Annotated in this window: 50 protein-coding genes (2 of these 50 cut by a window edge); 22 read left to right on the forward strand and 28 right to left on the reverse strand. The window is 64.2% G+C overall.

Annotation, left to right across the window (positions count from 1 at the left end; all coding sequences use genetic code 11):
- The 3 genes in view from ugpC to ACX3OW_RS16920 are tightly spaced (at most 28 nt apart) and all read left to right on the forward strand, a layout consistent with a single transcriptional unit that may run on beyond the window.
- On the forward strand, nt 1-1,021 hold the 3' portion of the coding sequence (gene ugpC / locus ACX3OW_RS16910) for a sn-glycerol-3-phosphate ABC transporter ATP-binding protein UgpC (protein WP_459096963.1). It extends 20 nt beyond the left edge of the window; only the last 1,021 of its 1,041 coding nucleotides appear in the window; its start codon lies beyond the left edge, outside the window; its stop codon occupies nt 1,019-1,021.
- A 28-nt stretch (nt 1,022-1,049) separates the two neighbouring features.
- Entirely contained in the window at nt 1,050-1,790 is a 741-nt protein-coding gene (locus tag ACX3OW_RS16915; protein ID WP_459096964.1) for a glycerophosphoryl diester phosphodiesterase, read from the forward strand.
- Nucleotide 1,791: 1 nt separating this feature from the next.
- A complete protein-coding gene (locus ACX3OW_RS16920) occupies nt 1,792-2,562 on the forward strand; it encodes a DeoR/GlpR family DNA-binding transcription regulator (protein WP_459096965.1) in 771 nt (256 codons plus the stop codon).
- A 49-nt stretch (nt 2,563-2,611) separates the two neighbouring features.
- Here the strand turns inward: ACX3OW_RS16920 and ACX3OW_RS16925 are convergent, their stop codons facing one another.
- The 4 genes from ACX3OW_RS16925 to putA all read right to left on the reverse strand — a co-directional run bounded on the left by ACX3OW_RS16925 (nt 2,612) and on the right by putA (nt 8,310).
- Nucleotides 2,612-3,115 carry a YidB family protein gene (locus ACX3OW_RS16925; protein WP_459096966.1) on the reverse strand — a complete coding sequence of 168 codons (504 nt, stop codon included), beginning with the start codon at nt 3,113-3,115 and terminating at the stop codon, nt 2,612-2,614.
- A gap of 93 nt (nt 3,116-3,208) precedes the next feature.
- On the reverse strand, nt 3,209-3,736 hold the full coding sequence (locus tag ACX3OW_RS16930; protein ID WP_459096967.1) for a GNAT family N-acetyltransferase: 528 nt from the start codon (nt 3,734-3,736) through the stop codon (nt 3,209-3,211).
- On the reverse strand, nt 3,736-4,839 hold the full coding sequence (locus ACX3OW_RS16935) for a M24 family metallopeptidase (RefSeq protein ID WP_459096968.1): 1,104 nt from the start codon (nt 4,837-4,839) through the stop codon (nt 3,736-3,738). Before ACX3OW_RS16935 ends, ACX3OW_RS16930 begins: the two co-directional genes overlap by 1 nt.
- 63 nt (nt 4,840-4,902) lie before the next feature.
- Nucleotides 4,903-8,310: a bifunctional proline dehydrogenase/L-glutamate gamma-semialdehyde dehydrogenase PutA gene (gene putA / locus ACX3OW_RS16940; RefSeq protein ID WP_459096969.1), complete on the reverse strand. Its 3,408-nt coding sequence runs from the start codon at nt 8,308-8,310 to the stop codon at nt 4,903-4,905.
- A 116-nt stretch (nt 8,311-8,426) separates the two neighbouring features.
- On the opposite strand from putA, the gene ACX3OW_RS16945 reads away from it, so the two are divergent.
- Nucleotides 8,427-8,894 carry an Lrp/AsnC family transcriptional regulator gene (locus ACX3OW_RS16945; RefSeq protein WP_459096970.1) on the forward strand — a complete coding sequence of 156 codons (468 nt, stop codon included), beginning with the start codon at nt 8,427-8,429 and terminating at the stop codon, nt 8,892-8,894.
- Nucleotides 8,895-8,961: 67 nt separating this feature from the next.
- On the opposite strand, the gene ACX3OW_RS16950 is transcribed toward ACX3OW_RS16945, so the two are convergent.
- The 5 genes from ACX3OW_RS16950 to ACX3OW_RS16970 form a co-directional block, all read right to left on the reverse strand.
- Nucleotides 8,962-9,999, reverse strand: a complete 1,038-nt coding sequence (locus tag ACX3OW_RS16950) for a sulfate/molybdate ABC transporter ATP-binding protein (protein WP_459096971.1) — start codon at nt 9,997-9,999, stop codon at nt 8,962-8,964.
- A 16-nt stretch (nt 10,000-10,015) separates the two neighbouring features.
- Nucleotides 10,016-10,894 carry a sulfate ABC transporter permease subunit CysW gene (gene cysW / locus ACX3OW_RS16955; protein ID WP_459096972.1) on the reverse strand — a complete coding sequence of 293 codons (879 nt, stop codon included), beginning with the start codon at nt 10,892-10,894 and terminating at the stop codon, nt 10,016-10,018.
- Nucleotides 10,878-11,741: a sulfate ABC transporter permease subunit CysT gene (cysT, locus tag ACX3OW_RS16960; protein ID WP_459096973.1), complete on the reverse strand. Its 864-nt coding sequence runs from the start codon at nt 11,739-11,741 to the stop codon at nt 10,878-10,880. The genes cysW and cysT overlap by 17 nt, the downstream gene beginning before the upstream one ends.
- A gap of 426 nt (nt 11,742-12,167) precedes the next feature.
- Nucleotides 12,168-12,662, reverse strand: coding sequence for a group III truncated hemoglobin (locus ACX3OW_RS16965; protein WP_459096974.1), 495 nt, complete (start codon nt 12,660-12,662; stop codon nt 12,168-12,170).
- Complete coding sequence (locus ACX3OW_RS16970; protein WP_459096975.1) at nt 12,659-13,339, reverse strand: helix-turn-helix transcriptional regulator; 681 nt, start codon at nt 13,337-13,339, stop codon at nt 12,659-12,661. Before ACX3OW_RS16970 ends, ACX3OW_RS16965 begins: the two co-directional genes overlap by 4 nt.
- An 88-nt stretch (nt 13,340-13,427) precedes the next feature.
- Between ACX3OW_RS16970 and ACX3OW_RS16975 the strand changes: the two genes are divergently transcribed.
- The 4 genes from ACX3OW_RS16975 to ACX3OW_RS16990 all read left to right on the forward strand — a co-directional run bounded on the left by ACX3OW_RS16975 (nt 13,428) and on the right by ACX3OW_RS16990 (nt 15,313).
- Nucleotides 13,428-14,030 carry a superoxide dismutase gene (locus ACX3OW_RS16975; protein WP_459096976.1) on the forward strand — a complete coding sequence of 201 codons (603 nt, stop codon included), beginning with the start codon at nt 13,428-13,430 and terminating at the stop codon, nt 14,028-14,030.
- A 91-nt stretch (nt 14,031-14,121) separates the two neighbouring features.
- Complete coding sequence (gene fdxA / locus ACX3OW_RS16980) at nt 14,122-14,460, forward strand: ferredoxin FdxA (RefSeq protein ID WP_459096977.1); 339 nt, start codon at nt 14,122-14,124, stop codon at nt 14,458-14,460.
- Nucleotides 14,457-15,008: a flavin reductase family protein gene (locus tag ACX3OW_RS16985; protein ID WP_459096978.1), complete on the forward strand. Its 552-nt coding sequence runs from the start codon at nt 14,457-14,459 to the stop codon at nt 15,006-15,008. Before fdxA ends, ACX3OW_RS16985 begins: the two co-directional genes overlap by 4 nt.
- Before the next feature lie 23 nt (nt 15,009-15,031).
- A complete protein-coding gene (locus tag ACX3OW_RS16990) occupies nt 15,032-15,313 on the forward strand; it encodes a DUF6894 family protein (RefSeq protein ID WP_459096979.1) in 282 nt (93 codons plus the stop codon).
- Nucleotides 15,314-15,441: 128 nt separating this feature from the next.
- On the opposite strand, the gene ACX3OW_RS16995 is transcribed toward ACX3OW_RS16990, so the two are convergent.
- Nucleotides 15,442-16,473: a sulfate ABC transporter substrate-binding protein gene (locus tag ACX3OW_RS16995; protein WP_459096980.1), complete on the reverse strand. Its 1,032-nt coding sequence runs from the start codon at nt 16,471-16,473 to the stop codon at nt 15,442-15,444.
- Between the two features lie 329 nt (nt 16,474-16,802).
- Here ACX3OW_RS16995 and ACX3OW_RS17000 point away from each other — a divergent pair, with 329 nt between their 5' ends.
- The 10 genes from ACX3OW_RS17000 (at nt 16,803) to ACX3OW_RS17045 (ending at nt 32,295) form a co-directional block, all read left to right on the forward strand.
- Nucleotides 16,803-21,491, forward strand: a complete 4,689-nt coding sequence (locus ACX3OW_RS17000; RefSeq protein WP_459096981.1) for an NAD-glutamate dehydrogenase — start codon at nt 16,803-16,805, stop codon at nt 21,489-21,491.
- Nucleotides 21,492-21,572: 81 nt separating this feature from the next.
- The gene (locus tag ACX3OW_RS17005; RefSeq protein WP_459096982.1) at nt 21,573-22,520 is read left to right on the forward strand and encodes a class 1 fructose-bisphosphatase; all 948 of its coding nucleotides are present in this window, start codon (nt 21,573-21,575) and stop codon (nt 22,518-22,520) included.
- A 136-nt stretch (nt 22,521-22,656) separates the two neighbouring features.
- Nucleotides 22,657-23,922: an AGE family epimerase/isomerase gene (locus ACX3OW_RS17010; protein WP_459096983.1), complete on the forward strand. Its 1,266-nt coding sequence runs from the start codon at nt 22,657-22,659 to the stop codon at nt 23,920-23,922.
- A 323-nt stretch (nt 23,923-24,245) separates the two neighbouring features.
- Nucleotides 24,246-25,118, forward strand: coding sequence for a carboxylating nicotinate-nucleotide diphosphorylase (nadC, locus tag ACX3OW_RS17015; protein ID WP_459096984.1), 873 nt, complete (start codon nt 24,246-24,248; stop codon nt 25,116-25,118).
- Between the two features lies 1 nt (nt 25,119).
- Nucleotides 25,120-25,950 (forward strand): 3'(2'),5'-bisphosphate nucleotidase CysQ, encoded by an 831-nt coding sequence (gene cysQ, locus ACX3OW_RS17020; RefSeq protein ID WP_459096985.1) that lies wholly within the window; start codon nt 25,120-25,122, stop codon nt 25,948-25,950.
- 421 nt (nt 25,951-26,371) lie between these two features.
- The gene (locus tag ACX3OW_RS17025; RefSeq protein ID WP_459096986.1) at nt 26,372-26,920 is read left to right on the forward strand and encodes a PadR family transcriptional regulator; all 549 of its coding nucleotides are present in this window, start codon (nt 26,372-26,374) and stop codon (nt 26,918-26,920) included.
- 15 nt (nt 26,921-26,935) lie between these two features.
- Complete coding sequence (locus tag ACX3OW_RS17030; RefSeq protein ID WP_459096987.1) at nt 26,936-28,204, forward strand: efflux RND transporter periplasmic adaptor subunit; 1,269 nt, start codon at nt 26,936-26,938, stop codon at nt 28,202-28,204.
- 2 nt (nt 28,205-28,206) lie between these two features.
- Complete coding sequence (locus ACX3OW_RS17035; RefSeq protein ID WP_459096988.1) at nt 28,207-31,545, forward strand: efflux RND transporter permease subunit; 3,339 nt, start codon at nt 28,207-28,209, stop codon at nt 31,543-31,545.
- Between the two features lie 122 nt (nt 31,546-31,667).
- Entirely contained in the window at nt 31,668-31,907 is a 240-nt protein-coding gene (locus ACX3OW_RS17040; RefSeq protein WP_459096989.1) for a type II toxin-antitoxin system Phd/YefM family antitoxin, read from the forward strand.
- Nucleotides 31,908-31,911: 4 nt separating this feature from the next.
- Nucleotides 31,912-32,295 (forward strand): type II toxin-antitoxin system death-on-curing family toxin, encoded by a 384-nt coding sequence (locus ACX3OW_RS17045; protein WP_459096990.1) that lies wholly within the window; start codon nt 31,912-31,914, stop codon nt 32,293-32,295.
- A 190-nt stretch (nt 32,296-32,485) separates the two neighbouring features.
- Here the strand turns inward: ACX3OW_RS17045 and ACX3OW_RS17050 are convergent, their stop codons facing one another.
- The 10 genes from ACX3OW_RS17050 to ACX3OW_RS17095 all read right to left on the reverse strand — a co-directional run bounded on the left by ACX3OW_RS17050 (nt 32,486) and on the right by ACX3OW_RS17095 (nt 43,090).
- Nucleotides 32,486-34,384: an ABCB family ABC transporter ATP-binding protein/permease gene (locus ACX3OW_RS17050; RefSeq protein ID WP_459096991.1), complete on the reverse strand. Its 1,899-nt coding sequence runs from the start codon at nt 34,382-34,384 to the stop codon at nt 32,486-32,488.
- Nucleotides 34,384-34,704: an ArsR/SmtB family transcription factor gene (locus ACX3OW_RS17055; RefSeq protein WP_459096992.1), complete on the reverse strand. Its 321-nt coding sequence runs from the start codon at nt 34,702-34,704 to the stop codon at nt 34,384-34,386. Before ACX3OW_RS17055 ends, ACX3OW_RS17050 begins: the two co-directional genes overlap by 1 nt.
- A 127-nt stretch (nt 34,705-34,831) precedes the next feature.
- Nucleotides 34,832-36,547 carry a LysM peptidoglycan-binding domain-containing protein gene (locus ACX3OW_RS17060; protein ID WP_459096993.1) on the reverse strand — a complete coding sequence of 572 codons (1,716 nt, stop codon included), beginning with the start codon at nt 36,545-36,547 and terminating at the stop codon, nt 34,832-34,834.
- 145 nt (nt 36,548-36,692) lie between these two features.
- Entirely contained in the window at nt 36,693-38,309 is a 1,617-nt protein-coding gene (gene cimA / locus ACX3OW_RS17065; protein WP_459096994.1) for a citramalate synthase, read from the reverse strand.
- A 4-nt stretch (nt 38,310-38,313) separates the two neighbouring features.
- The gene (locus tag ACX3OW_RS17070; RefSeq protein ID WP_459096995.1) at nt 38,314-38,802 is read right to left on the reverse strand and encodes a GFA family protein; all 489 of its coding nucleotides are present in this window, start codon (nt 38,800-38,802) and stop codon (nt 38,314-38,316) included.
- Nucleotides 38,802-39,275, reverse strand: a complete 474-nt coding sequence (locus tag ACX3OW_RS17075) for a GFA family protein (RefSeq protein WP_459096996.1) — start codon at nt 39,273-39,275, stop codon at nt 38,802-38,804. Before ACX3OW_RS17075 ends, ACX3OW_RS17070 begins: the two co-directional genes overlap by 1 nt.
- Entirely contained in the window at nt 39,262-39,645 is a 384-nt protein-coding gene (locus ACX3OW_RS17080) for a VOC family protein (protein WP_459096997.1), read from the reverse strand. Before ACX3OW_RS17080 ends, ACX3OW_RS17075 begins: the two co-directional genes overlap by 14 nt.
- A gap of 110 nt (nt 39,646-39,755) precedes the next feature.
- Entirely contained in the window at nt 39,756-40,148 is a 393-nt protein-coding gene (locus ACX3OW_RS17085; RefSeq protein WP_459096998.1) for an endonuclease domain-containing protein, read from the reverse strand.
- Nucleotides 40,149-40,306: 158 nt separating this feature from the next.
- Complete coding sequence (cysS, locus tag ACX3OW_RS17090; protein WP_459096999.1) at nt 40,307-41,719, reverse strand: cysteine--tRNA ligase; 1,413 nt, start codon at nt 41,717-41,719, stop codon at nt 40,307-40,309.
- Nucleotides 41,720-42,034: 315 nt separating this feature from the next.
- On the reverse strand, nt 42,035-43,090 hold the full coding sequence (locus ACX3OW_RS17095) for a fumarylacetoacetate hydrolase family protein (RefSeq protein WP_459097000.1): 1,056 nt from the start codon (nt 43,088-43,090) through the stop codon (nt 42,035-42,037).
- A 133-nt stretch (nt 43,091-43,223) separates the two neighbouring features.
- Between ACX3OW_RS17095 and ACX3OW_RS17100 the strand changes: the two genes are divergently transcribed.
- The gene (locus ACX3OW_RS17100; protein ID WP_459097001.1) at nt 43,224-44,375 is read left to right on the forward strand and encodes a DUF2865 domain-containing protein; all 1,152 of its coding nucleotides are present in this window, start codon (nt 43,224-43,226) and stop codon (nt 44,373-44,375) included.
- On the opposite strand, the gene gltX is transcribed toward ACX3OW_RS17100, so the two are convergent.
- From gltX to ACX3OW_RS17115, 3 genes are all read right to left on the reverse strand, one after another.
- Entirely contained in the window at nt 44,320-45,645 is a 1,326-nt protein-coding gene (gene gltX, locus ACX3OW_RS17105) for a glutamate--tRNA ligase (protein WP_459097002.1), read from the reverse strand. The two genes, ACX3OW_RS17100 and gltX, sit on opposite strands and share 56 nt — an antisense overlap.
- Nucleotides 45,642-47,309, reverse strand: a complete 1,668-nt coding sequence (locus tag ACX3OW_RS17110) for an NAD+ synthase (RefSeq protein ID WP_459097003.1) — start codon at nt 47,307-47,309, stop codon at nt 45,642-45,644. Before ACX3OW_RS17110 ends, gltX begins: the two co-directional genes overlap by 4 nt.
- A 120-nt stretch (nt 47,310-47,429) precedes the next feature.
- A complete protein-coding gene (locus tag ACX3OW_RS17115; RefSeq protein WP_459097004.1) occupies nt 47,430-48,413 on the reverse strand; it encodes a hypothetical protein in 984 nt (327 codons plus the stop codon).
- A 225-nt stretch (nt 48,414-48,638) separates the two neighbouring features.
- Between ACX3OW_RS17115 and ACX3OW_RS17120 the strand changes: the two genes are divergently transcribed.
- On the forward strand, nt 48,639-49,064 hold the full coding sequence (locus ACX3OW_RS17120; protein ID WP_459097005.1) for a response regulator: 426 nt from the start codon (nt 48,639-48,641) through the stop codon (nt 49,062-49,064).
- Here the strand turns inward: ACX3OW_RS17120 and ACX3OW_RS17125 are convergent.
- The 5 genes from ACX3OW_RS17125 to rpiA form a co-directional block, all read right to left on the reverse strand.
- On the reverse strand, nt 49,061-50,962 hold the full coding sequence (locus ACX3OW_RS17125) for a PAS domain-containing sensor histidine kinase (protein ID WP_459097006.1): 1,902 nt from the start codon (nt 50,960-50,962) through the stop codon (nt 49,061-49,063). The two genes, ACX3OW_RS17120 and ACX3OW_RS17125, sit on opposite strands and share 4 nt — an antisense overlap.
- A 107-nt stretch (nt 50,963-51,069) precedes the next feature.
- The gene (locus ACX3OW_RS17130) at nt 51,070-52,446 is read right to left on the reverse strand and encodes a class II 3-deoxy-7-phosphoheptulonate synthase (RefSeq protein WP_459097007.1); all 1,377 of its coding nucleotides are present in this window, start codon (nt 52,444-52,446) and stop codon (nt 51,070-51,072) included.
- Between the two features lie 940 nt (nt 52,447-53,386).
- Nucleotides 53,387-54,766 (reverse strand): glutathione-disulfide reductase, encoded by a 1,380-nt coding sequence (gene gor / locus ACX3OW_RS17135; protein ID WP_459097008.1) that lies wholly within the window; start codon nt 54,764-54,766, stop codon nt 53,387-53,389.
- Nucleotides 54,767-54,877: 111 nt separating this feature from the next.
- Entirely contained in the window at nt 54,878-55,405 is a 528-nt protein-coding gene (locus ACX3OW_RS17140) for a DUF2059 domain-containing protein (RefSeq protein ID WP_459097009.1), read from the reverse strand.
- Between the two features lie 14 nt (nt 55,406-55,419).
- A complete protein-coding gene (gene rpiA, locus ACX3OW_RS17145) occupies nt 55,420-56,121 on the reverse strand; it encodes a ribose-5-phosphate isomerase RpiA (RefSeq protein WP_459097027.1) in 702 nt (233 codons plus the stop codon).
- Between the two features lie 314 nt (nt 56,122-56,435).
- On the opposite strand from rpiA, the gene ACX3OW_RS17150 reads away from it, so the two are divergent.
- Entirely contained in the window at nt 56,436-56,969 is a 534-nt protein-coding gene (locus ACX3OW_RS17150) for a L,D-transpeptidase (protein WP_459097010.1), read from the forward strand.
- Between the two features lie 102 nt (nt 56,970-57,071).
- Nucleotides 57,072-57,153 carry the 5' portion of a GTP 3',8-cyclase MoaA gene (gene moaA / locus ACX3OW_RS17155; RefSeq protein ID WP_459097011.1) on the forward strand. Its footprint extends 932 nt past the window's final position, so 82 of the gene's 1,014 nt are visible here — the first part of the coding sequence; it begins with the start codon at nt 57,072-57,074; its stop codon lies off the right edge, out of view.

Below are 57,153 nucleotides of genomic sequence, written 5' to 3' on the forward strand. Positions count from 1 at the left end.
AGGCGTCAAGAAGGTCTATGCCGGCGCCGTCACCGCGATCCACGGCGTCGACCTGACCATCCCCGATGGGGAATTGGTCGTGCTGGTGGGGCCGTCGGGCTGCGGCAAGTCCACCCTGCTGCGGATGATCGCCGGCCTCGAAACCATCACCGAAGGCACGATTTCCATCGATGGTGCGGTGGTCAACAACAAGGAGCCGGCCGAGCGCGACATTGCGATGGTGTTCCAGAATTATGCGCTCTATCCGCATATGACGGTGCGCGGCAATCTGGAATATGGGCTCAAGAACCGCGGCACCCCGCGCGACGAAATCGACCGCCGCGTCAACGAAGCCGCGCGGATTCTGGAAATCGACGCCTTTCTCGACCGCCGTCCGCGGCAATTGTCGGGTGGGCAGCGCCAGCGTGTCGCCATGGGCCGCGCCATCGTCCGCCAGCCCAAGGCCTTCCTGTTCGACGAGCCGCTGAGCAATCTCGATGCCAAGCTGCGCGGGCAGATGCGCATCGAAATCAAGCGCCTACAGCGGAGCCTCGCCACCACCAGCGTTTACGTGACCCACGACCAACTCGAAGCCATGACCCTGGCCGACCGGCTGGTGGTGATGAATGGCGGCAGCATAGAGCAGGTGGGCGTGCCGCTGGCCCTCTATGAGCGGCCGGAGACGCTGTTCGTCGCCGGCTTTATCGGCTCGCCGCCGATGAATTTGATCGATATCGACTATCTGCGCGACAAGGGTGAACTCAATCTGCCCGCTGGCACGGATCTGGTGGGCATCCGCCCCGACACCATCCATATGGCCCCACCCGAAGAGCCGCATATCACACTGCATGCCACGGTGGAGCTCTACGAACCAATCGGCGGCGAGACCCATCTGCATATGCGGCTGGACGGCAGTGGCCAGGTGATCGTCGCCGCCGTGCCGGCGCGTACGGCAACGCGCGAAGGCGCTTTGGCGTCGCTCTATGTCAACTCGACGGACCTGCATCCGTTCAATCGTGAAACCGGGCGCCGCACCGACTGAAACGGGCGCGCCATCAGGGAATAAGACAATGACCGAACGCCGCCCTCGCAGCACCGAGGAAGTTCAAGCTCATCGCGGCGCCTCTGCCGTGGCCCCGGAAAACACCATCGCCGCCTTTCGCGCGGCGCGCGACCAGGGGGCTACCTGGGTCGAACTCGACGTGGCCCTGCTCGCCGATGGCACGCCAGTGGTGATCCATGACGTCACGCTCGACCGCACCACGAGTGGCAAGGGTTCGCTGGGCGACATCGTTGCCGCCGATCTGGCGGGGCTCGATGCCGGCCTCTGGTTTGGCCCGGAATTCCGGGGCGAAAAGCTGTCGCCCCTGCCCGAAGTGCTGGATGCATTGGCCGAGCTGGGCATCAACGTCAATGTGGAGATCAAGCAGCACGAGCATCACAAATCGCTCGAGCAGCTGACGCGCACGGTGCATGACTGCCTGCGCAATCGCCCGCCCAGCGTGCGGGTGATGATCTCGAGCTTTGATGCCGAATGCCTCAAGGCGATGCACCAGCTCGACCCGTCTTACGAGCTGGCCATGCTGTGGAGCGAGTTGCCCGCCGACTGGCTGGATGTCGTCGCGGCCATTCCGGCCACCGCCATCCACCTGCACTACCGGGCGCTCAGCTTCAACGTGCTCGACCGGGCGCGGGAGCGCGGCATCGTCGTCCGCACCTGGACCTGCAACGATCCGGCACAAATGGCTCCCTTCTGGGATGCCGGGCTGGGCGGCGTCATTTCCGACAATCCCCGCCTGTTCCTGGAATAAGATGTCGGCCCCCAAGCTCTCCCACCGGCAGAACGATATCCTGGCGCGCATCGGCGCGCGGGGGGCGCAGCAGATCGACCTGTTGGCGCAGGAATACGGCCTGACCACGCAGAGCATTCGCCGCGATATCAATGTGCTCTGCGCGCTGGGGCTGGCGCGGCGGCTGCATGGCGGGGTCGATTTGCCGGTGATGCCGCAAAATACCCCGATCAATGCCCGCGCCGGCCTGCATAGCGACGCCAAGCGCCGGATTGCCGCCCGCATCGCTGCAGACATCCCCAATGGCTCGACGGTGTTTCTGGGCATCGGCACCACCGTGCGCTTCACCGCTGAGGCGCTGCGCCTGCATGTCGGGCTGACGGTGGTGACCAATAATATCGAGGTGGCGCTGATCCTGGGTGAGATGGCTGGCATCGAGCTGCATCTGGCCGGCGGCGTGTGGCGCGCCAATGACCGCGACGTGGTCGGCCCCGAAACCATCCGCTACTTTGAAAAATTCCACGCCACCCATGCCGTGGTCGGCGCCGGCGGGCTGCACCCCACCAGCGGGGCGCTCGATTTCAGCTATGAAGACGCCCAGATCACCACAGCCATCCTGCAGAATTCGCGCACGCGCTATCTGGCCGCCGATGCCAGCAAATGGATGCGCACCGCCGCCGTCCGCGTGGCCTCGCTATCGGAATTCAGCTATTTCGTGACCGACGCGATGCCGCCCCAGGCGGCCACCGAACAGAGCCTGCTCAAGAGCGGCGTCACCGTCGTGCTGTGCTAGCAAAGCGCTTCCCGCAGACTGAGTCCGCAGGAAGCATTGTCACGGGGCGCTAGATCAGCTTCGAGGCTTCCTCGGTGCTGGGGATACGGCTATCCGGGGTGAATTTGTCGACGGCATCGGGCAGGTTTTGCGACAGGCGCGAGAGCAGCTCGTCGCGGGTTAGGCCAGTCTGCTTTTGCAAATCATCCAGCGTCTCGGGGCCGATAGCCTGCGCCAGCTGATCGGTCTCGAGGCGGCGGGCCGGACCGTCCTTGACCCAGGAATCGGCGACATCGCCCTGCCCGTTGGCGCGGAAGGTTTCGAGCAGGCTGCCGAGGCCGGCATTGATCACATTGCCAAGCGAATTGGGATTGCTGCTATCGCCGCTGAACAGATCGCCCAGCGCGCCGCCCAGATTGTTGGCATTGCCGCCCGGCTGGCCACTGCCCATGGCGGGCTGGGCCGAACCATCACCGACGCCGGTGTGACCGGCCTGCTGGCGCTGGAGGAACTCACCGATCTTGTCGCGGTTCTGATAGCCGGCAACCGCCAGCAGACCGAGAAGCGCAGTCATTGAGGGCATTCCACGAGCCATAGTCGTTCTCCTTAGATGATGGAGAACAGAACTAGGCTGGGGAGTGAAAGTTCCCCGCCGCCGCAGCTGTGATCAGTCGGCGCGCGAAGCGAGGCGCTCGAGCAGGACCGTCGCATCACCCTTATAATTGGTGCGAGCATATTCGACATAGCCGAGCGCCGCAGCGAGACGGAGCGAGGCGGCATTGTCCGGGTCGATCATGCAGACCGAGCGGGGCACCGACGGGTCGGCCCAGGCCAGCAGCGCCGTCAGCGCTTCGCGCGCGAGGCCCCTGCCGTGATAGTGCGGCAGCATGGCCCAGCCGGCCTCCGGCGTGTCGCCAAAGGGCGGATCGATCTCGCGCTGGAAATTGGCGAGGCCGAATTCGCCGACGACCTCCCCTGTCTGCCGGTCGGTGGCCAGGAAATATCCGTAACCCAGCAGTTGCCAATGGCCAGCATAGGCAAGGATGCGCCGCCATACTTCCTCGGGCGTATTGGGCCGCCCGCCGATGAAGCGGGTGACCTCGGGATCGGCCCAAAGCCGGCTGCAGCCGGAAAGATCATCGGCGGTGTGACCCCGCAGGATGAGCCGCTCGGTCTGCAGCGTCGGCGCAACCATCAGACGCCGCCGACCACGGCGTCGCGCGGCATGTCGGAGAGGATTTCGGCAACCCCATTGCGGATGATGACGATCTCTTCGAGGCGCAGGCCGAACTGGCCCTGCAGGTAAATGCCGGGCTCGATGGAGAAGCACATGCCCTCTTCCAGCACCGTCTCGGAAGTGGCGGTGATGTAGGGCGTTTCGTGGATATCGATGCCCAGGCCATGGCCGGTGCGATGGAGGAAATTGGGACCGTAACCGGCGGCGGTGATGACGTCGCGGGCGGCCTTGTCGATATCGCTGGCCTTGGCGCCGGGCTTGGACGCTGTGATGGCGGCGGCGACGGCGCGATCAAGGATGGAATGGATCTGGCCAAAACCCTCTGGGGCCGCGCCGAGATAGCCGACGCGGGTCATGTCGGACGGATAGCCATGGATGCGGGCGCCAGTATCGATCAGCACCGCATCGCCGGCCTTGAGCGGGGTATCGCCGGTGTGGTGATGCGGGAAGGCGCCATTGGGGCCGAAGCAGACCGAACAAAACTCGGTGGTGGCGCCATTAGCCTTGTAGAACTCGCGGATGGCGGTGGCCACTTCGCGCTCGGTGATGCCGGGGCGCAAGGCGGCAAAGCCGGCAGCCATGGCGGCGTCATTGAGCACGGCGCTCTTTTTGAGCGCATCATATTCGGCGTCGTCCTTGCGCGAGCGCAGATAACCCACCGTGTCGTCGGTGAAGCGGCGATGCGCGCCGGGAAGTGCATCGAGCACCAGCAGGGCAAAATCAGCGCGCATGGTTTCGTCGAGCACGATGGAGGGGCTGATGCGCGGCACGCCAGTGGCATCGAGCAACTGGACCAGCGCGGCATGGGGGCCATCGGCATCGGTCCAGGGGAAGAAGGGCAGATCGGTGTTCTGGCGGGCGCTGTCGACATTGAGCGCCGGCATCAGGAAGCCGGCAAAGCTCTGGCTGACCATCAGCAACACCGGGCGCTCGTCGCCATGCGGCGACAGATCGGCCAGATAAAGCATGTGGCTGGAGGGGCCGATGACCACCAGATCGGTTTTGGTGGCGGCCATGCGGGCGCGGAGCGCTGCCATGCGGGTGGTGAGGACGGGATTCATGGGAGACTCCGGGACAATAGGGGTGGCAGTGTTTCAGCCGTTGGCGAGCAGGCCGTCAAGGGACTATCCCGCCTGAGCCAGCAGGCTGGCATTGCCGCCGGCGGCCGTGGTGTCGATGCAGACATGGCGTTCGAGCAGTAGCCGAGGGGCTTCGTCCACCGACGTCAGCAGCGGCAGGATGGCGCCATCGCGGGCGCTGAGGGCGATGCGGATGGCGCGTAGCGTGCTGTCAGCGGCGAAATAGGCCACCGCTTCGAAGCTGGTGGAATGGCTGAGCGTGTCGAGGTCGAGCTCGGCGAGGATGGCTGTATTGCCGAGCGTCGCGGCCATGATCGCCTGGGCCTGCTGATCGGCCGGGGTGGGGCCAAGGCAGAGGACGCGGCCGCGCGGGGCGGTGTGGAGGATGTTGCTCTCGCCGGTGGGACCTGGGAGCGGCAACGCAGCGGTCTCGGCGGGGCGTAGGGCCTGAGTGAAGCGCGGCAGATAATGCGGGCCGCCTGCCTTGGGGCCTGTGCCGGAGAGGCCTTCGCCGCCAAAGGGCTGCGAGCCCACCACCGCACCGATCTGGTTGCGATTGACGTAGATATTGCCGGCGCGGACGCTGCTGGAGAGGGCGCGCACGCGGGAGGAAATGCGGGTATGGAGGCCAAAGGTGAGGCCATAGCCCGCGGCATTGATGGCGGCGATCACCGCATCAAGCTCGCCAGATTTGAAAGTAGCGACGTGGAGAACGGGGCCGAAGATTTCTTCCTTGAGGGCTTCGATGCCACTGACGCGCAGCACGGTCGGGGCGACGAAATGGCCGGTTTCCGGCGTCTTCAAGCGATGAATCAGATTCCCCGAACGCGCGTAACTATCGATATGTGCTTGGATTTTTGTCCGTGCGGCTTCGTCGATGACCGGGCCGATATCGGTGGCCAGCGCCCAGGGGTTGCCCAGCGTCAGTTCGTCCATTGCCCCCTTCAGCATCTCAAGCGTGCGCTCGGCGGCGTCCTCCTGCACATAGAGGATGCGTAGGGCCGAGCAGCGCTGGCCGGCGGACTGGAAGGCGGAGGCGAGGATGTCGCGCACCGCCTGTTCCGGCAGCGCGGTCGAATCCACCACCATGGCGTTGAGGCCGCCGGTTTCGGCGATCAGCGGCGCCATGGGGGCGAGATTGGCGGCCATGGCGCGGTCGATGCGGCGGGCGGTCGGCAGCGAGCCGGTGAAGACGACGCCGGCAATGGCGGGATTGGACGAGAGGGCAGCGCCGACTTCACCGCCACCCGGCAGCAGCTGGATGGCGTCGGCGGGGATACCGGCCTGGTGCATCAGCTGCACGGCGCGGAAGGCGATCAGCGGGGTCTGCGGAGCGGGCTTGGCTAGCACCGGATTGCCGGCCACCAGTGCAGCCGCAATCTGGCCGGTGAAAATAGCCAGCGGGAAATTCCACGGCGAAATGGCGGCAAACGGACCACGCGGCGCGGCGAGCGGCTGGGCCTCGGCTTGCTCGGCGTAATAGCGCAGAAAATCAACGGCTTCGCGCAATTCGGCAACGGCGTCGGCCCAAGACTTACCAGCTTCGCGGGCGAGCAGCGCGAAGAATTCGGCAGCGTTAGCCTCGTAGAGGTCGGCGGTGGCACGGAGGAGATTGGCGCGAGTGGCGGCTGGGGTTTGGGCCCAGGTGGAGGTGGTAGCGGCCGCGATGGCGGAGGTGAGGTCCTGGGTTGAGGCGCTGACCACGGAGCCAAGGATATCAGAGGAGTTGGCGGGGTTGGTCAGTTCTGTGGCAGGCCCCCTCACCCGACCCTGCGGGTCGACCTCTCCCCCGGAGGGAGAGGTAAAGAGGGGCGTGGCGTGCCACTGCGTGGCCTGGAAGGCGTTGCGCGCAGCGTCCATGGAAGGGAAGGCGATGGGGTCGGTGAGGTCGAGGCCGGCGGAGTTTACGCGGGGGGCGAAGATGGCCAGAGGCGCGGGGATGGCGGAGCTGGGGATCGAGGCCAGGGCCTCAATTTTGCTGATCGGGTCTTCGGCGACCACGCTGGCGGGAATATCCGCGTCGGCGATTTGATAGACAAATGAACCGTTTGCGCCGTTTTCGAGCAGGCGCCGGACGAGATAGGCCAGCAGGTCCTTGTGGGCGCCGACCGGGGCGTAGATGCGGGTGCGGGTGCCGTGATTGCTGCGCAGCACCTCATGCAGGCGCTCGCCCATGCCGTGCAGGCGCTGGAACTCGAAGCTGTCGTTGAAGCGCCCGGCTTCTGCGGCGAGATGCAGCACGGCGGCGGCGGTGTGGGCGTTGTGGGTGGCGAATTGGGGGTAGATGGAACTGGCGGCGAACAGCTTTTTTGCGGCGGCGATGTAGCTGATATCGGTCGAGGCCTTGCGGGTGAACACCGGGTAGCCGTCGAGGCCAAGCACCTGCGCGCGCTTGATCTCGGCGTCCCAATAGGCGCCCTTGACCAGCCGGACCATGATGCGGCGACCCAGCGATTTGGCGGTGGCGTCGAGCCAGTCGATCAGCGGCAGCACGCGTTTGCCATAGGCCTGGACGACAACGCCGAAGCCGTCCCAGCCGGCGAGTTCGGGCGTGGCGAGGACTGCGGCGATGATGTCGAGCGAGAGATCGAGGCGGTCGGCTTCTTCGGCGTCGATGTTGAAACCCATATTGGCAGCCTTGGCGGCCAAAGCGAGTTTGCGAGTCAACTCAACCAGTTCGACCATGACGCGGTGGCGTTGCGCGAACTCGTAGCGGGGGTGCAGCGCCGAGAGTTTGACGGAAATGCCGGGATTGTCGCGGACGGAAGCAGCGGTGCAATGCGGGGCCAGGCTGGCGATGGCGGCGGCATAGGCGTCGAAATAGCGGGCGGCGTCGGCGCTGGTGCGGGCGGCTTCGCCGAGCATGTCGTAGGAGTAGGAATAGCCCAGCGCCTCGGGCTTTTTGGCGTTGACGATGGCTTCGTCGATGTTGCGACCGAAGACGAATTGGCTGCCGAGCAGGCGCATGGCCTGGGCGACGGCGGTGCGGATCACAGGCTCGCCCAGCCGGGCGATGGCGCGGTGCAAAGCGTTTTTCGGGCCGACTTCCGGGTCGCCGAGCACGTCGGCGGTGAGGCTCAGGGCCCAGGAGGAGAAGTTGACTAACTGATTGGTGGAGCTACCGAAATGGCTGGCCCAATCGGAGCCGCCGACCTTGTCGTGGATCAGCGCGTCGACGGTTTCGGCATCGGGGACACGGAGCAGCGCTTCGGCCAGCGACATCAGTGCGACGCCTTCGTCGGTGGCCAGGCCATATTCGGCGAGGAAGCTCTCCATCAGGCCGAGGCGATTGCCCTTGCGGACGGTGGTGACCAGCGTTTCCGCCTGCGCCGAAATCGTCGCGCGGTCGGCGGACGAGAGTCCGGTGGCGGCGACAAGTGCTTGAACCAGATGGGTTTCGTCGGCGAGGTTATGGGCGCGGAGGGACTGGCGGGCGGTGATGATGGCGGACACTGGAAGCTCCTGAGACCAGATGAGAGTGCCAGAGACGCGGCAGGCGTTTCGCCTGATTGTGTGGAAGTTCGTGGCGGGAGGCGTTATCTTGCGGGCATTGCGCAGGAGCTTCGCCCATGAAAACCGTCAGCTACGAGACATTGGACCAGATCGACCGCAATATTTTGCGGGAGCTGGCCGCCGACGGACGGATCAGCGTGGCGGAGCTGAGCCGGCGAGTGAATTTGAGCAAAACCCCTTGTCAATCAAGGATTTCGCGGCTGGAGAAGGCTGGGTATATTCTGGGTTATCGGGCGGTTCTGGACCCAAAACGGCTCGGATTGCCGCATGTGGCGTTTGTCGAGGTGAAGCTGAGCGATACGCGCAAGGCGGCGCTGGCGGCGTTCAATCAGGCGGTGCGGGCCATCCCCGAAGTGGAGCAAGCCCATATGATTGCTTCGAGTTTTGACTATCTGCTCAAGGTGCGGACCAAGGATATTGCCGACTATCGCGAGGTGTTGGGCGAGCGGATTTCCGCCCTGCCCCATGTCGCCCATACCAGCACCCATGTGTCGATGGAGGCGGTGAAAGGCGACGAAGAATAGCCAGCATGCCGCCAGAAAGGGGCAGTTTTCTTGCAGCATGCTGACAGTTTTCTTGCGGTTTTCTGCCTCAACCCGCCGGAAACAGGGTCCAGCGGCGGGGGCGGAAGGCGATGCGGGTTTTTTCGCCCGCCGGATGATCGAAAGGCAGGTCGATTTCGACCTTGTAGCCCTCGCCGCCGATTTCCAATTCGACGCGTCTGGTGCCGCCAACGCGACGGGCCGTGCTGACCACGCCGGCCAGCGAGGCGTCGGCCTCGATCAGGTCAATATCATGCGGGCGGAAGAACAGCCGGGCTTCGCCCTCGGGGGTGTCGCCGGCGGGAATACCGATGGCGCGACCGCCGACCCATAGCTCGTTGTTTTCGACCGTAACGGGCAGTTCGCTGGATTCACCGATAAAGCCGAAAACGAAGGGCGAGGTCGGGTGGTCGTAAACCGTATCGGGGGAGCCGACCTGTTCGATGCGGCCCTGGCTCATGACGCAGAGGCGGTCGGAGAGTTCGAGGGCTTCTTCCTGATCATGGGTGACGAAGACGGTGGTGTGGCCGGTGCGGTCATGGATTTCGCGCAGCCATTTGCGCAGCTCGCGACGGACCTGGGCGTCGAGCGCGCCGAAAGGTTCGTCGAGCAACAGCACCGCCGGCTCGATGGCGAGAGCCCGCGCCAGGGCGACGCGCTGGCGCTGACCGCCGGAGAGCTGATTGGGATAGCGCTTTTCAAGGCCGGAGAGCTGGACCAGATCGAGCAGCTCCATGGCGCGGCGACGGATTTCGCCGGATGGGGGGCGGCTGGAGCGCGGCCGGACCTTTAGGCCAAAGGCGATGTTGTCGAGAATGGTCATGTGGCGGAACAGGGCATAGTGCTGGAACACGAAGCCGATATTGCGCTCCTGCACGGTCTTTTCCGAAGCGTCGGTATCGCCGAAGAAAATCTTGCCGGCGGTGGGCATTTCGAGGCCAGCGATGAGACGCAGCAAGGTGGTCTTGCCCGAGCCGGAGGGGCCGAGCAGCGCGATCAGTTCGCCCGAATGAATATCGAGCGACACATCATGCAGCGCCGGGAACCGGTCGAATTCCTTGCGCACATTTTGAACGCGAACTTCCATAGACTCTTGATCCTATTCAGTGATTGGCGCTGGCGGCGATTTCTTCGCCGAAACGCCATTCCAGCGCCGACTTCAACACCAGCGTGACCAGCGCCAACATGGCCAGCAGGGAGGCCAGGGCGAAGGCCGCCGTGGCGTTATATTCATTGTAAAGCATTTCCACCTGCAGCGGCATGGTGGTGGTCTGACCGCGGATCTTTCCTGAAACCACGGCGACGGCGCCGAACTCGCCCATGGCGCGGGCATTGCACAGCAACACCCCATAGAGCAGGCCCCATTTGATATTGGGCAGGGTGACGCGCCAGAAGGTTTGCCAGCCATTGGCGCCCAATGACAGGGCGGCTTCCTCGTCGCCAGTGCCCTGATCCTGCATCAGCGGGATCAACTCGCGGGCGACGAAGGGGAAGGTGACGAAAATGGTGGCGAGGACAATGCCCGGCAGGGCGAAGAGGATTTCAATGCCGTAGGATTTGAGGAAGGGGCCGAGAAAGCTCCCTGCCCCGAACAGCAGCACATAGACCAGGCCGGAAATCACCGGCGAGACCGAGAATGGCAGGTCGATCAGGGTGATGAGGAAGGCCTTGCCCTTGAACTCGAATTTGGCGATGGCCCAGGAGGCGGCGATCCCGAACACGACATTGAGCGGCACGGCGATGGCGGCGACCAGCAGGGTCAGGCGGATGGCGGCCTGGGCGTCCTTTTCACCCAATGCGGCCAAGAACCCGCCAATGCCCTTGAGAAACGCCTCGTGGAACACGGCGTAGAGCGGCAGCAGCAGCATCACCCCCATAAAGGCAAAGGCGATGGCGATCAGCAGCCACTGCACAGCGCGGCTTTCGCTGGTGGGGGAAACGCGGCGCTTGGTCCGGGCGCGCAGTTTAGTTGCCATAACCATACCTCCGCCGGCTCCAGGCCTGAATGAGATTGATGGCGAACAGCATCAGGAAAGAGATGATCAGCATGACCGAGGCGATGGCGGCGGCGCCGGCATAATTGGTTTCTTCGAGGCGGATGACGATCAGCAGCGGCGCGATTTCCGAGACGAAGGGAATGTTGCCGGCGATGAAGATGACCGAACCGTATTCGCCGACGGCGCGGGCGAAAGCCAGGGCGAAGCCGGTGAGAATGGCGGGCATCAGGCTGGGCAGGATGACCCGGGAAATGGTCTGGAAGCGGTTGGCGCCCAGGGTGGCGCTGGCCTCTTCGACCTCGTGACTGACCTCTTCCAGGATGGGCTGGATGGTGCGGACGACAAAGGGCAGGCCAATGAAAATCATGGCGATGACGATGCCAAGGGGGGTGTAGGCGATGCGCCAGCCGAGCGGGGCGAATAGCGAACCGATAGCGCCATTGGGCGCATAGATCGCGGTCAGCGCGATGCCGGCGACGGCAGTGGGCAGGGCAAAGGGCAGATCGACAATGGCATCGAAAATGCGCCGGCCGGGAAAGCGGTAACGCACCAGCACCCAGGCGATCAGTGTGCCAAACACCACATTGATAGCAGCGGCGATGAGCGCATTGACGAAGCTGACGCGGAGCGCACCAAGCACGCGCGCATCGGTGGCGGCTTTCCAGAAGCCTTCGGGGCCGAGGCCGGCCGAGCGGATCGCCAGGGCGACCAGCGGAATGAGGATGATCAGCGAAAAATAGCTCAGCGTGAAACCGAGCGTCAGCCCGAAGCCGGGAATGACGCTGGGCTGGCGGAAAAATCCGCCACGACGTGGGCTCCCAACGCTGCTCAAGCGACGGCCCGGAAGGCGGCAGTCTTGGCGGTATAGTTCATCTCGACCTCCCTACCCGGTTCGCGCTGACCCTAGTGGATTGGTCGCGTTTCTCAAGGCGAGCGGTGGCGTTTGGATGCGGGGTTTAGAGAAAAATATTCTGTTTGGTCGGGGCGTGGGGGGATTTTTGGAGGGGATGGAGGGGGAATGGGTGGATGGGGAGAATAATGGTGCGCGGCGGGGTGTGGGGCTAGCCAACCCCCACCCTTGATCCCTCGCCGCAAGGGGGAGGGTGTCGACTGCACGCCCGGCGCATTCATCCCCGGTGTCACCCCGGCCTTGAGCCGGGGCCCATCCCCCGATCACGTCGGTAACACCCATCTCAGGCTGGGTCCCAGCTCAAGGCCGGGATGACATCGAGTTTGTTGGGACGACCGGACCCGCCAGCTACTTCGGCGGGGTCCAGCTCGGGGCGGGTTCGCGTTCTAGGGGCGACAAATTGATGATGTCTTCGCCGCGGCGCATGGCGATGTTCATGCGGAAGCTGTTGCCGATGCGTTCGGAGCGTTCGATGAACAGAGCGGCGATGTGGGGCGGGCAGAGGGTTTCCACCGTGCGGCGGAACAGGGCGAGCCAGCGCCTGAAATGGGGGTCGGCCAGTTCGGGGATGGCCATGTGCTTGGGCATGGGGCGGCCGGCATAGCGGCCGGTGCCGAGCATCATCGAACTCCAGAAATCGGTGATGATATCGAGATGATGCGGCCAGGCTTCGGGGGCGATGATGCGGTTGAAGACCGGGCCGATCATGGGATCGAGCCGCACGTCGGCGTAGAAGCTGTCGACGACGGCGCGGATCAGCGTTTCGTCCAGATCGGGCGGGGTTTCCCAGCCGACGCGCTGGTGGCGGGTGCCCAGAGGCGGGCGGGGATTGTCGTCGCTCATGCGTGGGTCTCGCGGATGGAATAGGAGCAGCGCCGGGCGCCGGCGACGATGTGTTCGTTGCGCACCACTTGGGTCTGGGGGCCGAGCACGGCGCGGAACACGTCCAGTTCGGCGCGGCAAAAACCCTGGCAGGCAGTGGCGGCGGCGCAGATGGGACAGTGGTTTTCCACCAGCAGCAGCGAGCCATCGGGCTGTTCCTGCCAATCGGCCATATAGCCTTCGGCGGAGCGCAGATCGGCCAGCGCTGCCACCTTGTCGCGCAGGCTGGTGCGGTCGGCCAGTTCGGCTTCGTAGCTGGCGCGGGTTTCGGCTTCGCGGGCGGCGATGAGGGCGTTGAGCGCGCCTTCACCCAGCGTATCGCGGACGATGCCGAGCAGCTGCACGGTCAAGGCGGCATGGGTGTCGGGGAAACGGGATTGCGCGGCAGGGGTGAGGCTCCAGCTCTGGGTGGGGCGGCCGACGCCGCGCGCTTCGCTGGTGGCGGCGACCAGGCCTTCCTCGGCCAGCCGGGCCAATTGCTGGCGAGCAGCCTCGCCGCTGGTGCCGAGCAGGCTGCCCAAGGCGGCGGAGGACAGCGCGCCATGCATCTTGAGCGCCATCAGCACCCGCTCAGCGGGGCTGCGCGGCGACCAGGTCACCGTTTCGGGCGCGGCATTTTCCAAGTTCAGACTTGACATATTGGCTGCGGAGGTTTTCAAAGTCATTGCTTGGAAATTAACTGGCGCGGCATGGAAATGCAAGCGCCGCCCATAAAGGAGCTCCACGATGGCCTTTGAACTTCCCGCCCTGCCCTATGCCCATGCCGCCCTTGCCGAACGCGGCATGAGCCAGGAAACGCTGGAGCTGCACCACGACAAGCACCATCAGGCCTACGTGACGGCGCTGAACGGGTTCGTCGAGAAGAATGCCGATCTGGCCGGCAAGTCGCTGGAAGAGATCATCGCTTTCGCCAACGGCAAGGCCGAGCTGGCGCCGGTGTTCAACAATGCTGGGCAGCACTGGAACCACATGCATTTCTGGAATGCGCTGTCGCCCAAGGGTGGTGCGCTGCCGGGCAAGCTTGAAGCCAAGATCGTCAGCGATCTGGGCTCGGTGGACGCGTTCAAGGAGCAGTTCAAGACGGCGGCGACGAGCCAGTTCGGTTCGGGCTGGGCCTGGCTGGTGCTGGGCACTGACGGCAAGCTCAAGGTGACCAAGACGGCGAACGGGTCCAATCCGCTGGCGACCGGCGAAGGCAAGGTGCTGCTGGGGCTGGATGTGTGGGAGCACAGCTATTACGTCGACTTCCGCAATCGCCGCCCGGATTATGTGAGCAATTTCCTCGACAAGCTGGCGAATTACGAGTTTGCGGAAGCGAATTTGGGGTGAGCCACGCAATCCCAACACACTCGGTGTCATCCCGGCCTTGAGCCGGGGTGACACTGTGGTTGGGGCACCATTATGCCCGCCGAGAACACCAATGACCTATGTCGTTACCGAAGACTGCATTGCCTGCAAGCATATGGATTGCGTGGAGGTTTGCCCGGTGGATTGCTTCTACGAGGGCGAAAACATGCTGGCCATCAATCCAGACGAGTGCATAGATTGCGGGGTGTGCGAGCCGGAATGTCCGATCGATGCCATCAAGCCGGACGGCGAGCCGGAGATGGCGCCGTGGATCGAGCTTAACCGCAAATATGCACGGCTCTGGCCGAACATCACCGAAAAGGGTATCTCGCCAGACAACGCCAAGGCCATGGAAGGCGTGCCCAACAAACTCCGCGACCTGTTTTCCGAACAGCCCGGAGAAGGATCTTGAATAATCTGATGGCTGATTTCGACCTGCCCGATGCGATGCGACTGCACCCTCCCCGCCGGCCGGTGGTGGGCAATAGTGAATTCCGTGCGGCGATGGCGGCGATGGCCTCCACCGTCAGCGTAGTGACCGCGCGGCGTGGCGATGAGCGGATCGGGCGCACGGTGACGGCGATGCTGTCGCTGACGGTGAACCCGCCGACCGTGCTAGTGTCGATCGATATCATGAGCCGGCTGGCCGATCTGATCGCCAAGACCGGCGGGTTTTCGCTGGCCATGCTGGCCGATGACCAGGCGGCGGTGGGCGATGCCTTTGCCGGGCGGGTGGATCCCGATTTGCGCTTCAACACCGGCAAATGGGGGCAATGGCCCTCGGGGCATCCGATGCTCGAAGGGGCGGTGACGGCGCTGGATTGCGACGTGATCGGCTCCATCGAAACCGGCAGCCATGTGCTGTTTGCGGGGGCGGTGGTGGAGGCTGAAACCACAACCGGTCGGTCGCCGTTATTGTGGCAGCGCCATCAGTATCACAGGCTCGACGGCGTGGAATGAAGCTGGCAGACTGGGAGGCGCTCATGCCCCGGTATTTTTTCCATTATCGCACTGACGACGAGCTGATCCCGGATCGGGATGGCAGCGAATTGCCGGATCTGGAAGCCGCCGAGCACAATGCGGCGGCGCTGGCCAAGGCGATCGTCGAGCGCGCGGCGAGCAAGGGCGACGATACGCGGCTGCCGCGATCCATCGAAATCACCGACGCGGCGGGGGAAGAACTGCTGTATCTGGTGTTCTGGGCCGGGCCGAAGCTGGGCGCGGATGGGGATGAAAAGCCGGTGGAGAAGGCGACGGTGCATTGAGGGGGATTAAATCCCCTGCTCCACCCACCGGGTCACCCCGGCCTTGAGCCGGGGCCCATCCTGAAATCTCAAGATGGGTCCCGGCTCAAGGCCGGGATGACACCGAGTTTGTGGGGATCTCTGCGAGCCTACTGTGCCGGAGCGCCGGTGTAGATCTGGTCGAAGATGCCGCCGTCGCCGAAGAATTTGGGCTGGGCTTCGCGCCAGCCGCCGAAATCGGCGATGGTGACGAGATTGACCGGGCCGAAGCGGGCGATGTCTTCGGGGGCCGCCAGTTCGGGCTTGAAGGGGCGGTAGTAATTGGCGGCGGCGATGGCCTGGCCTTCATCGGAATAGAGATATTCGAGATAGGCCTGGGCCAGGTCGGTATTCCCCTTCTTTTCGGCATTGCCGACGACCAGCGCTACCGGCGGTTCGGCCAGGATCGAGATCGACGGCGTGACGATGTCGAAGGCGTCGGGGCCGAGTTCTTCGAGCGCCAGATAGGCCTCGTTTTCCCAGGCCAGCAGCACATCGCCAATGCCGCGCTGGACGAAGGTGGTGGTGGAGCCACGGGCGCCGGTATCGAGCACGGGAACATGCTTATAGAGGTCGGTGACGAAGGCCTGCGCCGTTTCGTCCGTGCCGCCCGGCTGTGCCTTGGCCCAGGCCCAGGCGGCCAGCAGGTTCCAGCGGGCGCCGCCCGAGGTTTTCGGATTGGGGGTGATGACTTCAACCCCCTCCTTGGTCAGGTCGCCCCAATCGGCAATGGCCTTGGGATTGCCCTTGCGGACCAGGAAGACGATGGTCGAGGTGTAGGGTGCGTTGTTGTTTTCAAAGGTGCCGCGCCAATCGGCGGGGATCAGCGTGGGGTCGGCGTCGGAAATGGCGTTGATGTCGCTTTCCAGCGCCAGCGTCACCACGTCGGCTTCGAGGCCGTCGATGACGGTGCGGGCCTGGGCGCCGGAGCCGCCATGGGTGACCTGGATGGCGACAGTCTCGCCTTTGGTCTGCTGCCAATGGGTGACAAAAGCCTCGTTGAATTGCTGATACAGCTCGCGGGTAGGATCGTAGCTGACATTGATCAGGGTGCGATCCTGCGCATGGGCCGTCACCGCAAACCCCAAGGTCAGGGACGCGGCAAGGACGGCATAAGCAAAGAAAATGGGGGCATTCTTCATCTCTGTCTCCCGATGAGATCGATGACTAAAAGACTACCACTACACTAGAGTATCGCAAGGCGACGCGCGGCGGCCAGAGGCCCGCCAAAGAAAACGGTTTGCCAAATTCGGGCCGCAACACGAAAAACACTCATCGTGCAGCGGGAAAACGCTATCTGGACGCAATTTCATTCCAGAAGCTGCCTGGCTCCATCTTACCACTCCTAGGCCGATACGCACCACGTCCGCACGGTCTAGTGATGATTTCGGGCGCTGACATCGTTCGAACGGATGGCAGACAGGCGCAACGGCGTTGCCTAGAGTGGCCATGCGAATTGGGGAGTCTTCGAATGGACCTGGGACAATCGAACCGTCTGGCGCTGCTGGACCGGGCTGCGGCACTGACGGGTGAGGAAGCCGGGTTTGCCCGCTTTCTCAGGGCGGGTGTGCTGGCGACCGATGGCGAGGATCTGGAGCGGCAGGCGCCGGCGCAATTCGAGGCGGCGCTGCGGCAATCCTATCAGCTGCTGCTGGCCTATGATGGCGATGACAGCCGGCTGACGGCGACGCCCCCAACCCAGCCGGGCGAGCCCTTGGTGCTCGATATCGTCTCGCCGGACATGCCGTTCATCGTCGACAGCGCGCTGGCGGCGGTGCGGGCGGCGGGCGGCACGGTGCGGCTGTTCACCCATCCCGTAGTGCGGGTGGATAATGGGCAGGTGAGCGAGGGCACCGGGCGGGCGCTGAGCGTGCTGCATATTCACAGCGATCCGGTGGCCGATATCGATGCGCTGCGCAGCGAACTCGAAACCACCATGGCCGAAGTGATGCGGGCGGTGCGCGACTGGCAGCCGATGCTGGAGCGACTACGCCGGGCCATTGCCGCGCTGGAAAGCGCGCCGAGCGGGCACAAGGACGAGCCGCTGCGCTTTCTCGACTGGCTGACCGAGCATAATTTCACCTTTCTGGGGATGCGCGAATATCGGTTGGCGGGCGACGGGCTGGAGCCGGTGGACGATAGCGGGCTGGGCATTTTGCGTGACCCGAATTTGAAGGTGCTGCGCAGCGGGCCGAGCTTTGTCGAGTCGACGCCCCAGCATGCCGATTTCATGGCGTCCAACGAGCCGCTGCTGGTGACCAAGGCCAATGTGCGGGCGCGGGTGCACCAGCGCGTGCATATGGACTATGTCGGCGTCAAGATTTTGGACGGCGACGGCAAGGCGCAGGGCGAATTGCGCATTGTCGGCCAGTTCACCGCGCAGGCGCAGGCGACGCCGCATACCGAAGTGCCGATCATCCGCCGCAAGATTGCTGAGGTGATGCGGCGCTCGGGGGTCGACCCGCTGGGCCATGCCGGGCGGGCGCTGCTGAGCGCGCTGGACTCCTATCCGCGCGATGAGCTGTTCCAGATCGGCGTCGAGCAATTGTTCGAATTTTCGAGCGTGATAGCGGGGCTCCATGACCGGCCCCGGGTGCGGGTGCTGTCGCGCATCGACCGCTTCGACAATTTCGTGTCGATCCTCGTCTATGTGCCGCGTGACCGCTATGACGGCGAAGCGCGGGCGCGGATCACGCAATATCTGGCGAAAATCTATGACGGGCGGCTCTCGGCGTTTTATCCGCATTTCCTTGAAGCGGAGCTGGTGCGGCTGCATGTGATCATCGGGCGGCTGGCGGGCCCGACGCCGCAGCCGAGCCGGGCCGAGCTGGAGGCGCAGGTCGATGCGCTGACCGCCAATTTCGGCGACATGCTGGTGGCCACGGCGCCTGACCCGGCGACGATCAGCGATTATCGCGGGGCGTTTTCGGCGGCGTATCAGTCGCGCAATGCAGCGGCGGATGCGCATGACGATATCGCGGTGCTGCGCACGCTGGGCGATGGCGCCGGGGTGGCGATCAGGCTGCGGGCGCGCAGCGGCACCGATGGGGCGCTGGGGCTGAAATTCTACCACCGCGCCAGCCCGATTCCGCTGAGCGACCGGGTGCCGATGCTGGAGGCGTTCGGCTTCCGGGTGATCGATGAGCGCACCTATACGGTGGAGCCGCGCGACGGCGTGGAACGCTATCTGCATGACATGGTGCTGGAAGCGGCGGATGGCAGCAGCTTTGACGTGGCGACGCGCGGCGGCGCGGTGGAAGACGGGTTGCTGGCGGTGTGGGACGGGCTGGCAGAAACCGACCGGCTGAATACGCTAGTGACGCGGACCAGTCTGGGCTGGACGGATGCGGCGCTGCTGCGGGCACTGTCGCGCTATCTGCGGCAGATCGGCATTTCCTATTCGCAGCGCTATATCGCCGATGTGCTGGTGAAGCAGTCGGGGGCAGCAGCGGCGCTGGTGGCGCTGTTCGATGCGCTGCACAATCCGGCGGTGGGCGACCGCGAGAGCCGCGCGGCGTTGGCGCGGCAGGATATTGCGGCGGCGCTCGACGCCATGGCCTCGCTGGACGAGGACACCATCATCCGGCGCTTTCTCAATCTGGTGGAAGCCTCGGTGCGGACCAATGCCTGCCAGCGCGATGGCGATGGCAAGCCGATGCCGGCGCTGGCGATCAAATTTGACAGTGCGCTGGTGGACGGCATGGCCGCGCCCCGGCCCTATCGGGAAATCGCGGTGTATTCGCCCCGCGTGGAAGGCGCGCATCTGCGCTTTGGCGCCATCGCCCGTGGCGGTATCCGCTGGTCGGACCGACCGGAGGATTTCCGCACCGAAGTGCTGGGGCTGGTGAAGGCGCAGCAGGTCAAGAATGCGGTGATCGTGCCGGTGGGGGCCAAGGGCGGTTTCGTACCCAAGCTGCTGGTGCCGGGCATGGCGCGCGAGGCGATGCAGGCCGAAGGGGTGGCCGCCTATACGATCTTCATCGGGGCGCTGCTCGATGTGACCGATAATCTGGTCGATGGCGCGGTGGTGCCGCCCGCCAATGTGGTGCGGCGCGATGGCGACGATCCCTATCTGGTGGTGGCGGCGGACAAGGGCACGGCGAGCTTTTCCGACACGGCCAATGGGATCGCAGTGGGGCGCGGCTTCTGGCTGGGCGATGCCTTCGCCTCGGGCGGCTCGGCCGGCTATGACCACAAGAAAATGGCGATCACGGCGCGCGGCGGCTGGGAATCGGTGAAGCGGCATTTCCGCGAGCTGGACCGCGATATTCTCAAGCATGCCTTCACCGTGGCCGGGGTCGGCGATATGAGCGGGGACGTGTTCGGCAATGCCATGTTGCTGAGCAAGGAAATCCGGCTGGTGGCGGCGTTTGACCACCGCGATATCTTCATCGACCCCAATCCCGACGCGGCGGCGAGCTTTGCCGAACGGCAGCGGCTGTTCGCCCTGCCCCGTTCGAGCTGGCAGGATTATGACAAGGGGCTGATTTCGGCCGGTGGCGGGGTATTTTCGCGGAGCCTCAAAACCATTTCGCTGACGCGGGAAATCCAGGCTGTGCTGGGGTTGAATGGCGAGCACGCCACGCCGACCGAGGTGATCTCGGCCATTCTCAAAGCCGAGGTCGACCTGCTGTGGTTTGGCGGCATCGGCACCTATATTCGCGGCGCCCAGGAAACCAGTGCCGAAGTGGGCGACCGGGCCAATGACGCCATCCGGGTCAGCGGCAGCGAAGTGCGGGCCAGGATCGTCGGCGAAGGCGCCAATCTGGGCGTGACGCAGCGCGGCCGCATCGACTATGCGCTCAAGGGCGGACGAATCAATACCGACGCCATCGACAACTCGGCCGGGGTGAATTCCAGCGATCTCGAGGTCAATATCAAGATCGCGCTGGCGCCGCTGCTGGCGAGCGGGGCGCTGGGGCTGGACGCGCGCAATGTGCTGCTGGTGAGCATGACCGACGAGCTGGCGGCGCTGTGCCTGCGCAATAATTATCTGCAGGGGCTGGCGCTGTCGCTGGCGCAGCGGGCGGGGCTCAGCGAACTGCCGGACCACCGCGAGCTGATCGAACGGCTGGAAGCGCGGGGGCTGCTGGATCTGGCGGTGGAGTTTTTGCCGAGCGATGCGGCGCTGGATGCGCGGGCGGCGGGTGGCCAGGCGCTGATGCGGCCGGAGCTGGCGGTGATTTTGGCCTATGCCAAGCTGACGCTTTATGACGATCTGCTGGCGGGGATTTCCATTGATGATCCCTATCTGGCCGATGAGCTGTATCGGTATTTCCCGGAAATCCTTCACACGACTTACCCCGACGCGGTGGCCGAGCATCGGCTGCGGCGCGAGGTGATTGCCACGGTGCTGGCCAATGCGATGATCAATCGCGGCGGGCCGGCTTTTGTCAGCGATCTGACGGCGGCGACCAGCGCCAGTCCGGGCGAGGCGGCGCTGGCCTATGCGGCCACGCGGGACGTGTATGGGCTGGGCGCGCTCAACCGGGCCATCGATGCGCTGGATGGGCAGGTGGCCGGGGCGGTGCAGTTGGAGCTCTATGCCGAGGTGATGGCGCTGCTGCGGCAGGAGAGCCTGTGGTTTTTGCGCAATGCCGATGTGACGCAGGGCGTGGCCGGGCTGGTGGCACGGCATGCCGGGGGCGTCGCGGCGCTCAAGGCGATCCTGGGCACCAGCCTGCCGGCGTCGCTGCGCGAAGGGGTGACCTTCATGGCAGCGGAACTGATGGCCAAGGGCGTGCCGGGGGAACTGGCGCAGCGCATCGCCGAATTGCCGGTGCTAGGCTACGCCAGCGATATCGTGCTGGTCAGCGAGCGTGCGGGTGTGTCGGTGGCCGAGGGCGCGGCGGCGTTCTTCGGGGTGTTCGCGACCTTTGCGCTGTGGCCGGTGATCGAACAGGGGCGGACGATTGCGCTGAGTGATCGGTTTGAGCGGATGGCGCTGGACCGGGCACTGGCCAATCTGATGCGGGCGCAGCGCGACCTGACCGCCGATGTGCTGAAGACCGAGGGCGGGCTGGCTGGTTGGGCGACACGGCAGAAGGCCGGGATTGCGCGGACGGCGAAGGCGGTGGCGGAACTGACGCAGGGGGAATTGACGGTGTCACGGCTGAGCGTGGCGGCGGGGTTGCTGGCGGATCTGGCGCGGGAGATTTAGGGGCGTGCTGCGAAAGTGGGGCTTGTTTGCAGGGGCGGCTTGGGGAGAGTGTGGCCTTCCTTTCGTTCCGTGAGTGCCCCCATGACCACCACCCTGCCCCAATGGCTTGCTGCCCAGACTGTCGATCCGAAACTGGCCTCGGTGGTGGCGAGCATGGCGGCGGCGAGTGCGGAAATCGCAGGCGTATTGCGGCTGGCGCCGATCAGCGGACAGACCGGGCTGGCCGGGCACACCAATGTGCAGGGCGAGGCGCAGAAGACGCTCGATATCGTCTCAAACGACATTGTTTTGAATCACATAGGGCAGAATCCCAATGTGTCGATTCTGGTGTCGGAAGAGCTGGATGAAGCGGTTCAGCTGCCGAATCAAGGGCGCTATCTGGTGGCGACCGATCCGCTGGATGGATCTTCAAACCTCGACGTAAACGTCACTGTGGGCACGATTTTTTCAGTGCTGGAGGCCAGCGGCGGACTGTTGCAGCCCGGCACGGCGCAAGTGGCGGCGGGTTATGCGGCCTATGGGCCGGCGACCAGCCTGGTGCTGACCTTTGGGCAGAACGTGGCGGCGTTCACGCTGGATGCAGCCGGGGTGTTCGTGCTGACCGGCGACGGGCTGCAGATCGCCAAGGCGTCGGGGGAATATGCCATCAACACGGCGCGCGAGCGGTTTTGGGATGCGGCGACGCGGGGCTATGTGGCCGAGAATGTGGCCGGGGAAACCGGGCCGGCGGGCAAGCGCTACAATATGCGCTGGGTCGGCTCGATGGTGGCGGATATCCATCGGATTTTGATGCGGGGTGGGATTTTCATGTATCCGCTCGATAGCGAGACTGTGAGCAAGGGCGGGAGGCTGCGGCTGCTCTATGAGGGCAATCCGATGGCGCTGATCGTCGAAGCGGCGGGGGGCGGCGCGACGACGGGGCAGCAGCGGATTTTGGAACTGATGCCGAGCGAGATTCACCAGCGGGTGCCGGTGATTTTGGGTTCGGCCGAGGAAGTGGCGCGAGTGGAAGGCTGGTATCGGCGGTAGGCCATACTGCGCGCGTCACAAGTGTAGAGCCCTCGGGTCAAGCCCGAGGGTGACGATCTGGGGTGATCGCGCCTTGGAAATTGCAACGTTGCGATGCTCCGGCTATAGCTCGGTCACTCAGCATCCCGGAGCAATCATGACCGACGCCAGCCTGCCCAACACCAATTCGACCCCGTGGCCGAGCCGGCCGTTTCATCAGCAGTATCTGATGCGGCAGGCCAATAATCTGTTCGATTTTTTCCAGGCGCCGTCGATCAATCCCAAGGGTGGGTTTTTCGAGCTGGAGGATGACGGCAAGCCGATCGATGCGGATAATTCGACGCGGCAGATCCATGGCACGGCGCGCATGGTGCATTGCTTTGCCATTGGCAGCCTGATCGGGCGGCCGGGCTCGGACGAAATCGTCGATCACGGCATGCGCTATCTCTGGGAAAAGCACCGCGATGCCCGGCACGGCGGCTATATGTGGTCGCTGGATGACCATGGGCCCAAGGATTCCAGCAAGCAGGCCTATGGCCATGCCTTCGTGCTGCTGGCAGCCTCGAGCGCCAAGCTGGTGGGGCATCCCCTGGCCGACCAGATGATCGCCGACGTGACCGAAGTGATCAACACGCGGTTCTGGGACGAGAAAAGCGGCTCGGTGCGGGACCAGTATAACCAGAACTGGAGCCAACTGCTGCCCTATCGCGGGCAGAACGCCAATATGCATATGACCGAAGCGCTGATGGCGGCCTATGAGGCGACGGGTGACAAAGCCTATCTGACCAAGGCCGAGCGGATCGCCGAGCTGATCATCCTCAAGCATGCCGTGCCGTTGGGGCACCGGGTGGCCGAGCATTTCGACGATCAATGGGTGCTCGACAAGGATTATGAGGGCAATGAAATGTTCCGCCCGTCCGGCACCACGCCGGGGCATTGGCTGGAATGGGCGCGGCTGCTGTATCAGCTGTGGGTGCTGGGCGAAAAGCGGCTGAGCTGGGTGACCGCGGCGGCGCGCGAGCTGTTCCGCCAGTCGATCGAGCTGGGCTGGGACAAGGCCCATGGCGGGTTTTTCTATACGCTGGACTGGGACAACAAGCCGATCATGCGCGAGAAGCTGTGGTGGCCGGCGAGCGAGGCCATCGGCGCGGCGGCCTATATTTCGGCCTTCGACAATGAGGATTATTTCCAGAGCTGGTATCGCAAGCTGTGGGACTATGCCGAGAACCACGTGATCGACCATGTGCGGGGCGGCTGGCTGAGCGAACTCAAGGAAGATCTGACGCCGACGTCGCGGCTGTTTGTCGGCAAGCCGGATATTTATCACGCGCTGCAGGCGTGTCTGATCCCGCTCTATCCGGCCACGGGGAGCCTGACCAAGGCGATTATCGAGGCGGATCATACGGTGAAGCATTTGGTGTAGCGGGGCGCTCGTCGCACTGGTGCGTGTGGCTCCACCCCCTCCTGGCCTCCCCCATCCCCTCCTGGCCTCCCCCATCAAGGGGGAGGTATCAGATCGGGGTTGGGGGGGATGGTGCCATTTTGGTGGATGTGGTGCACTGCGCTGTCCCCGCCCTCGGGGCCAAACCACCCCCACCCTTGATCCCTCCCCGCAAGGGGGAGGGTGACGACTGAGAAATCGTATTCCAAGCACCTTGAAGCCAGTTGTAAAAGCATGCCCCGTTAGGCGGTTGCCAGTGTTGGCTGGCGCGCGTAGAGCAGCGTCACTGATTGAGGAGCCAGAAGATGTCCCGCCCTGCCCGCTTGCCTGCCCAATTGCCGCGTGTGCTGGTTGACCGTGCGGTCGCCGCGGCGCTGGAGGAAGATCTGGGGCTGGCGGGGGATTTGACCAGTCAGGCGACGCTGCATCCCGAGGCAAAGGCCACCGCGACGCTGTCGGCGCGCGAGGCCGGGGTGATTGCCGGGCTGGAACTGGCGGCGGCGGCGTTTCGGCTGGTGGGCGATGGCGTGGTGTTCACGCCGGCGCTGGCTGATGGCGATGCGGTGGCCGTTGGTGGGCTGGTGGCGACGGTGACCGGCCCGGCGCGGCTGGTGATGTCGGCCGAGCGGGTGGCGCTGAATTTTCTCAATCATATGAGCGGCATCGCCACGCTGACCCGGATTTACGCCGATGCGGTGGCGGGGACCGGGGCGCAGATCTGCGACACGCGCAAAACCACGCCGGGGCTGCGGGCGTTCGAAAAATATGCGGTGCGGTGCGGCGGCGGGGCCAATCACCGCTATGCGCTGGATGACGCCATCCTGATCAAGGATAACCATATCGCGGTGACCGGCAGCGTAACGGCGGCCTATCAGGCGGCCGAGGCGTTTGCCGGGCATCTGGTGGCCATCGAAATCGAGGTGGCGAGTTTGGCCGAGCTGGAAGAGGCGCTGGCGGCCGGGGCGCGGGTGATCCTGCTCGACAATATGGACAATGAGTTGCTGCGGCAGGCAGTGGCGATCACTGCCGGCCGGGCCAAGCTGGAAGCCTCGGGTGGGGTGAAGCTGGAGCGGGTGCGCTCGATTGGCGAAACCGGCGTCGATTATATCTCCACCAGCCAGATCACCATGGCGGCGACCCCGCTCGATCTGGGGCTCGATGTGGTGGTGGAGGCTTAAGGTGAGTGTGACCATGCAGGCGCCGACCGATCAGGCTTTGACCAGGCTGGCGCTTGAGGCGGCGATTGCCGCGGCGCGACTGATTTTGGATGTCTATGCCCGGCCGATTGCGGCAGAGACCAAGGCAGATGGCTCGCCGGTGACCGAGGCCGATGCGGCGGCGGAAGCGGTGATCCTCGATCTGCTCAAGCCGACCGGCATTCCGGTGCTGGGCGAGGAAAGCGTGGCGGCGGGGATCATTCCGGTGCTGGGCGAGCGCTATTTCGTGGTCGATCCGCTGGACGGGACCAAGGAATTCATCAAGCGCAATGGCGAGTTCACCGTCAATATCGCGCTGGTGGAGCATGGCGTGCCGGTGATGGGCGTGGTGCTGGCGCCGGTGACGGGCGAGACCTTTGTCGGCGACGCCTCAGGCGCCTGGTTCTGCAATACGCTGGACGGGATTGTCGGCGAGCGGCGGGCGATTGCGGTGGCCGGGGCGGAACGGCTGCGCATTGTGGCCAGCCGATCGCATGGGCATAAGGCGCTGGCGTCCTTGTGTGAAACGCTGGATGTAGAGGCCGATGTGTCGGTCGGCTCGTCGCTGAAATTCTGCCTGCTGGCGCGGGGCGATGCGCAGCTTTATCCGCGATTTACCCCGACTTCGGAGTGGGACACGGCGGCGGGACAGGCGGTGCTGGAGGCGGCCGGCGGGGCGGTGGTGACGCTGGATGGGGCGCGGATGACCTATGGCAAGAAGGCATCGGGGTTCTTGAATTCGTATTTCGTAGCGGCGGCGAGTGTGGAACTGGCGCAGCGGGTGGCGGCGGAAATGGTGAAGTTGCTGGATTAGGGAACTTCGGCGGTTTGGCTCCACTCCACCAGACTGTTCACGTTGGTCGCGTCTCGGTCGTATCGGTTCGTTCGCCTCCCTCCCCCTTGAGGGGAGGGATTGAGGGTGGGGGTCGTCCAGCTGCCCGCAATGCCACCCCCTCCCCGGCCCTCCCCTCAAGGGGGAGGGAGGGCATGGGGGCTCGCTGAGGTCGAGCATAGGCTGCTGTTTCGCGGGACAATCCATAGATCGCGCCGCTGCGATCATTTCAGGATGGGTCCCGGCTCAAGGCCGGGATGACATCGCGGTCGTTGCCCGAGCCATGCAACCTGATCTTAACTGCTCTGCTGGATGAATCGCGGCGGATTACTTGCGCGATGGCGGCTGGGCATATACAGAACCGGCATATACCGGCCCGGCATATGCCCGGCGGAGCCAGCGCATGAACGTCAGAACCCTATGCCTATCGATCCTCTATGACGGGGAAGCGACCGGATATGAAATCCGGCGGCTTTGCGTTGAGGGCGAGTGCTCCTATTTCGTCGAAGCCAGCTTCGGCTCGATTTACCCGGCCCTGGCCCGGCTCGAAGATGCTGGTCTGGTGACCAGCCGCACCGAGCAGCAGAGCGGCAAGCCAGCCAAAAAAGTCTATTCGATCACCGACGCAGGCCGTGCGGCCTTCGCCGAGGAACTGGCAGCACCCTTGGGCGAGGACATGTTCCGCAGCCCATTCCTGCTGTTTGCGCGTTTTGCCCATATCCTGCCGCGTGAGCTGGTGGAGATGCGGGCCAATGAATTTTTGCAAAATAATATCGAGGCCCATCGCAAGCTCGAAGACGCCTTCTCGCAGCGGGAAAGCAACGCTTCGGACGCCTGGGTCATAAATTATGGTCGTGCGGTGATGGAGGTTGCCGAACGGCATATGCGCTCCCATATGCACGAACTGATCACTTTGGCGCGAGCCGAGCCGGGCAAAGACGCGGCTGAATAATAGGGACGAGACCGAATGCGTGCACTGTTTTCCTATGGCGTAGCCCTGCTGATCCTGCTCGGTATCGGCGGCTGGCTGGCAACCGGAACCCTGGTTGTCGGTGGTAATGGCCCAGGCAAGGGCGAAACCAAGATTATTTCGGTGATTGAAGGCCAGGAAAATGGTCCTCTCGCCACGACGCTGGGCGAGGCCGGCATACTGGCCGAGCACCCCCATCCCGAAACCGATCCGACCCTGACCATTGCCCAACGCAATGCTGCGGAAAATGGCGGCTCGGCCCCGGTGCCAACGGTGCAGACGGTGACCTATACCGCCGAGCCGATGAAGATTGACGTCCCCCTGCGCGGGCGCACCCAGGCCAAGGCCTCGGTCGGCGCCGTGGCGGAAACTGCCGGCATTGTCGATGCGGTGCATGTGACCAAGGGCCAGACCGTGGCGGTGGGCGATGCCCTGTGCACGCTGGACCAGGGCACCCGCGTTGCCGCCGTGGCGCAGGCGCAGGCCGGGCTGGAACAGGCCAATGCGGGCCTCGTGCAAGCCCAGCTCGATTTCGACACCAATGCCGAATTGCGGACGAAAGGGCTGGCGGCACCCAATACCGGCCGGGCCCTTGACGTGGCGCTGAGCGGCGCCAAGGCTTCTGTGTCCTCGGCACAGGCCGGGCTCGACAATGCCCAGGCTGAACTCAACCGTACCGAAATCAAGGCCAAGGTGGCCGGCGTGGTGCAGGACCCGGTGGCAACCGCCGGCTCGATGCTGGGCCAGGGCCAGCCCTGCGCTACCATCGTGCAGCTCAACCCCATGGTGTTCCTCGGCCAGGTGCCGGAATCGCGCATCGGGCTGGCCAAGCTGGGGCTCGACGCGGTGATCACCACGGTGACCGGCGCCAAGATCGACGGCAAGGTGACGTTCATCTCGTCGGTGGCGGACAATGCCACCCGCTCCTTCCCGGTTGAAATCGAATTCGCCAATGACGATCTGTCCATTCGCGACGGGATGACGGCGGAAGCCATCGTGACCCTGGGCACCGCCCCCGGCCATCTGCTTCCGCAGTCGGCCCTGACGCTGGACGATGAAGGCACGCTGGGCGTGCGCACGGTCGAGGACGGGTTGGTGGCGTTCCACGAGATCACCATCGTCAGCGATACCCGCGATGGGGTCTGGGTCACCGGCCTGCCGCTGCGCACCGATGTCATCACCGTGGGCCAGGAAAATGTTACCGCCGGCCAGGCCGTGAAGGCCACGGCCGGTGAAACTCCCACCGCAAGCGCAGAAAGCGTCTGATCATGGTCGAGTTTATCGTCAAAATCCTCAGGATGCCGCGCGTCGTCCTGACGGTCATGGTGATCATGCTGGCGGCGGGCATTTCGGCCTATATCTCGATGCCCAAGGAGAGCTTCCCGGCCATCGATGTGCCGTATCTCTACGTCTCGATCAGCCAGACCGGCGTGGCCCCGCGCGACGCCGAAAACCTGTTGGCCAAGCCGGCCGAGGAAGAACTGGCCAATCTGCCGGGGCTGGTCAATATCAGCTCGACCTCGACCACCGGCCACGCCTCGGTGTTCCTTGAATTCGATATCAATACCGACAAGGACAAGGCGCTGAACGATACCCGGGCCCGCATGGACGCGCTGCGCTCCAAGCTTCCCAAGGAAGCCGATGATCCAAGCGTCAATGAAATCGATCTCGTTGGCATGCCGATCATCTCGGTGGCGGTCTATGGCACCGCGCCCGAAAAGGAACTGGTGCGCCGCGCCGAAGACCTGCAGGACGCGCTGGAAGGCATTGGCGAAGTTCGCGAGGCCGTGCTCTCGGGCGCCCGTGACGAAATCCTCGAAGTGCGCATCGACCTGCTGCGGCTGGAAGCCTATGGGCTGACCGCCAACCAGCTGTTTGACGCGCTGAGCCGCAACAACATGGTGGTGCCCGGCGGCACGCTCAATACCGGCCAGGGCGCGTTCAATATCGAGGTTCCCGGCCTCATCACCAATCCGCAGGACGTGTTCGCGCTGCCGCTCAAGACCGATGGCAACACCGTCGTGACCTTTGGCGACGTCGCCACCATTACCCGCACGCTGTCCGACGCCACCGATTACACCACGGTCAATGGCCAGCCGGCGCTGATCCTGGGCGTGTCCAAGAAGCTGGGCACCAATATCATCGACGTGTCCGACAAGGTGCGCGCGACCACCGCGACGCTGGCCGAAAGCTGGCCGGAGGGTGTGCATTACAGCTTCTTCCTCGATCAGGCCGAGACCACCACCAGCCTGTTCCGCTCGCTGGAAGCGGCGGTGCTGACCGCGGTGGCGCTGGTGCTGATCACCTGCGTGGCGACGCTGGGCATCCGCCCGGCGATCATGATCGGCATGTCGATCCCGCTGTCCTTCATGATGGCGTTCCTAGTGGCCCAGTCGCTGGGCATGACCATCAACATGATGGTGATGTTCGGACTGGTGATCGCCGTGGGCGTGCTGGTGGACGACCCGGTGGTGGTGGTCGAATATGCCGAGCGAAAACTGCAGGAGGGGGTGTCCAAGAAGGAGGCCTTCATCCTGGCGGTGCGCAAGATGTTCGTGCCGGTGGTGGGGGCTACGGCGACCACGCTGGGCGCGTTCATTCCGCTGCTGTTCTGGCCGGGCATTATCGGCAAGTTCATGAGCTATCTGCCGATGATCGTGATCATCGTCATGGTGGCGTCGCTGATCTCGGCGCTGATCTTCATGCCGGTGATCGGCGCGGTGATCGCCTCCACGCATATCGATCCGAAGGCCAAAGAGGCCGCCGATACCGTGATCTATGCCGACAAGTTCGACTCCAAGAAGGTCAAGGGCCTGACCGGCATCTATGTGCGGATGCTGGAGCATTTGCTGCATTGGCCGTTACCGACGCTGGCGGTGGGCTTCGGCATCATCGCCACGATCTTTGTCACCTATGCCACCCATCCGACCGGCACCGAGGCCTTCCCGGCCTCGGAGCCCGAATTCGCCACGGTGGCCGTGGTGGGGCGCGGCAATTATTCGCCGGAAGAAATCCGCGATATGCTGGCCGATATCGGCGACGAGATCATGCAGGTCCAGGGCATCCAGGACGTGATCATGCAGTTCGGCGCTACCGGCGCCTTCGGCACCACGCCGCCGGATACGATCGGCAATTTCCAGCTGCAGTTGGTGGATTATAATAATCGCGTCAAGGCCGAGGAAATCTTCGCCAATATCCGCGAGCGCGTCGCCGGCTTTGCCGGGCTCGATATCCAGGTGCTGGCGGCCGAAAATGGTCCGCCGGCGGGCAAGGATATCAATCTGCGCGTCGAGAGCACCAATTACGATGATCTAGTGCCGACGGTGACCGCGATCCGCCAGCATCTGGAAAGCATGCCGAACACGGTCGACATCGAAGATGGCCGCCCCTCCCCCGGCATTGACTGGCAGATCACCATCGACCGCAACGAGGCCGGAAAATACGGCATCGGGGTGCGCGAGTTGGCGCCCTATGTGCAGCTGGTGACCTCGGGCGTCAATCTGGGCACCTATCGTGATGCCGAGACCGGCAAGGAACTCGACATCAAGGTTCGCCTGCCCAAGAACGAGCGCACCTTCGACGCGCTCGACTCGATGCGGATTGCCACGGCGCAGGGCATGATCCCCGTCAGCAATTTCATCGAGCGGACCGCCGTGCCCAAGGTCGCCAATATCCAGCGGCGCAATCAGGTCTATCAGATGCCGGTTGCTGCCGGCCTCGCCAACCTGCCGGAAGGGGTTTTTGTCGCCGACCGGGTGGCCGAGTTGCAGAGCTGGATTGCCGAACAGCCCTTCCCCGAGCGGGTAACCATCGCCTATGGCGGCGCTGAAGAGCAGATGGGCGATGCCAACGCGTTCATCGTGCAAGCCTTCGGCATGGCGATGTTCCTGATCTTCTTCATCCTGCTGCTGGAATATAACAGCTTCTACCAGGTGATGGTGACGCTCTCGACGGTGATCATGTCGGTGGCCGGCGTGCTGCTCGGCATGCTGGCGACGGGCATGAGCTTCTCGGCCATCATGACGGGTCTGGGCATCGTGGCGCTGGCGGGTATCGTGGTGAAGAACGGCATCGTGCTGATCGACACCTACAACGACTATAACCGCCACCAGCATGTCGAACCGGTCAAGGCCATGCTGCTGACCGCTGCGCAACGCGTGCGGCCGGTGCTGCTGACCGCGTTCCTCACGGCGCTGGGCGTGATCCCGATGTGGGCCAATCTGGAGTTCGACTTCATCCGGCGCGAAATCGTGCTGGGCGGCATTGCCGGCTCCTGGTTCATCCATCTCAGCGCCGCGCTGGTTTCGGGGCTGTTCTTCTCGACGGCGCTGACGCTGATCATGGTGCCGGTGATGGTCACCGCGCCGACCGTGATGTGGGCCCAGATCAAGTGGGTCATGGAGCGGTTCGGCCGGATGCGCGGCGCGGGCCGGGTTGGTCAGGCCGTGGCGGCGCCAGCGGGTTTTGACGGCATGGCCGTGGAAATCCCGGCCGATGCCGATGGCAGCAAGCGCTATATCGTCAGCCCGGATGCCGGGCTGGTGGAGAAGGAAAAGAACGGCGTGACCGTGGTCAGCCGACCGGACCGCCCCGAAGCGGCGGAATAGACTAATTGAGGAATGAGGAAAGGCCCGCAGCGATGCGGGCCTTTTTTGTTCGCGACGGCCTTGCCAAATTAGCTATTTTGGCTATATTTTCATCTTAGCTAATTTAGCCAAGGAGACGCGCCATGGCCGCGATGACCGCTACCGATGCGAAGAACAAATTTGGGCAGGTGCTGGAGATGGCGCAGGCCGAGCCGGTTCGCATCCAGAAGAATGGCCGTGACGTCGCCGTCGTGCTGTCGGCCGAGCAGTATGGGGCGCTGGTGGCGCAGAGCGACGCGCCGCGCGTTAACCCGCTGATCGTCAAGCTACACGGCGAGAGCATCAAGCGCTGGGGCAAGGTGTACGAAGCCCTGGCGAAATAGCCCCATGGCCCCGCGCATCTATCTCACCCTTGATGACGTGCTCTGGATTCATCAGGAGCAGTTGCAACACTATGGTGGCGCGCCAGGCGTGCGCGACCAAGGCTTGATCCTTTCCGCGCTATGGCGCCCCCAAACTGGCTATTATGCCGATGTGATCGAGGAGGCATCGGCGCTGTGGGAGAGCCTGGCGATGAACCACGGCTTCATTGACGGTAACAAGCGCGTGGCACTCGCCAGCACTATTCTGTTTCTGCAAGCCAATGGTGTCACCCCAATCGGCGAGGAAGATGACTGGATCGCCTTCATCTATGGGAACCTTGAGGCCGGTACATTTCGCAAGGATGTGCTGGAGCAATGGCTGCATGAGCATACGGAGCCGCTGGAGTAGCAGCGGCAGCCGTTAGATTTTAGCCCGACCGTCATTACCGGGCTTGTCCCGGCAATCCAGCGATGACCCCACGTCCGCTGGACCACCCGAACAAGTCGGGTGGTGACGGGGCGGAGAAATCTCGGGATGGGTCCCGGCTCGAGGCCGGGATGACATCGAGCGTTGGGGGCAGTAGTGCTGCCACCCTGCCCTATTCGCCGGCGGGGGTGCCGCGTTTGACGAAGCCGTCGGGGTCGTTGGCAGTGCGCAGCAGGAGCTGTTCTTCGGCCTCGGTGGCCTCGCGCTGGCGGTTCCACATCTGGGCGTAGAGGCCGTCATGGGCCAGTAGCGCAGCATGATTGCCGCGTTCGGCGACGACGCCGTCGCGCAGCACCAGGATCTCGTCGGCATTGACCACGGTGGACAGGCGGTGGGCGATGACCACGGTGGTGCGGTTCTTCGAGACCACGTCGAGAGACGACTGGATGTCGCGCTCGGTCTTGGTGTCGAGCGCCGAGGTTGCCTCATCGAGGATGAGGATGGACGGGGCCTTGAGGATGGTGCGCGCGATGGCGACGCGCTGCTTCTCGCCGCCGGACAGTTTCAGGCCGCGCTCGCCGACCGGGGTTTCGTAACCTTTGGGCAGGCTTTCGATGAAGTGACCGACCTGCGCCATGTTGGCAGCGGCGTGGACCTCGTCCGGGGTGGCGCCGGGGCGGCCATATTCGATGTTGTAGCCGACCGTGTCGTTGAACAGCACGGTATCCTGCGGGACCATGCCGATGGCCGAGCGCAGGCTCTTCTGGGTGACGTCGCGCAGATCCTGCCCGTCAATGGTGATCGAGCCGCCGGTGACATCGTAGAAGCGATAGAGCAGCCGGGAAATGGTGGACTTGCCGGCGCCGGTGGGGCCGACAATGGCGACGGTCTTGCCGGCCGGCACTTCGAAGCTGACGCCCTTGAGAATCGGCCGATCAGGATCGTAGTGGAAGGTGACATTGTCGAAGCGGATGGTGGGATTGCTCACATCGAGCGTCCCGGCCGCTGGCTTGTCGGTGATCTCGGGCTCCTGATCGAGCAGGCGGAACATTTCCTCGATATCGGTGAGGCCCTGACGCAGCTCGCGATAGACGAAGCCGATCTGGTTGAGCGGCCGGTAGATCTGGATCAGGAAAGTGTTGAGCAGGACGAAATCGCCCACGGTCAGCGTGCCGCCGATGACGCCATAGGCGGCCATCACCAGGATGACGACGGTGCCGGCATAAAAGATCAGCGCCTGGCCGAAATTGAGGGTGCCGAGCGAGGTCCAGATGCGGACAGCCGAGCGCTCATAGCCGGCCATGGCGGCGTCGTAGCGCTTGGCTTCCATGTCCTCATTGGTGAAATATTTCACCGTCTCGTAATTGAGCAGGCTGTCGATGGCCTTGGAATTGGCATCGGTATCGCTGGTGTTCATGTCCCGGCGAATGGAAATGCGCCAGTTGGACGCCTTGATGGTCCAGACCAGATAGCCCCAGATCACCAGCACCAGCACGCCGAGATAGCTGATCCCGAACATGACGACAAAGATGATGGCCGTCACCACGAACTCGATCATCGTCGGGACGATGTTGAGCATGGTGAAGCGGACGATGGTTTCGATGCCCTTGATGCCGCGCTCGATGACCCGGCTCAGCCCGCCCGTGCGGCGCGCCAGATGGAAGCGCAGCGACAGCTTGTGCATATGCACAAAGGCCTCATAGGCCAGCTGGCGCACGGCATTCTGGCCGACGCTGGCGAACCACACGTCGCGCAACTGCTGGAAACCGGCATCAATCAGGCTGGTGACGCCATAGGCGACCACCAGCATGATCGGGATGGCGACGCCCATGATCAGCGCCGAATTGGGATCGGTGCCATCGAGGGAGTCGATAATGCCCTTGTAGAGGAAAGGAATGAAGGTGGTGGCGACCTTGCTGACGATCAGCGCGGCCAGCGCGATGACGACGCGCCAGCGCAGATCGGCGCGATCGGCCGGCCACATATAGCGCCACAGATTGCGGATAGTAGAGACGATCGAGCCTTCGTCCGCGCTAACGGACGGCTTCTTATCAGCGCTATCAGAGGACATCAGGCGGTTTCCGATTCCAGATTGACTGGCGCGGGGCTGAAGCCCGCGATCATGCCGGCATAGGCGGCCCCGAGGGCGTTCAGCCGGTCATGCTGAACGATGTAGCAATTGCGCGTGCCACGCGGCTTGCGCTCGATGAGGCCGGCGTCGAGCAGCACCTTGATGTGCTGGGACACGGTGGACTGGGCCAGCGTCAACTCGTCAGTGACATCGGCGCAGCAGCACTCGCCGCGCTCCTGCTTGGCCAGGATGCGCAGAATATTGAGCCGCACGGGGTGGCCCATCGCTCGCATGATGGAGGCAATGTCGTCGTCGCGCATGGTCTGTCTGTCTTTAATCGTCATTTGACGATAAAATGGGGTTTCTCGCGCCAATAATCAATGGCCCGCCGAGTGGCGGGCCATGTTGTGCGCATAGTTTTTCGTGTTTTGCGTCCAAACCGCAAAATTAATTCGGCAGCTCGAACACCTGGCCGGGGTAAATCCGGTCCGGATCGCGGATCTGGCCGGTATTGGCCTCATAGATCGTGGTGTATTTGATGCCCTCGCCATAAACGCGGCGGGCAATAGTCCAGAGATTGTCACCACGCCGGATGATGGCCTTGCCCGAAGCAAAGCGCTGGGCATCGGGCGAGCCGACAGCCACCGCAACCAGAGTGGGCACGGCGGGCTCCGCTGATGGCGCCGGCTGGGCCGCAGGAGTTGCGGGGGCAGTTGGCGTGGCCGCAGGCGTTGCGGGCGAAGCGGCTGGCGTGGGCTCGGCAGCAGCTGGAGCGGGCTCTGCCGTGGCCGCAACGGGCGCAGGCGGGGTTGTGGCTGGTGCGGTGGCAGCCGGAGCGGCTGTGGCCGCAGCGGGCGCGCTGGGCTGTGCGGCGGGGGCCGGAGCGGCGGCAGGAGACGTTGCCGGGGCCGGTTCGGCTGGGGCGACGACGGCAGGGGCGTCAGCGACGGCGACTGGGGCGGCGTCGGCGGGAAGGTCGACCTGGAAGTCAACTTCGGCGCGGGCGGCGACGCTGGCGCTATTGGCTTCGAGCAGGTCGACGCGGACGCGCTGTTGCGGCGCAGTCAGCACCTTGCCGGCTTCAACCAGCCAGCGACCATCGGCGACGATGGTGTCGGCGATGAAGGCGTCATCGACATAGAGGCGGATGGTGGCACCGTTGGGACCAGCACCGGCAAAGAAGGTGCGGTCACCCTCGATTTCGATGGCGTCGATGGTGGGCGGCGCGACGGTAGATGCGACAACGGGCGCAGCCGGTGTCGGGGCAGCGGGAGTGGCTGCCGCAACGGCTGCTGGCGCGTCGGCGGCTGGGGCCGGCGCGACGGAAGGGGTCGGGGCAGCGACGGCCGGAGCCGGCTCAGTGGCGGGCACCGGCTCAACTGCGGGGGCAGCGGCAATCGCGGGCGTTGAGGGCTCGACGGCAGGCGCGGCCGGGGACGCCGTGGACGGCTCGGCTGCCGGTGCAGGCGTTGCTGTGGCAGGGGCTTCGGCCGCAGGGGCCGGCTCCGTAGCAGCGGGTGCGGCGGCAGCGGGTTCGGTTGCCGGAGTGGGCGCAACTGCGGCAGGTGCTGCCGGTGTCGAAGCAGGCGCGACCGGATCGGCGGCGGCCAGTTGGGTGGTGGTTGCGGCGGCGGGGCCCTCGAGGCCCTGCAGCACCTGGCTGATGGCGCCCGGCGTGCTGGCGACGACCAGCGGTTCGCTGGTCTTGTCGTCATTGATGACGACCACGAAGGACTGAGCCGCCTGGCCGGTCTTGCCGACTTCGGCCAGAGTAATTTCGGTGCCACCGGGGGCGATGGGCGCGTCGGGCACCAGTACCCAGTCGCCGCTAGGCTCCACCACGGTCTTGCCCAGCAGTTCGCCGTTGGAGAAAATTTCAACTTCGCTGCCTGGCGTGCCGCTGCCGGCGATGACCACCGAGCCGTCCGGCTCGGCGCGGAGCAGGCCGAAAGTGGCGGCGATCAGATCGTCGGGAACCTCGAGGCCTGGCGCGACATCGAGCGCGGGTTCGCCGACCGATGTTTCGGCGGCGGGCGCAGCATTGGCGGCTGGGGTTGCGGCGTCGGTGGCGGCAACGGCCGTCGGCGGCAGGATGCCGGATTCGACCAGCTTGCCGCGCAGACAGGCGCCCATGCCGTCAGCCGAATTGAAGCAACTGACCACGGACGGACCGGTGAGCACACCGATGATGACAGCAAGGGTAACCGCCGCTGCCCCGATGGTGAGCGCTAGAGGTTTTTTCGGAGCGGTTTCGGCCAGTTTGTCCTCCCGGACCGTTAGGGCAATTCCTGCTGCGCAGGCTGCCCGGTTAAGCCAGTTTTGCTGTCGTGTGCTGCGCCGCTTCAGTTTTCAACAGCTTGTAGGTGATTGATTCATACAGAGCTTCAAAGGACGCATCAATGATGTTGGGCGAAACGCCCATGGTGAACCAGCGCTCGCCGCTACCATCGCGGCTTTCGACCTGTACACGGGTGATCGCGCCCGTGCCGCCATCGAGGATACGCACCTTGAAGTCGACCAGCTCGAGATCTTCGATGCGGCTGGAAAACTTGCCCAGATCCTTGCGCATGGCCAGATCGAGCGCGTTGACCGGGCCATTGCCCTCGGCCACCGACATCAGCAATTCGCCCTCGACGCGCAGCTTGACCACCGCCTCGGTGACGGTGATTTCCTCGCCCTGCGCATTGTGGCGACGCTCTACGCTGGCGCGATAATTTTCCACGGTGAAGAAGCTGGGCAGCGTACCGAGCACTTCATGGGCCAGAACGGCGAAGGACGCATCGGCGCCGTCATAGGAATAGCCGCGCGATTCGCGGTCCTTGACGGTGGCGAGCAGGGTTTCGAGACGCCGGTCATCCTTGGCCAGTTCGATGCCGTGGCGAGCCAGAGCGGTCAGCAGATTGGACTTGCCGGCCTGCTGGCTGACCATGATGGCGCGCTCATTGCCGACGCTTTCGGGCGGGATATGCTCGTAGCTGGAAAAATCCTTGAGCAGGGCCGAGGCATGGATGCCGGCCTTGGTAGCGAAGGCCGAAGCGCCGACATAGGGCGCCTGCTTGAACGGCGCGCGATTGAGGCGGTCATCGAAGGCGCGGGAAATCTGCGCCAGCCGGGTCAGGCGGGCCGCGTCGATGCCGGTTTCGAAGCGGTCGGCATAATAGGGTTTGAGCACCAGGCTGGGGATCAGGGTGATGAGATTGGCGTTGCCGCAGCGCTCGCCGATGCCGTTGAGCGTGCCCTGAATCTGGCGCACGCCGGCTTCGACGGCGGCCAAAGTGTTGGCGACGGCCTGGCCGGTATCATCATGGGCGTGGATGCCGATGCGGTCGCCGGGAGCGACTTCCAGCACCTGGCCGACAATGGCGCTCACCTCGGAGGGCATGGTGCCGCCATTGGTGTCGCAGAGCACGACCCAGCGGGCGCCGGCATCGAGCGCGGTCCGGATGCAGGACAGGGCGTATTCCGGATTGGCCTTGAAGCCATCGAAGAAATGCTCGCAGTCGATCAGCGCTTCCTTGCCGGCGGCGACGGCGGCGGCCACGGTGTCGCGCAAATTGGCGAGGTTTTCCTCGAGGGTGATTTCGAGCGCGGTCTTGACCTGATGATCCCAGGTCTTGGCGACGAAACAAGTGGCGTCGGCCTTGGAATTGAGCAGCGCCTGCACGCCGGGGTCGTTGGCGGCGGAACGCCCTGCCCGCTTGGTCATGCCGAAGGCGGTGAACTTGGCCGTGCTGGTGCGCTTGGTTTCGAAGAACTCGGTGTCCACCGGATTGGCGCCGGGATAGCCGCCTTCGACATAGTCGACCCCCAGCTCTTCCAGCAGACGGCAAATGGCAATCTTGTCCTCCAGCGAGAACTCGATGCCGGCGGTCTGGGCGCCGTCGCGCAGGGTGGTGTCGAAGATGTAGAGGCGGGTTTTGGTCATGAAACTACTCGGGCCAACGTTCGGTGTCGTGGTCAGGATGCTGGTGATTGGTGGATTTGATGGCGGCGGCCCAGGCTTGCTGGTCGCCGGATTCAGTGGCGCCGCCGTTGTCGATGCTGGTCAGCGTGGTGAACCAGGGCACCTGCGCTTCCTGGCCGGTATTGGCATGGGGCGGGAACAGCTCGGGATGGTCGAGCGAACCGATGGTGAGGTTGATGCGGCTGCCTTCGAGATTGTCGTAGAACAGCGGCGTGCCGCAATCGCGGCAATAGCCCCGGTCGACATGCTCGGAACTGCGGAACCGCGCCGGGGTGCCGCGCGTCCACACCAGGGCCTCGCGCGGTGCGGCGACCAAGGCGGCAAAGATATTGCCCATGGCTTTCTGGCACATGCGGCAGTGGCAGATGTGCGCATTGTCCAGCATTTCACTGGTGTGATAGCGCACGGCACCGCATTGGCAACCGCCGCTGACCTCCATGGCATAGCGCTGCATCACTTGGTCTCCCTCGGTGGCCAGTCTTCGGTATCGTGGTCGGGATGCTGGTTGGAATGGATGCCGGCGAGGAAATCGCGCCATTCGTCGCTGGCTTCGGTGCGCTCGGGCAGCGAGGTCAAATCCTTGAAGAAGGGCAGCCGGTCGTGGAGATTGACCTGCAGCACCGGAGCGGCCACCGTCGGATCGTCAAAGGCGCCGATGGCCAGTTCGAGCCCGAAGCGGGTTTCATAGGCCAGCGGCGTGCCGCACTCGCCGCAAAAGGCGCGGCGGGCGGCGTTGGATGACTGGAACCATTTGGGTTCGCCACGGGTCCAGTGCGCATTATGCGCGGTGACCAGCGGGCCGAAAAACCCGCCAAACGCCTTTTGGCACATGCGGCAATGGCAGATCGACGGGCGGCCGAGGCGGGTGACGCTGAAGCGCACCGCCCCGCACTGGCACCCGCCGGTATGGGCCTCAACCGGGGGCATGACACACCGCCTCGATATTGTTGCCATCCGGATCGATCACGAAGGCAGCGTAGTAATTGGGGTGATAATCGGCGCGTAGGCCGGGCGCACCATTGTCGCGCCCGCCAGCCGCCATAGCCGCCGCGTGGAAGGCATCGACCTCGGCACGGCTCTGGGCGGCGAAGGCATAGTGGCGGCCGCCGCCGGGCGTCTGGCTTTCGGTCATCCAGAAATCGGGCTTCTGGCGGCCATAGCCCCCCACCTTGACGCCGCCGGTGTATTGCTCGGGCACCAGTTGCAAGAGCGTCGCGCCGAGAGCGCCCAGGGTCGCGTCATAGAACGCCTGCGACTTGGCCCAGTCCGAAACCAAAATACCAACGTGATCAATCATTTCAATCTCCTGTAGTGGATGGGCCGTCAGTGAAATGTCGTGCTGTCAGGCGGTGTCAGTAGTTGTCGGATTGAAGGGAGAGAGTGTGGAGAAACGGGGAGCCAGCGCGATCAATCATGGGGGACCTCCTGAGCGGGATTGAGGGCGTTCCAGACGGCATCGAGGACAGTATCGGGGCGGGCGAGGATGTCGTGATTCCACAGGCGGAGGAGATGGAAGCCCTGCGCCCGGAGATAGGCATCGCGGGTCGCGTCATAGGTGGAATCGGCGTGCTGGGAGCCGTCGAGTTCGACGATGAGCTTGGCGGACAGGCCGACGAAATCAGCAATGTAGTCGCCAATTGGGAGCTGACGGCGGAATTTGTAGTTCACCAGGCGGCGATTACGGAGGAGCGCCCAGAATTTGGCCTCCGCCTCAGTCGGTTCGTGGCGCATGGTTCGAGCGAAGTTACGCAGACGGGGCGTCTTGGCGGTACGCCATTCGGTTCGCGCTCGCTTTGGCATCGCTGACCCCTCATCCGCCCTTCGGGCACCTTCTCCCTCAAGGGGAGAAGGGGGCATCGTGGCTTCCCCAGCACCGGGCCTCCCCTCTCCCCTTGAGGGAGAGGGTGGATCGGCCGCAGGCCGAGACGGGTGAGGGGTCGCTTCCGCGCGGACCAATCTCACCGCTTCATCTCCCATTTGGTCGCGCGTGCGCCGGCTTCGTCCTTGTAATCCATCAGGGCGATGCCCTGTTCGGACAGAGTGTTGCGGATGGTATCGGCTTTGGCGAAGTCTTTGGCGTTGAGGGCTGCTAGGCGCTCGGCGATGGCGGTGGCGATGTGGGGGGGCTCTTGCCAGCCGTCGTCGGAGGTCAGCAGGCTGTCGAGGCTGAAGCCGAGGAAACGCAGGGTGGCGGCGAGGCAGTGGCGGGCGTTGCCTTCGTCGCGATTGGCTTTCTTGGCGATGACATCCAGCGTCACCGAGGCGCGGTGAAAGTTGAGGTCGTCGGCCAGTTCGGCGATCACCGAGGCGTCGGGGGCGTCGTCGGGGCCGAGTTCGGCGCCGCGGGCGGCGCGTTGCCAGTCGGCCAGCTTGGCTTCGGCCTGTTCCAGGCGCTTGACTGAGAAATCGATCGGTTCGCGGTAATGCGTCATCAGCATGGCCAGGCGTAGCACGTCGCCGATCCAGGCGCGGCCGCCCATGGCGCCGGTTTCCAGCAATTCGTTGATGGTGACGAAATTGCCCAGGCTCTTGCTCATCTTCTGGCCTTCGACCTGCAGGAAGCCGTTATGCATCCAGATATTGGCCATGGCGTGGGTGCCGTGGGCGCAGCGCGACTGGGCGATTTCGTTTTCGTGGTGCGGGAAGATCAGGTCGAGCCCGCCGCCGTGAATATCAAAGGTCTGGCCGAGATAGCGCTCGCTCATGGCCGAGCATTCGATATGCCAGCCGGGGCGGCCGCGGCCCCACGGGCTGTCCCAGCCCGGCTCATTGTCGGCGGACTGCTTCCACAGCACGAAATCGGCCGGGTTCTTCTTGTGGACGTCGACGGCGATGCGGGCGCCGGCCAGATTGTCTTCGAGATTGCGGCCGGAGAGCTGGCCGTAATCAGCCATGGAGGTGGTGTCGAACAGCACTTCGCCGGCGGCCTGATAGGCGTGACCATTGCCCAGCAGCGCGCTGATCAGGGTCTGCATTTCGGCGATATTGTCGGTGGCGCGGGGCTGGATGGTCGGCTCCAGCGTGCCCAAGGCGGCAGCATCGGCAAGGAATTGCTGCTCGGTGCGCTCGGTGACGCGGCGGATGGCCTCGTTCAGCGGCAGCTCGGGGAAATCGCGCAGGGCACGGGCGTTGATCTTGTCATCGACGTCGGTGATGTTGCGGACATAGGTGACGTGGCTGGCGCCATAGACATGGCGCAGCAGGCGGAACAGCACGTCGAAGACGATGACCGGACGGGCATTGCCGATATGGGCGAAGTCATAAACCGTCGGGCCGCAGACATACATGCGCACATTGGCGGCATCGAGCGGGGTGAAGACCTGCTTGGCGCGGGTGAGCGTGTTGTAAAGCGTGAGCTGCGGCGTGGTCATAAGCGTCCGTATCCTGGCCATGCGAAATTGCGCTGGCAGACGGCTCTTCGGGTATCAGAATGAGAATGAAGAAAACCGCGCCGCCAACGAGTGGTTAGCAGGTAATAATGCAGCGGTTAATCAGAATGATCTGGCTCTTCATGGGGCCATGATTGGCCGGAGCGCCGGCAGAAATCAAGCCGAAAAGAAAAAAGGGCGGCCCCAAGGGGCCGCCCAAATGCTTTGGAGGCGCTGAGGGGCACCGGAACCGGGCCCCTCACTAGTCGACCGAGACTGGCACGACGCGCCCCAAGGCCCAACGGCTACACGGGAATGTTACCAGCGCTGGCAACGGGTTAGGCCGAGGCCAGCATGTGGAGATTCACTTAGTTTAACCACCGCTACGGTCTGGACGATATCGCCGAAGACGGCGGTGCCCTCGGCGTTGACGGCGCCGATGCGCACGCTGTCACCGGGCTTGAGGAACGGGGTGCGGGCGCGACCATATTTGAGTTTTTCGACGGTGCGGGCTTCGGCGATGCAGGCAAAGCCGATGCCGTCGCGCTTGATCGGCAGGGTTTCATCGTGCCGGTTGGAGACGGTGCCACCGCCGATAATGGTGCCGGCGGCAAGGGTACGGGTGCGGGCGGCTTCCACGATCAGATCGGCGAAATCGAAATGCATGTCGGTGCCGGCATTGGGCTGGCCATAGAGGGTACCATTGACCTCGATGCGCAGCGGCAGATGCAGGCGATTGTCGCGCCAGGCGCCATTGAGGCTGTCGGGGGTGATGACGATGGGGGCGAAGCTGGTGGAGGGCTTGGCGTGGAAGAAGCCGAAGCCGTTTTGCAGATCGTCCACGACCAGCCGGCGCAATGATACGTCATTGCAGACGGTGATCAGGCGAATGGCGGCTTCGGCCTGGGCGCGGGTGGCGCCCATCGGCACCGGGCCGGTGATGACGGCGACTTCCGCCTCGAAATCGATGGCCAGATCGGGATCGGTGACGCGAATGGGATCGGTCGGAGCCGACAGCGAATCGGAGCCGCCCTGATAGAGCAGCGGCCGGGTGGATTGCAGTTCCTCGTCCTTGCTGCCCTTGAGGCTGCGGACGCGTTCGAGATGGCTGAGATAGCCGGCGCCGTCGATCCACTGATAGGCGCGCGGCAGCGGGGCCAGCGCCTGGGCGGGATCGAAGACCTGGCCGGCAATGGCCCCGGCGTCGAGCTGAGTGGCCAGCGCGGTCAGGGCCGGCACATGGGCCTCCCAGTCATCAAGGGCGGCCTGCAGCGTCGGGGCGATGCGGCCGGCGGAGACGCAGCGGCTCAGATCGGCCGAGAGAACGACGAGCTGCCCATCAGGGCGACCATTGCGGAGCGTGGCGAGTTTCATTTTGGGGACGCAATCTCGGAGTTGTGTGGCCTTGCAGCGCTACCATGGGGCCGGTGTGACCACTATAATGTTGCCAACGGTCCTAGCGTTGTCTTAAGGCCGGGGCAGGCGCAGTTTGAAGAGGATAGCCAGCTTGGGCAGGAACGGCGCACGCGCCCTGATGATGATGGTGCTGGCGGCGGTCTGGCTGAGTCTGGACGTGAACGCGGCCTATGCGCAGGCGGCGCAGTGTCGCCAGCTGGAAGCAGCGCTCCGTCAGTTCGATAACAATGCCTCCTTCCGGCAGATGGGCAATAATTCGCAGGCAGCGCGACAGGCCGCACGCGACGTGCAGCAGATGGAAAGCCGCTATGTGCGCGATGGTTGCAATGATGCGGCCAAGGCCGGGCAGCAGCTGACGCGGCAATGCCAGCAGATTGGCCGCGAAGTGCTGCGCCTGCGCGATGTCGCCGCCGAAGTCGGCCGGCAGGTGGAGACCGCCAATGCGGTGGCCGGGCAGCGCGAAGCGATCCTACAGGAAATGGCGCGCTTTGGTTGCGGCGCCGATCAGGGGTCGAGCGCCACCTTCACCAATCAGCGCCAGTCGGTGTTCGACCGCATTTTCGGCTCCACCTCGGAAGGCGACTTCACCGATGGGCAGATGGTCGATGGCGGCGATTACTGGGGTTATCAGGGCTATCAGACGGTGCGCACCGTGTGTGTGCGCTTGAGCGACGGCTATTTCTGGCCGATCAGCTACGCCACCCTGCCCGACTATGTGAGCAATGACGCCCAGCAATGTCAGGCCAGCTGTCCGACCACGCCGGTGGCCCTCTATTTCTACGACAATCCGGGCCAGGAGCCCGAGCAGATGCGCAACCAATATGGCGAGCCCTATACGGCGCTGGCCAGTGCGTTCCGCTATCGCGACGAACTCGACACCAGCGCCAGTGCCAATTGCAAGGTCGCGCCGCAATCGGACGGGTCGCTGAAGGTGGCGACGCGGCTCGATGGCTCGACGCGGGTGCTGATGGAGGTCAATGGCGTGACCATTCCACTGCCGTTGCGCGATCCGCGCGGGGTGGCTCCGGTGCAGGCGCCGATCATGGCGCCGCTGGAAACGGCAACGCTGGTCAATGTCCCCCTGCCCCGTCCGCGCCCGGCCGGCCCCGGCGAAACGCCGGTGGCCCGCCCGCTTCAGGCGCCGGCCGAAACGGCGCTGCGGCTGGTGCAGTTTGGCGACAAGACCGTCAGGGTAGTCGGTCCAGACACGCCTTACGCCCAACCAGTGGGAGCAGGGACTTAAGCTCGGGTCCGTCGTGACGTCCGGTCAAGGCCAGGCGCAGGGGCAGGAACAGGGCTTTGCCCTTGCGGCCAGTGGTGGCTTTGAGCGCGTCGGTCCATTGGCCCCAAGTGGTCAGGTCCCAGGGCTCGGCCGGCAATAGCGACTTGGCCAGCGCCAGGAAATCGCGGTCTTCATCGGCAATGACCGGCTCCACCGGACCAGTGACCAGCCGCGCCAGATCGGCGATATCGGCGAATTTGTGCAGATTGTCGCGCAGCAGCAGCCAGAGGGCTTCGCCCTCCAGCCCCAGAACCGAGAGTCGGCCGACAGCGCCTTCATAGGGCAAAATGTGCAGCAGGCGGGCATTGAGGCCGTCCAGCTCGGCCGGGTCGAAGCGGGCCGCGCCGTGGGAAATCATCGAGAAATCCAGCCGATTGGCGATTTCGTCGAGGGCTTCATAGGGCTCGATGGGCAGGCTGGTGCCGGTGAGGCTGGCCATGATGGCGATGGCCATCGGCTCATAACCCTCAGCGCGGAAATCAGCGATCGACTGGCTGCCGAGGCGCTTGGAAAAGCCCTGCCCGGCGGCGTCCGTCAGAAGATTGTGGTGGGCGAAAATCGGCACGGCACCGTTGAGCGCCTCGAAGATCTCGATCTGGGTGCCGGTGTTGGAAACGTGGTCCTCGCCGCGAATAACGTGGGTGATGCCCAGCTCGATATCGTCGACCACCGAGGGGAGCGTATAGAGATAGGAGCCATCCTCGCGCACCAGCACCGGGTCGGACATCGAGGCGGTGTTGACGGTTTGCGGGCCCTTGATCATGTCCTCGAACTGCACCGGGCGCCCATCGAGCTTGAAGCGCCAATGCGGTTTGCGGCCTTCGGCTTCGAGGCGGGCACGGTCCTCGTCGGTGAGCAGAAGCGCGGCGCGATCATAGATCGGCGGCTTGTTCATGGCCCGGGCGCGGGCGCGGCGGCGGCCGAGCTCGTCCTCGGTCTCGTAGCAGGGATAGAGCCGGCCAGCGGCGATCAGCCGGTCGCGGGCCGCGTCATAAAGCGCGGTGCGGTCGGACTGGCGCACCAGCAGATCGGGCGTGATGCCGAGCCAGGCCAGATCGACCTCGATGCCATCGGCAAACTCGCGGGTGGAGCGGGCCTGATCGGTATCGTCCATGCGCAGCACATAGGTGCCGCCATGGCGACGGGCAAAGAACCAGTTGAGCAGGGCCGGACGGGCATTACCCAGGTGAATGCGGCCAGTGGGGGACGGTGCCCAGCGAACAATGGTCATAAGAGGTTGCGATCCTTGTAGCCATTGGTGATGGGATAACGACGGCCCAAGCCAAACGCCTTGGCAGTGAGCTTGGGACCGGGCGCCGATTGGCGGCGCTTATATTCGGCAAGATTGACCAGCCGCTCGATGCGCTCGACCAGCGCCAAATCGTGCCCCATGGCAACGATGTCGGCAATAGAGCGCTCGTCCTCGACCAGGGCGGTGAGGATGGCGTCAAGCTGCGGGTATGGCGGCAGGCTGTCCTGATCCTTCTGGTCCGGACGCAGTTCGGCGCTGGGGGCCTTGTCGATGATCGCCTGGGGAATGACCTCGCCGATAGGGCCGAGGCAGTCGCCGGGCCGGTGGCTGTTGCGCCAGGCGGCGAGGCGGTAAACCTCCATCTTGAACATGTCCTTGAGCGGATTGTAGCCGCCATTCATGTCGCCATAGATGGTGGCGTAGCCGACGCCCATTTCCGACTTGTTGCCGGTGGTCAGCAGCATCGAGCCAAGCTTGTTGGAGACGGCCATCAGGATGACGCCGCGCATGCGCGACTGGATGTTTTCCTCGGCGAGGTCAGCCGGGCGATTGTCGAAAATCGGGGCCAGCTCGGTCAGCGCGTCATCGACCGGATTGCCGATGGCGACGATGTCGTAGCGGACGCCCAGCGCCTCGGCGCAGTCCTTGGCGTCCTTGAGGCTGGCCTCGGAGGTGTAGCGGTAGGGCAGCATGATGGTGTGGACGTTTTCAGCCCCCAACGCATCGACCGCCATGGCCGCGACCACGGCGCTGTCGATGCCGCCGGAGAGGCCGAGCACCACCTGCTTGAAGCCGTTCTTGTGCACATAATCGCGCAGGCCGAGCACGCAGGCCAGCCACGGAGCTTCGTCGGTGGTGGTCAACTCGGTGACTTCGCCCGAGGTGCAGGTCCAGCCATTCTCTTCGCGCACCCAGTCCGAGACGATGAAGTCGGTGGCGAAGGACTTGCCCTGGAACACCAGCTTGTTGCCCGGTTCGATGCCGAAGGAGGCGCCGTCGAACACCAGCTCGTCCTGGCCGCCGACCTGGTTGAGATAGAGCATGGGCACATCGTCTTCGGCGACGCGGGCGCGGACCAGAGCCTTGCGGACATGTTGCTTGTTGGCCCAATAGGGCGAGCCATTGGGGCACAGCATGATTTCGGCACCGCGCATGGCCAGATGCTGGCACACATTGGGGTGCCAGATATCTTCGCAGATGGGGATGCCGATGGGCACGCCCTTGATCAGCACCGGATCGGCCGGCGGGCCGGCGGTGAAATAGCGCTGCTCGTAGAAGACGTCGGAATTGGGCAGTTCGCGCTTGAGGCGGGTGGCGGTGATCAGGCCGTTCTCGGCGACCAGCACGGCATTGTGCAGGCCGGTCTTTTCCAGCCAGACGGTGGGCAGCACCAGCGCCACGCCAGTGCCGGCAGTGTCGGCCGCCAGATCGCGCGCCGCCTGCATGGCGTCAGCGAGGAATTTCGGCTTGAACAGCAGATCATCCGGGAAATAGCCGGTGAGGAACAGCTCGGACAGCATGAGGATGTCGGCCTTGGCGGCGACGGCGTCGGCCAGCGCGCCACGGGCCAATGCGAGATTGCCGGCGAGATCACCGACCTTGGGATTGAGCTGCGCGAGCGCAATTCGGAGGCGGTCTGTCACGGGGCTGGCCTACGTAGTGGTTGGGCGGATGCCCTGCCATACCCTCCTCCCAAGCGTCACCGCAAGAGGAGAGGTGCCGCACCGAGTGCCGCTGCAGCGATTGTGTTCAGGGCCGGCGGATCAGAACTTGCCGGTGAGTTCGGCCCGCAGGCCGTAGCGGAACAGTGAGGCGTAGGTTGACGGTAGGGTCATAGCGGGTTGGGCAACGCCGCCGGCGGTACCGTTGAACACCGCATCCAGATTACCCTCGAGGTACCAGGCACGGCCGCCCACCCGCAGCGTCAGGTTCTCAGTGGGATGAAAGCCAACCATGGTTTCGGCCATGACGCCGTAACCGCGACCCGAGAGGGTGGTGGGAGCATTTTCGTAAACCGGGACCGGGACGCCCGGGAAATTGAAGCCGCCGCCACCGACCGAGGCGCTGCCGCCGACCGTGCCCGAGACATGAGCATAGGGAATAGCAGCGACTTCGGCCTGAACGTCGAACATGTCGAAGTCAGCAGCAGCCTTGACGCCGAGGCGCAGGGCATGAATGTCAAAATTATCGCGGGCCTCGCCCAGCGACGATGGGTTCCCCAGGCCATCAAACGCCGTGGCGTACTTGCCGGTGCCGATATCGGGAGCATCCTTCCAGTACTGGTAGCCAACCAAGCCGCCAAAGGCGAAGCCGTTTTCCATGGTGCCCAGAGGGAGCCAGCCAAAATCGGCGCCGGCATAGCCGATGCGCGAATTGCGGCCGATATCTCCACCGGCTGCCGGCGAAATATCATAGGTGCCGGTGGTGTGCAGACCCAGCCCTGCCCGGGCGGCAACGTAGGTCTGGGTAGACAGATCCTCGATCTTGCCGTGCAGCTCGCCGATATGGGTCTGATCTCGAACAGACAGGCTCACTGGGCCGAAGGGCGAGGTGAAGCCGGCGTCCTGGCCGCCCCAGGAATACCAATAGGCGGTGCCGAATTCGAAGCGGATGGAATCGTCCGGGTTCTGCCAGCTTTCGGGATAGGCCGGACGCAGTTCGGGGTATTCGACGTAGTCGGCGGCCAGAGCGGGCACGGCCGCACTCAGGGCCAACATGGCTGCGGCGCCATAGAGTGAGCGCTTCATCGAAACCTCCGGGGTCGATACCCATCCTGGGTGACTGGAAAATTTATCGGGCATTAGGGTTAAGTTTCCCCTAAGCGCCAAACCAGCGCCGGGTTGGGACTTTGGTAACCTGAGGCGCGCAGATTTGATCGACCGGCGCATGGATAAGCGCCGATGGGGGCAACTGACTAGGCTCTGAGGAGTTGCCCTGAAGCCAGAAGGCGTAGTGCTGAAAGAGTGTGATGTATGACGCGCAATATACTGGTGGTTGAGGACGAGATATTCGTCGCTACCGAAATGGAACATGTGATCGAGGATATGGGGTTCACCGCCGTTGGCATTGCGGCCGACGAACGCTCGGCGCTGTCGATGGCGGCGCTGGCCGATGTGGCGCTGGTTGACCTCAATTTGCAGGATGGCCCCACCGGCATCCGCATCGGTCGTATCCTGGCGCAGACGCATGGGGTGACCGTATTGTTCATGACCGCCAACCCGTCCCAGCTGGGCGACGGGGTGCCCGGCACGGTGGGGGTATTGCCCAAGCCGGTGACCGACCGCGAATTGCGTGCCGCCGTGCGCTATGCCGTGGCAAGGCACGAGGCCGCCACCGCGACCCCACCTGCCCGGCTGCAATTATTCGACCAGCCCAGCCTACGCCGCGTCGCCAATTAGGACCGCAGCCGGGCCGAGCGCCGCAGGGCTTCCGCCGGCAGATCGATTTCGACGCGCAGGCCATCAGTCTCCCAATGCCGCTCCAGCTTGCCCTGCAACTGGCCTTCGATGCTGAGACCGATCAGGCGGGAGCCAAAGCCGCCGAGATCGCCATCGCTGCCGACCGCGGGGCCACCCCGCTCCTTCCAGGTCAGATGATAGCGCTCGCCATCGGCCCGGCCGGTTAGTTCGACCTGCCCGCCGGCTGCCGATAGCGCGCCATATTTGGCGGCGTTGGTGCCCAGCTCATGAAACAGCAACGCCAGCGGCGTGGCGGCGCCGTCGTCAATGGTGGCATCGTCGCCGTGAAACACCAGGCGGTCATTGTCGCCCTGCCGATAGGGCTGCATGAGGCGGAGGATCAGTGATTTGAGCGAGCCCTTATTTTCAGGGGCGCGGGACACCTGACTATAGGGGCGCACGAAATCATGGGCTTCGCCCAATGCGTAGATGCGCTGGCGCAATTCGTCGGCAAAGCCCTTTACCTCCGGCCGGCTGCGCGCCGAGAGGCTAATGATGCCGGTGAGCACGGCGAAGATGTTCTTGATGCGGTGGCTGAGTTCCTGGGCCACCAGCTCGCGCTCATCCCCGGCTAGCCTCGATTGATGGATATCGGTGGAGGTGCCGATCCAGTGGACGATGCTGCCGGCGGCATCGCGCAGCGGCAGTGCCTGGGCCAAAATCCAGCGATACTCGCCACTGTGATGGCGCAGGCGGTGTTCGTGCTGATAGGGCTCGCCGCTGGCCAATGCTTGGCCAAATGTCTGCAGCGTCCCTTCCCGGTCGTCGGGATGGAGCAGGTCGGGCCAGGCAATCCCACCGCTCGGACCGGGCGGCAGGCCGGTGAATTCGGTCCAGCGGGCGTTGAAATAGTCGTAAACACCCTCGGGGTTAGTCGACCACACCATTTGCGGCACCGCGTCGGCCAAGGTGCGGAAGCGCAATTCGCTATCGGCCAGGGCCTCAAGGATCTGGTGCTGCTCGGTGACGTCGACGACGACGCCGGGGAAACGGCTGGGACGCCCGTCACTGCCCATGCGGGGGCGGCCAGTGGCGACCACCCAGCGGATGCTGCCATCGAGTCCGACCAACCGATATTCGCAATTGACGGGTGTCCCATTGGCCAGGGCGGTATTGATGTCCGCGGTGACCCACGCCTTGTCATCGGGATGGATGGCATCGAGAAACGCCTCGATCGGCAGGCCGAGGCCGGCGCGCAGTGGATCGAGATTGAACATCACCGCAAATTTGTCGTCGGCGGTGACCAGGTTCTCGCGGACATCCCAATCCCAGGTGCCAATCAGGTTGGAGCCGCTCAGGGCCAGCGACAGCCGCTCCTCGCTGCGCGCCAGGGCATGTTCGGCCAGCACGCGGCTGGTGGTTTCGATGACGATGCACAGCGTGCCCAGCGGGGTGCCATCATCGTCGAGCAGCGGGCTGTAATGGAGGTCCATCCAACCGGATTCCAGATGACCGTGGCGGTTGAGCACCAATTCATGATCGCGCAGAATCAGCGATTTCCCCGCCAGGCCCAGAGCGATCTTGTCGTCGTTGAATTCGGCGATCTCGGGCCAGGCCTCGACCGAGGGCTTGCCGAAAATGGCAGGGTGGCGGTCACCGGCGAAGCCAGCATAGGCGTCGTTGTAGATCAGGATGCCATCGGCCCCGATCAGCATGACCATCGGCGAGGACGCGGCCAGCATCACCCGGACGGCGCCTTTGAGACTTTCAGGCCAAGCGGGGATCGGACCGAGCGGGGTAGAGGACCAATCGAAGTCATTGGCCAGCTTGAGCGTCGGGTCCTGCTCCAGGCGTGCGCGGGTCTCAGTGCTGGCGGTCGGGAACAGGGAGCTTGGCATGCGCGACTTTCGTGAGGGGACGACGACAAGGCGCGCAGGCTGCCTTGGCAACACCGCGCGCTGTTTTGCAACGCGCGGCTTCATCACGAGTTCAATAGGCGGCCGAATTATTCTCCGGCGGCAAGGCTTTGGCGCGGCGGGGTCTGGGCGTGAACTTCCTCAGCGACGAGGAAGGCCAGCTCCAGCGCCTGGCTGGCGTTGAGACGCGGGTCGCAATAGGTGTTGTAGCGATCCGACAACGACGCTTCGGTGACAGCGGAGACGCCGCCGACGCATTCGGTGACATCGTCGCCGGTCATTTCGATATGCACGCCGCCGGCATAGGTGCCCATCTCGCGGTGGATCTCGAAGAAGGACTTCACTTCGGACAGCACGCGGTCAAAGGGGCGGGTCTTGTAGCCGGTCGACGCCTTGATGGTGTTGCCATGCATCGGATCGGAGCACCAGACGACGGTGCGGCCGGCCTTCTGGATGGTCTCGATCAGGCGCGGCAGATGATCGGCGATCTTGTCGGAGCCGAAGCGGCTGATCAGGGTGATCCGGCCGGCTTCGTCAGTCGGATTGAGCCGGTCAAGCAGGCGCAGCAGGTCGTCGCTGCTCAGGGTTGGGCCGCATTTGATGCCGATCGGATTGTGGATGCCGGCGAAATATTCGACATGGGCCGCATCGGGCTGGCGGGTGCGATCACCGATCCACAGCATGTGGCCGGAGGTGGCGTACCAGTTATTGGTGATGGAGTCGCGACGGGTCAGCGCCTCCTCATAGCCGAGCAGCAGGGCTTCGTGGCTGGTGAAGAAGCTGGTTTGGCGCAGAGCCGGCGTGTTGTCGGGGTTGAGGCCGAGCGCGCCCATGAAGGTGATGGCGTCGTCGATCTTGCGCGCCACTTCCTCGTAGCGCGGATACCAGTTGGAGCCCTTCATGAAGCCCACGGTCCATTCATGGATGCGGGTCAGTTCGGCATAGCCGCCCATGGAAAAGGCGCGCAGCAGATTGAGCGTGGCCGCCGACTGGCGATAGGCCATCAGCATGCGCTCGGGATCGGGCACGCGCGAGGCTTCGGTGAAGGCGATGTCGTTGATGATATCGCCGCGATAGGAGGGCAGTTCCACACCATCGATGGTTTCGGTATCGGCGGAGCGCGGCTTGGCGAACTGGCCGGCGACGCGACCGACCTTGACCACGGGCTTGGAGGCGCCATGGGTTAGCACCACCGCCATCTGCAGGAAGACGCGGAAGAAGTCGCGGATATGGTCGGCGCCATGCTCGGCAAAGCTCTCGGCGCAGTCGCCGCCCTGCAGCAGGAAGGCTTCGCCCCGGGCAACGGCGGCCAGGCGGGTCTTGAGGTCGCGGGCTTCGCCGGCAAACACCAGCGGCGGGAAGGTGGCGAGCTGGCGCTCGGCGGCGGCCAGGGCGACGGGGTCAGGATAGGCCGGCACCTGGGAAATCGGCTTGCCGCGCCAGCTATCGGTGGTCCAGGTGGTCATGTTCGGAGTTCCTAACGCAGGTCACAGTTTACCTTTGAGGCGGCAATACCAAGGCTGGCGATGGGGGACAAGGGCCAAGGCAACCGCCATTGGTCGCACGAAGGCGCCGGGCGGTCCGAAGACCCTCGGTTGATGAACGAGCGGAGCCCCGAGGCGGCTGTCGCCTCGATGTAATTTAAGTAGTGAGACGGCAATCGCCTCGGGGCGTCGGGTTTTTCTCGGAAGGCAGACCGCAAGCCCCAGCATGGACCCGTAGCCCCATGCCAGAAAGCCCCATCCGCGCAGCCCAGGGCGGAGCGCGACCTCCCCCCTCCCGACCGTCAATCCGGACACCGGTCGCTGCAGCGCCGCTCGTATCCCGGAAGATGAGGGGAGTATGCGGGAGGAATTGGGAGGGGGGATAAGATGGATAAGTGGCGGGGCACTGCCACCTCCTCACACCCGAGCGTCACCCTCGGGCTTGACCCGAGGGGGTTGCACTAACCTTGCCGCCGGAAGTGTAGAGCCCTCGGGTCAGGCCCGAGGGTGACGTCGTGGTGGGGGAGGAAAGAGGTGCGATGCGGGGGCATTACGCCTGTTGTAGCATGGCACCCCTCACCCGACCCTTCGGGTCGACCTCTCCCCTGAGGGGCGAGGTGATGGGGTGGCTCGCCGGCAAACGGGGCTGGGACGCGATGGTGGTGGGAAGATGGATCACCGGGACAGGCCCGGTGATGACGGTGGGAGGGATCAGGGTTGAGGCGTGCCAAACTCACGGAGTCCCCTTCTCCCCTCGTGGGAGAAGGTGCCCGAAGGGCGGATGAGGGGGCGGCGGGCGGTCCGCACATATTGAAGCATGGGCGAGCGCAGCCCCCTCACCCTGACCTTCCGCTGAACGCGTCAGGTCGGTCCCTCTCCCACAAGGGGAGAGGGGTGGCTCCACTCATGGGAGCGCCCTGCCCTAGCCGCCGATTTTTTCGCCGTTGCGGTAGGTGTAGCTGGGGGCCTTGAAGGTCACCAGTTCTTCGGCTGCCGACGGGTGCAGGGCCATGGCGCGGTCGAAATCGGCTTTGGTGGCACCCATGCCCATGGGGATGGCGACGAGCTGGATCATTTCACCAGCGCCCGGCCCCAGGATGTGGCAGCCCAGCACCTTGCCGCCATGGGCGCCGACGATCAGCTTGAGCACCATGCGTTCGGTGCGGGTGGAGAAGGAATTGATCATCGGGCGGAAGCGGGCGACGTAAACGTCGATATCACCATGGGTGGCGGCTTCGGGCTCGGTGAGGCCGATGACGCCGAGTTCGGGCTCGGAGAATACCGCGGTCGGGATCAGCGAGTGATCAACGGTCAGAGGATTGTTGTTGAACACGGTTTCGGCAAAATACCAGCCCTCGCGGATGGCGACCGGGGTCAGCGCGGCGCGGCCGGTGACATCGCCGACGGCATAGATGGACGGCACCGAGGTCTGCGAAAAACTGTCCACGGCGATGTGGCCGCCGGGGGTGAGCTTGACGCCGGCCTGTTCGAGGCCGAGGCCGGCGATATTGGGGCTGCGGCCGGTGGCGAACATCACGGCGCCATAGGGGGCGGTGACGCCGTCGCTGAAGCTGACAGTAATATCGTCGCCGGACTTCGACAGCGACGTGATGGTGGTCTGGTAGATCAGCTTGATGCCGCGCTCGGTGAGGCCGGCTTCGAGGCCACGCCGCATGTCTTCGTCAAAGCCGCGCAGCACGCAATCGCCGCGATAGATGATGGTGGTGTGGACGCCCAAGCCGGCAAAGATGGTGGCGAATTCCACCGCGATATAGCCGCCGCCCTCGATGAGAATGGAATGCGGGAGCGCCGGCAGGTCGAAGGCCTCATTGGAGCTGATGGCCAGTTCGGCGCCGGGAATGGCGGGCATGAAGGGGGTGCCGCCGGTGGCGATCAGCAGATATTTGGCGGTCAGCTCGCGGTCGGCGCCTACCAGGCGCACCGAATTGGGGCCGGTGACGACAGCGCGGTCGCGGATGATCTCGACGCCGGGCTTTTCCAGATTGGCCACATAGGCGTTTTCGAGGCGGGTGATTTCCTTGTCCTTATTGGCGACCAGGGTGGGCCAATCAAAGGAAGCATCGACCTGCCAGCCAAAGCTGCCGGCGACATCGAAAAGATCGTTGAAGCGGGAGGCATAGACATAGAGCTTTTTGGGCACACAGCCGCGAATGACGCAGGTGCCGCCGACGCGATATTCCTCGATGATGGCGACCTTGGCGCCATAGGTGGCCGCCATGCGGGCGGCGCGGACACCGCCGGAGCCGGCTCCGATGACAACAAGATCATAGCTATCGGTCATGCGGGCGGCTCCTGTACGATCATCGTCATCTACCGATGAATATCGGTTGGCAAATCGCATAAAAAAAGACCCCGCACAAGGCGGGGTCGGATTTACTGGTCGGCGGTGCGCTTAAACTTCAAAGCCCTTGGCGCGCAATTCGGCGCGAACCTTGGCGAAGAATTCGGAGCGGGTGCTGTTGGTGAACACCTGCAGCACGGCCTGCAGATCGGAATTCACCTCGGTATTGGCCTGCGCCAGCTTCTTGCCGGTGGGCGATTCGTAGAAGGCCACGATCTGCTGCAGCTCTTCGACGGAGAAGCGCACGGCATAGACGCGGGCAAACTGGTCGAGCAGCTCACCCTTGCGCGCCTTGTAATCTTCCAGAACCTTGCCGACGGCCTCGTCGGTCTCTTCCATGATCTCGGGATTCTGCGTCACGATCTGGCGCATGGTGCCGATACCGATTTCGACGAGCGTGATCTCGTAAACGGCAGCGCGGTCGGTGAGGTCGATATATTTGCGGGCGAGAGCCAGTTGTTCCGGCGGAACCTCCTGGGCCATTGCCGGGGCGGAAACTGCGATAATGGCGGCGCTCAGCGCCACCGCCAACAGCGCCTTGGCGCGCGTCATAACACCGGTCATCGTTGAAAAACCCATCTTGTCCCGATCCATCAATTCGTTTTGCCCAGCGTTTTTACGCCATCCGGGGTCGCCACATAAGCCGTCTTGCACATTTTGAGGAACAGCCCGTGCTGGACCACCCCGGCGATGTCGAGCAAGTCGCGCGATAGCGCTTCTGGCTGCGAAATGCGGCCAAAAAAAGCATCGAGAATGAGGTGACCGCCATCGGTAACGAAGGGCGTGCCCGGCGCCGTCTCGCGCAAGGTCAGCCCGCCCTCGGCGCCGTGGGCCGCAATAATTTCGGCAACGGCGCGGCGCGTGGCGCCCAGGCCGAAGCGGTTGACTTCCACCGGCAGCGGAAAGCGGCCGAGCGTGGGCACCAGCTTGGAGCTATCGGCGATAACGATCATGGCGTCGGAAGCGGCCGCGACGATCTTCTCGCGCAGCAGCGCCCCGCCACCGCCCTTGATCAGATTGAGATGCGGATCGATCTCGTCGGCACCATCGATGGTCAGATCGAGCCGGTCGAGCGTTTCGAGATCCGACAGGGGAATATTGAGCGCCCGGGCCTGGCGTTCGGTGGCGTCGGAGGTGGGCACACAGATGCAGTCGAAACCGGCGGCGACTTCCTGACCCAGCAGGTCAACGAAGTGACGGGCCGTCGAGCCGGTGCCAAGCCCCAGCCGCATGCCGGGCCGCACATCGGCCAGCGCCATCGCCGCAGCCTGTCGTTTCAGTTCCTCGCTCATCATCGCCTCGCGTGTTTCTGCGTTGGGGCTTTGCCGGGGGTTGGGCGGCATGTCAATGCCACACAAAGGCGGGGATCACGGATTGGTGAATGATAACTGTAACTTGCTAGCAACACAATTTTGCGAAGGTGGCTTGAGTGTGGCGTTTTGGAGGCACCTGCCTCTTTTCGCTATTTCGCAATGAGCGTAAGCAACCGCAATATTTAGCGCGGGCGAATCATGTGCCCGTTCTGTTTCAGAGGCCAAGTCGTCCTATGTTCAATTTGAAGTCAGCGGTAGCGATCGGGCTATCGATACTGTTGTCGGCGGCGGCAGCGATGCCAGCCCATGCAGAGCTTGTCTATAATCCCAACAATGGCAACTGGGTGGAAGCCTCGGAAATGCCGGTGCGCGGCACCCGCGCCGGAAGCCCGGTCCGCAAGGAAATCGTTGAATACAAGACCAACCACAAGCCCGGCACCATCGTCATCGAGACCGATGAGCGCCGGCTGTATCTGGTGCTGGATGGCGGCAAGGCGATGAAATACGGCGTCGGCGTCGGCCGCGACGGCTTTACCTGGTCGGGCTCGCACAAAATCACCCGCAAGGCGGAATGGCCCGGCTGGACGCCACCGCCGCAGATGCGCAAGCGCGTGCCGGATCTGCCGGCCTATATGCCCGGCGGCCCGGATAACCCGCTCGGCGCCCGCGCGCTGTATATCGGATCGACCCTTTATCGCGTGCATGGCACCTCCGAGCCATGGTCAATCGGCCAGGCCGTCTCGTCGGGCTGCATCCGCCTGACCAATGACGACGTGACCGACCTCTACGAGCGCGTGAAGGTTGGTGCGTTGGTGGTGGTGAACCACTAGCGCCGGCCTGTCCGCAGGGGACTACGAAAGGACTGCCCGTTGGGTGGTCCTTTTTTATTGTCAGTGCTTTGAAAGTGACGCGAGAGGCGGTAGCGTCGGCCCATGACCGCTCCCCTACCCCCTGCCCGCCCGCTGGTTGACCGCTATGGCCGGCATATCTCCTATCTGCGCATTTCGGTGACCG

The organism is Devosia sp. A449 (genome assembly GCF_054489375.1).

What these genes read in the sequence shown, in the direction of transcription:
- ACX3OW_RS16915 (WP_459096964.1), top strand. Translation starts at nt 1,050, where the DNA reads ATGACCGAACGCCGCCCTCGCAGCACCGAGGAAGTTCAAGCTCATCGC.
- ACX3OW_RS16920 (WP_459096965.1), top strand. Translation starts at nt 1,792, where the DNA reads ATGTCGGCCCCCAAGCTCTCCCACCGGCAGAACGATATCCTGGCGCGC.
- ACX3OW_RS16925 (WP_459096966.1), bottom strand. Translation starts at nt 3,115, where the DNA reads ATGACTGCGCTTCTCGGTCTGCTGGCGGTTGCCGGCTATCAGAACCGC.
- ACX3OW_RS16930 (WP_459096967.1), bottom strand. Translation starts at nt 3,736, where the DNA reads ATGGTTGCGCCGACGCTGCAGACCGAGCGGCTCATCCTGCGGGGTCAC.
- ACX3OW_RS16935 (WP_459096968.1), bottom strand. Translation starts at nt 4,839, where the DNA reads ATGAATCCCGTCCTCACCACCCGCATGGCAGCGCTCCGCGCCCGCATG.
- ACX3OW_RS16945 (WP_459096970.1), top strand. Translation starts at nt 8,427, where the DNA reads ATGAAAACCGTCAGCTACGAGACATTGGACCAGATCGACCGCAATATT.
- ACX3OW_RS16950 (WP_459096971.1), bottom strand. Translation starts at nt 9,999, where the DNA reads ATGGAAGTTCGCGTTCAAAATGTGCGCAAGGAATTCGACCGGTTCCCG.
- cysW (WP_459096972.1), bottom strand. Translation starts at nt 10,894, where the DNA reads ATGGTTATGGCAACTAAACTGCGCGCCCGGACCAAGCGCCGCGTTTCC.
- ACX3OW_RS16965 (WP_459096974.1), bottom strand. Translation starts at nt 12,662, where the DNA reads ATGAGCGACGACAATCCCCGCCCGCCTCTGGGCACCCGCCACCAGCGC.
- ACX3OW_RS16970 (WP_459096975.1), bottom strand. Translation starts at nt 13,339, where the DNA reads ATGTCAAGTCTGAACTTGGAAAATGCCGCGCCCGAAACGGTGACCTGG.
- ACX3OW_RS16975 (WP_459096976.1), top strand. Translation starts at nt 13,428, where the DNA reads ATGGCCTTTGAACTTCCCGCCCTGCCCTATGCCCATGCCGCCCTTGCC.
- fdxA (WP_459096977.1), top strand. Translation starts at nt 14,122, where the DNA reads ATGACCTATGTCGTTACCGAAGACTGCATTGCCTGCAAGCATATGGAT.
- ACX3OW_RS16990 (WP_459096979.1), top strand. Translation starts at nt 15,032, where the DNA reads ATGCCCCGGTATTTTTTCCATTATCGCACTGACGACGAGCTGATCCCG.
- ACX3OW_RS16995 (WP_459096980.1), bottom strand. Translation starts at nt 16,473, where the DNA reads ATGAAGAATGCCCCCATTTTCTTTGCTTATGCCGTCCTTGCCGCGTCC.
- ACX3OW_RS17000 (WP_459096981.1), top strand. Translation starts at nt 16,803, where the DNA reads ATGGACCTGGGACAATCGAACCGTCTGGCGCTGCTGGACCGGGCTGCG.
- ACX3OW_RS17005 (WP_459096982.1), top strand. Translation starts at nt 21,573, where the DNA reads ATGACCACCACCCTGCCCCAATGGCTTGCTGCCCAGACTGTCGATCCG.
- ACX3OW_RS17010 (WP_459096983.1), top strand. Translation starts at nt 22,657, where the DNA reads ATGACCGACGCCAGCCTGCCCAACACCAATTCGACCCCGTGGCCGAGC.
- nadC (WP_459096984.1), top strand. Translation starts at nt 24,246, where the DNA reads ATGTCCCGCCCTGCCCGCTTGCCTGCCCAATTGCCGCGTGTGCTGGTT.
- ACX3OW_RS17025 (WP_459096986.1), top strand. Translation starts at nt 26,372, where the DNA reads ATGAACGTCAGAACCCTATGCCTATCGATCCTCTATGACGGGGAAGCG.
- ACX3OW_RS17030 (WP_459096987.1), top strand. Translation starts at nt 26,936, where the DNA reads ATGCGTGCACTGTTTTCCTATGGCGTAGCCCTGCTGATCCTGCTCGGT.
- ACX3OW_RS17035 (WP_459096988.1), top strand. Translation starts at nt 28,207, where the DNA reads ATGGTCGAGTTTATCGTCAAAATCCTCAGGATGCCGCGCGTCGTCCTG.
- ACX3OW_RS17040 (WP_459096989.1), top strand. Translation starts at nt 31,668, where the DNA reads ATGGCCGCGATGACCGCTACCGATGCGAAGAACAAATTTGGGCAGGTG.
- ACX3OW_RS17045 (WP_459096990.1), top strand. Translation starts at nt 31,912, where the DNA reads ATGGCCCCGCGCATCTATCTCACCCTTGATGACGTGCTCTGGATTCAT.
- ACX3OW_RS17050 (WP_459096991.1), bottom strand. Translation starts at nt 34,384, where the DNA reads ATGTCCTCTGATAGCGCTGATAAGAAGCCGTCCGTTAGCGCGGACGAA.
- ACX3OW_RS17055 (WP_459096992.1), bottom strand. Translation starts at nt 34,704, where the DNA reads ATGCGCGACGACGACATTGCCTCCATCATGCGAGCGATGGGCCACCCC.
- cimA (WP_459096994.1), bottom strand. Translation starts at nt 38,309, where the DNA reads ATGACCAAAACCCGCCTCTACATCTTCGACACCACCCTGCGCGACGGC.
- ACX3OW_RS17070 (WP_459096995.1), bottom strand. Translation starts at nt 38,802, where the DNA reads ATGCAGCGCTATGCCATGGAGGTCAGCGGCGGTTGCCAATGCGGTGCC.
- ACX3OW_RS17075 (WP_459096996.1), bottom strand. Translation starts at nt 39,275, where the DNA reads ATGCCCCCGGTTGAGGCCCATACCGGCGGGTGCCAGTGCGGGGCGGTG.
- ACX3OW_RS17080 (WP_459096997.1), bottom strand. Translation starts at nt 39,645, where the DNA reads ATGATTGATCACGTTGGTATTTTGGTTTCGGACTGGGCCAAGTCGCAG.
- ACX3OW_RS17085 (WP_459096998.1), bottom strand. Translation starts at nt 40,148, where the DNA reads ATGCCAAAGCGAGCGCGAACCGAATGGCGTACCGCCAAGACGCCCCGT.
- cysS (WP_459096999.1), bottom strand. Translation starts at nt 41,719, where the DNA reads ATGACCACGCCGCAGCTCACGCTTTACAACACGCTCACCCGCGCCAAG.
- ACX3OW_RS17095 (WP_459097000.1), bottom strand. Translation starts at nt 43,090, where the DNA reads ATGAAACTCGCCACGCTCCGCAATGGTCGCCCTGATGGGCAGCTCGTC.
- gltX (WP_459097002.1), bottom strand. Translation starts at nt 45,645, where the DNA reads ATGACCATTGTTCGCTGGGCACCGTCCCCCACTGGCCGCATTCACCTG.
- ACX3OW_RS17115 (WP_459097004.1), bottom strand. Translation starts at nt 48,413, where the DNA reads ATGAAGCGCTCACTCTATGGCGCCGCAGCCATGTTGGCCCTGAGTGCG.
- ACX3OW_RS17120 (WP_459097005.1), top strand. Translation starts at nt 48,639, where the DNA reads ATGACGCGCAATATACTGGTGGTTGAGGACGAGATATTCGTCGCTACC.
- ACX3OW_RS17125 (WP_459097006.1), bottom strand. Translation starts at nt 50,962, where the DNA reads ATGCCAAGCTCCCTGTTCCCGACCGCCAGCACTGAGACCCGCGCACGC.
- ACX3OW_RS17130 (WP_459097007.1), bottom strand. Translation starts at nt 52,446, where the DNA reads ATGACCACCTGGACCACCGATAGCTGGCGCGGCAAGCCGATTTCCCAG.
- gor (WP_459097008.1), bottom strand. Translation starts at nt 54,766, where the DNA reads ATGACCGATAGCTATGATCTTGTTGTCATCGGAGCCGGCTCCGGCGGT.
- ACX3OW_RS17140 (WP_459097009.1), bottom strand. Translation starts at nt 55,405, where the DNA reads ATGGGTTTTTCAACGATGACCGGTGTTATGACGCGCGCCAAGGCGCTG.
- rpiA (WP_459097027.1), bottom strand. Translation starts at nt 56,121, where the DNA reads ATGATGAGCGAGGAACTGAAACGACAGGCTGCGGCGATGGCGCTGGCC.
- ACX3OW_RS17150 (WP_459097010.1), top strand. Translation starts at nt 56,436, where the DNA reads ATGCCAGCCCATGCAGAGCTTGTCTATAATCCCAACAATGGCAACTGG.